At 50.6% G+C, this 57671-nt stretch carries 60 protein-coding genes, 2 tRNA genes and 1 pseudogene (1 of these 63 only partly in view); 25 read left to right on the top strand and 38 right to left on the bottom strand.

The features are described 5' to 3' along the window. Positions 1-5 precede the first annotated feature (5 nt). Entirely contained in the window at positions 6-221 is a 216-nt protein-coding gene (locus tag BM299_RS19055) for a hypothetical protein (RefSeq protein WP_131820604.1), read from the top strand. 20 nt (positions 222-241) lie between these two features. Here BM299_RS19055 and BM299_RS04605 read toward each other — a convergent pair whose 3' ends face one another. Further along, positions 242-883, bottom strand: a complete 642-nt coding sequence (locus tag BM299_RS04605) for a DVU0298 family protein (RefSeq protein WP_092482291.1) — start codon at positions 881-883, stop codon at positions 242-244. Between the two features lie 101 nt (positions 884-984). Between BM299_RS04605 and hflX the strand changes: the two genes are divergently transcribed. After that, on the top strand, positions 985-2778 hold the full coding sequence (gene hflX, locus BM299_RS04600; RefSeq protein ID WP_092482290.1) for a GTPase HflX: 1794 nt from the start codon (positions 985-987) through the stop codon (positions 2776-2778). A 67-nt stretch (positions 2779-2845) separates the two neighbouring features. Here the strand turns inward: hflX and BM299_RS19230 are convergent, their stop codons facing one another. From BM299_RS19230 to BM299_RS20400, 3 genes are all read right to left on the bottom strand, one after another. Further along, on the bottom strand, positions 2846-3019 hold the full coding sequence (locus tag BM299_RS19230; RefSeq protein WP_165608179.1) for a hypothetical protein: 174 nt from the start codon (positions 3017-3019) through the stop codon (positions 2846-2848). 117 nt (positions 3020-3136) lie between these two features. After that, positions 3137-3349, bottom strand: coding sequence for an aspartyl-phosphate phosphatase Spo0E family protein (locus BM299_RS04595; protein WP_165608178.1), 213 nt, complete (start codon positions 3347-3349; stop codon positions 3137-3139). A 107-nt stretch (positions 3350-3456) separates the two neighbouring features. Beyond that, positions 3457-3681, bottom strand: coding sequence for a helix-turn-helix domain-containing protein (locus tag BM299_RS20400; protein WP_092482288.1), 225 nt, complete (start codon positions 3679-3681; stop codon positions 3457-3459). Positions 3682-3915: 234 nt separating this feature from the next. Between BM299_RS20400 and BM299_RS19915 the strand changes: the two genes are divergently transcribed. After that, entirely contained in the window at positions 3916-4332 is a 417-nt protein-coding gene (locus BM299_RS19915; RefSeq protein ID WP_092482287.1) for a helix-turn-helix domain-containing protein, read from the top strand. An 80-nt stretch (positions 4333-4412) separates the two neighbouring features. Here BM299_RS19915 and BM299_RS20175 read toward each other — a convergent pair whose 3' ends face one another. The 11 genes and pseudogenes from BM299_RS20175 to BM299_RS04550 all read right to left on the bottom strand — a co-directional run bounded on the left by BM299_RS20175 (position 4413) and on the right by BM299_RS04550 (position 13895). After that, positions 4413-4538: a hypothetical protein gene (locus tag BM299_RS20175; RefSeq protein ID WP_281246354.1), complete on the bottom strand. Its 126-nt coding sequence runs from the start codon at positions 4536-4538 to the stop codon at positions 4413-4415. Beyond that, positions 4538-4780, bottom strand: coding sequence for a cytochrome c biogenesis ResB family protein (locus BM299_RS20395; protein WP_165608177.1), 243 nt, complete (start codon positions 4778-4780; stop codon positions 4538-4540). Before BM299_RS20395 ends, BM299_RS20175 begins: the two co-directional genes overlap by 1 nt. Beyond that, positions 4723-5112 (bottom strand): cytochrome c biogenesis ResB family protein, encoded by a 390-nt coding sequence (locus tag BM299_RS18815; RefSeq protein ID WP_165608176.1) that lies wholly within the window; start codon positions 5110-5112, stop codon positions 4723-4725. Before BM299_RS18815 ends, BM299_RS20395 begins: the two co-directional genes overlap by 58 nt. A 283-nt stretch (positions 5113-5395) precedes the next feature. Next, positions 5396-6238 (bottom strand): 1,4-dihydroxy-6-naphtoate synthase, encoded by an 843-nt coding sequence (locus BM299_RS04580; protein WP_092482286.1) that lies wholly within the window; start codon positions 6236-6238, stop codon positions 5396-5398. Continuing rightward, positions 6235-6879 carry a futalosine hydrolase gene (locus BM299_RS04575; RefSeq protein ID WP_092482318.1) on the bottom strand — a complete coding sequence of 215 codons (645 nt, stop codon included), beginning with the start codon at positions 6877-6879 and terminating at the stop codon, positions 6235-6237. The genes BM299_RS04580 and BM299_RS04575 overlap by 4 nt, the downstream gene beginning before the upstream one ends. Positions 6880-8110: 1231 nt before the next feature. Next, the gene (locus BM299_RS04570) at positions 8111-10009 is read right to left on the bottom strand and encodes a TRAP transporter permease (RefSeq protein ID WP_092482285.1); all 1899 of its coding nucleotides are present in this window, start codon (positions 10007-10009) and stop codon (positions 8111-8113) included. A gap of 1 nt (position 10010) precedes the next feature. Beyond that, positions 10011-10964 (bottom strand): TAXI family TRAP transporter solute-binding subunit, encoded by a 954-nt coding sequence (locus BM299_RS04565; RefSeq protein WP_165608175.1) that lies wholly within the window; start codon positions 10962-10964, stop codon positions 10011-10013. 27 nt (positions 10965-10991) lie between these two features. Then, positions 10992-12002: a LacI family DNA-binding transcriptional regulator gene (locus BM299_RS04560; RefSeq protein ID WP_092482283.1), complete on the bottom strand. Its 1011-nt coding sequence runs from the start codon at positions 12000-12002 to the stop codon at positions 10992-10994. Between the two features lie 84 nt (positions 12003-12086). After that, positions 12087-13010, bottom strand: coding sequence for a dihydrodipicolinate synthase family protein (locus BM299_RS04555; RefSeq protein WP_092482282.1), 924 nt, complete (start codon positions 13008-13010; stop codon positions 12087-12089). 357 nt (positions 13011-13367) lie between these two features. Further along, a pseudogene (locus tag BM299_RS18810) lies at positions 13368-13541 on the bottom strand (IS66 family transposase); the annotation flags it as partial. A gap of 265 nt (positions 13542-13806) precedes the next feature. Then, positions 13807-13895, bottom strand: a tRNA-Leu gene (locus tag BM299_RS04550). 203 nt (positions 13896-14098) lie between these two features. Here BM299_RS04550 and BM299_RS04545 point away from each other — a divergent pair. Then, positions 14099-14281, top strand: coding sequence for a hypothetical protein (locus BM299_RS04545; RefSeq protein WP_092482281.1), 183 nt, complete (start codon positions 14099-14101; stop codon positions 14279-14281). 115 nt (positions 14282-14396) lie between these two features. Beyond that, a complete protein-coding gene (gene murI / locus BM299_RS04540) occupies positions 14397-15194 on the top strand; it encodes a glutamate racemase (protein WP_092482280.1) in 798 nt (265 codons plus the stop codon). Positions 15195-15221: 27 nt separating this feature from the next. On the opposite strand, the gene BM299_RS04535 is transcribed toward murI, so the two are convergent. Continuing rightward, complete coding sequence (locus BM299_RS04535; protein WP_092482279.1) at positions 15222-15848, bottom strand: EcsC family protein; 627 nt, start codon at positions 15846-15848, stop codon at positions 15222-15224. Positions 15849-16008: 160 nt separating this feature from the next. On the opposite strand from BM299_RS04535, the gene BM299_RS04530 reads away from it, so the two are divergent. The 4 genes from BM299_RS04530 (at position 16009) to fbp (ending at position 19047) form a co-directional block, all read left to right on the top strand. Next, entirely contained in the window at positions 16009-16872 is an 864-nt protein-coding gene (locus BM299_RS04530; RefSeq protein WP_165608174.1) for a serine hydrolase, read from the top strand. Between the two features lie 92 nt (positions 16873-16964). Beyond that, positions 16965-17039, top strand: a tRNA-Ala gene (locus BM299_RS04525). Between the two features lie 274 nt (positions 17040-17313). Continuing rightward, complete coding sequence (locus BM299_RS04520) at positions 17314-17859, top strand: pyruvate kinase alpha/beta domain-containing protein (protein WP_092482277.1); 546 nt, start codon at positions 17314-17316, stop codon at positions 17857-17859. A 90-nt stretch (positions 17860-17949) separates the two neighbouring features. Continuing rightward, the gene (gene fbp / locus BM299_RS04515; RefSeq protein WP_092482276.1) at positions 17950-19047 is read left to right on the top strand and encodes a fructose-1,6-bisphosphate aldolase/phosphatase; all 1098 of its coding nucleotides are present in this window, start codon (positions 17950-17952) and stop codon (positions 19045-19047) included. A gap of 109 nt (positions 19048-19156) precedes the next feature. On the opposite strand, the gene fni is transcribed toward fbp, so the two are convergent. Continuing rightward, on the bottom strand, positions 19157-20260 hold the full coding sequence (gene fni, locus BM299_RS04510; RefSeq protein WP_092482275.1) for a type 2 isopentenyl-diphosphate Delta-isomerase: 1104 nt from the start codon (positions 20258-20260) through the stop codon (positions 19157-19159). Between the two features lie 106 nt (positions 20261-20366). Between fni and BM299_RS04505 the strand changes: the two genes are divergently transcribed. Beyond that, on the top strand, positions 20367-21629 hold the full coding sequence (locus BM299_RS04505) for a nickel pincer cofactor-dependent isomerase, group 22 (RefSeq protein ID WP_092482274.1): 1263 nt from the start codon (positions 20367-20369) through the stop codon (positions 21627-21629). A gap of 130 nt (positions 21630-21759) precedes the next feature. Here BM299_RS04505 and BM299_RS04500 read toward each other — a convergent pair whose 3' ends face one another. The 5 genes from BM299_RS04500 to BM299_RS04480 form a co-directional block, all read right to left on the bottom strand. Further along, a complete protein-coding gene (locus tag BM299_RS04500; protein ID WP_092482273.1) occupies positions 21760-21993 on the bottom strand; it encodes a hypothetical protein in 234 nt (77 codons plus the stop codon). 223 nt (positions 21994-22216) lie between these two features. Next, the gene (locus BM299_RS04495) at positions 22217-22747 is read right to left on the bottom strand and encodes a CBS domain-containing protein (protein ID WP_092482272.1); all 531 of its coding nucleotides are present in this window, start codon (positions 22745-22747) and stop codon (positions 22217-22219) included. 452 nt (positions 22748-23199) lie between these two features. After that, entirely contained in the window at positions 23200-23871 is a 672-nt protein-coding gene (locus BM299_RS04490; protein ID WP_092482271.1) for a hypothetical protein, read from the bottom strand. A gap of 101 nt (positions 23872-23972) precedes the next feature. After that, complete coding sequence (locus tag BM299_RS04485) at positions 23973-24452, bottom strand: DUF1634 domain-containing protein (protein ID WP_092482270.1); 480 nt, start codon at positions 24450-24452, stop codon at positions 23973-23975. Positions 24453-24457: 5 nt separating this feature from the next. Next, positions 24458-25399, bottom strand: coding sequence for a sulfite exporter TauE/SafE family protein (locus tag BM299_RS04480; protein WP_092482269.1), 942 nt, complete (start codon positions 25397-25399; stop codon positions 24458-24460). Between the two features lie 513 nt (positions 25400-25912). Between BM299_RS04480 and BM299_RS04475 the strand changes: the two genes are divergently transcribed. From BM299_RS04475 to BM299_RS04465, 3 genes are all read left to right on the top strand, one after another. Continuing rightward, on the top strand, positions 25913-27469 hold the full coding sequence (locus tag BM299_RS04475) for an ATP-binding protein (RefSeq protein ID WP_092482268.1): 1557 nt from the start codon (positions 25913-25915) through the stop codon (positions 27467-27469). A 38-nt stretch (positions 27470-27507) separates the two neighbouring features. Further along, positions 27508-28866 carry a sigma-54-dependent transcriptional regulator gene (locus BM299_RS04470; RefSeq protein WP_092482267.1) on the top strand — a complete coding sequence of 453 codons (1359 nt, stop codon included), beginning with the start codon at positions 27508-27510 and terminating at the stop codon, positions 28864-28866. A 143-nt stretch (positions 28867-29009) separates the two neighbouring features. Next, positions 29010-29615: a GNAT family N-acetyltransferase gene (locus BM299_RS04465; protein ID WP_092482266.1), complete on the top strand. Its 606-nt coding sequence runs from the start codon at positions 29010-29012 to the stop codon at positions 29613-29615. A 211-nt stretch (positions 29616-29826) separates the two neighbouring features. On the opposite strand, the gene BM299_RS04460 is transcribed toward BM299_RS04465, so the two are convergent. The 9 genes from BM299_RS04460 to BM299_RS04420 form a co-directional block, all read right to left on the bottom strand. Continuing rightward, positions 29827-31815, bottom strand: a complete 1989-nt coding sequence (locus tag BM299_RS04460; protein WP_092482265.1) for an oxidoreductase — start codon at positions 31813-31815, stop codon at positions 29827-29829. 249 nt (positions 31816-32064) lie between these two features. Continuing rightward, the gene (locus BM299_RS04455; RefSeq protein ID WP_245779644.1) at positions 32065-32718 is read right to left on the bottom strand and encodes an AAA family ATPase; all 654 of its coding nucleotides are present in this window, start codon (positions 32716-32718) and stop codon (positions 32065-32067) included. A 137-nt stretch (positions 32719-32855) separates the two neighbouring features. Further along, positions 32856-33551, bottom strand: a complete 696-nt coding sequence (locus BM299_RS04450) for a class I SAM-dependent methyltransferase (protein WP_092482317.1) — start codon at positions 33549-33551, stop codon at positions 32856-32858. A gap of 90 nt (positions 33552-33641) precedes the next feature. Beyond that, complete coding sequence (lipA, locus tag BM299_RS04445; protein WP_092482263.1) at positions 33642-35219, bottom strand: lipoyl synthase; 1578 nt, start codon at positions 35217-35219, stop codon at positions 33642-33644. 16 nt (positions 35220-35235) lie between these two features. Beyond that, positions 35236-36828: a 2-oxo acid dehydrogenase subunit E2 gene (locus BM299_RS04440; protein WP_092482262.1), complete on the bottom strand. Its 1593-nt coding sequence runs from the start codon at positions 36826-36828 to the stop codon at positions 35236-35238. A 113-nt stretch (positions 36829-36941) separates the two neighbouring features. Then, positions 36942-37958 (bottom strand): ATP-NAD kinase family protein, encoded by a 1017-nt coding sequence (locus BM299_RS04435; RefSeq protein WP_207545125.1) that lies wholly within the window; start codon positions 37956-37958, stop codon positions 36942-36944. Between the two features lie 50 nt (positions 37959-38008). Further along, positions 38009-38980: an alpha-ketoacid dehydrogenase subunit beta gene (locus tag BM299_RS04430; RefSeq protein WP_092482260.1), complete on the bottom strand. Its 972-nt coding sequence runs from the start codon at positions 38978-38980 to the stop codon at positions 38009-38011. Between the two features lie 58 nt (positions 38981-39038). Continuing rightward, entirely contained in the window at positions 39039-40001 is a 963-nt protein-coding gene (pdhA, locus tag BM299_RS04425) for a pyruvate dehydrogenase (acetyl-transferring) E1 component subunit alpha (protein WP_092482259.1), read from the bottom strand. A 486-nt stretch (positions 40002-40487) separates the two neighbouring features. Beyond that, positions 40488-42533 (bottom strand): sigma-54-dependent Fis family transcriptional regulator, encoded by a 2046-nt coding sequence (locus BM299_RS04420; RefSeq protein WP_245779643.1) that lies wholly within the window; start codon positions 42531-42533, stop codon positions 40488-40490. A 190-nt stretch (positions 42534-42723) separates the two neighbouring features. Between BM299_RS04420 and BM299_RS04415 the strand changes: the two genes are divergently transcribed. From BM299_RS04415 to BM299_RS04405, 3 genes are all read left to right on the top strand, one after another. Further along, on the top strand, positions 42724-43023 hold the full coding sequence (locus tag BM299_RS04415) for a DUF6506 family protein (RefSeq protein WP_092482257.1): 300 nt from the start codon (positions 42724-42726) through the stop codon (positions 43021-43023). 20 nt (positions 43024-43043) lie between these two features. Further along, positions 43044-43406: a Lin0512 family protein gene (locus BM299_RS04410; protein ID WP_092482256.1), complete on the top strand. Its 363-nt coding sequence runs from the start codon at positions 43044-43046 to the stop codon at positions 43404-43406. Between the two features lie 227 nt (positions 43407-43633). Then, positions 43634-44332 carry an HAD family hydrolase gene (locus BM299_RS04405; protein WP_092482255.1) on the top strand — a complete coding sequence of 233 codons (699 nt, stop codon included), beginning with the start codon at positions 43634-43636 and terminating at the stop codon, positions 44330-44332. Here BM299_RS04405 and BM299_RS04400 read toward each other — a convergent pair. Continuing rightward, the gene (locus BM299_RS04400) at positions 44304-45365 is read right to left on the bottom strand and encodes a hypothetical protein (RefSeq protein ID WP_092482254.1); all 1062 of its coding nucleotides are present in this window, start codon (positions 45363-45365) and stop codon (positions 44304-44306) included. The genes BM299_RS04405 and BM299_RS04400 overlap by 29 nt on opposite strands. Before the next feature lie 206 nt (positions 45366-45571). On the opposite strand from BM299_RS04400, the gene BM299_RS04395 reads away from it, so the two are divergent. The 3 genes from BM299_RS04395 to BM299_RS04385 all read left to right on the top strand — a co-directional run bounded on the left by BM299_RS04395 (position 45572) and on the right by BM299_RS04385 (position 47980). Beyond that, entirely contained in the window at positions 45572-46729 is a 1158-nt protein-coding gene (locus BM299_RS04395; protein ID WP_092482253.1) for a (Fe-S)-binding protein, read from the top strand. Positions 46730-46867: 138 nt separating this feature from the next. Then, positions 46868-47143, top strand: a complete 276-nt coding sequence (locus tag BM299_RS04390) for a transcriptional regulator (protein ID WP_092482252.1) — start codon at positions 46868-46870, stop codon at positions 47141-47143. A 153-nt stretch (positions 47144-47296) separates the two neighbouring features. After that, positions 47297-47980: a Crp/Fnr family transcriptional regulator gene (locus tag BM299_RS04385; RefSeq protein WP_092482251.1), complete on the top strand. Its 684-nt coding sequence runs from the start codon at positions 47297-47299 to the stop codon at positions 47978-47980. A gap of 66 nt (positions 47981-48046) precedes the next feature. Here the strand turns inward: BM299_RS04385 and BM299_RS04380 are convergent, their stop codons facing one another. Continuing rightward, entirely contained in the window at positions 48047-48682 is a 636-nt protein-coding gene (locus tag BM299_RS04380; RefSeq protein WP_092482250.1) for an NUDIX hydrolase, read from the bottom strand. Positions 48683-48924: 242 nt separating this feature from the next. Here BM299_RS04380 and BM299_RS20390 point away from each other — a divergent pair, with 242 nt between their 5' ends. From BM299_RS20390 to BM299_RS04360, 4 genes are read left to right on the top strand one after another with little or no spacing between them, the layout of a single operon-like run. Further along, positions 48925-49155, top strand: a complete 231-nt coding sequence (locus BM299_RS20390) for a 4Fe-4S dicluster domain-containing protein (protein WP_092482249.1) — start codon at positions 48925-48927, stop codon at positions 49153-49155. Further along, complete coding sequence (locus BM299_RS04370; protein WP_092482248.1) at positions 49127-50245, top strand: 2-oxoacid:acceptor oxidoreductase subunit alpha; 1119 nt, start codon at positions 49127-49129, stop codon at positions 50243-50245. Before BM299_RS20390 ends, BM299_RS04370 begins: the two co-directional genes overlap by 29 nt. Further along, positions 50238-51050 (top strand): thiamine pyrophosphate-dependent enzyme, encoded by an 813-nt coding sequence (locus BM299_RS04365; protein WP_092482247.1) that lies wholly within the window; start codon positions 50238-50240, stop codon positions 51048-51050. The genes BM299_RS04370 and BM299_RS04365 overlap by 8 nt, the downstream gene beginning before the upstream one ends. Next, the gene (locus BM299_RS04360) at positions 51047-51604 is read left to right on the top strand and encodes a 2-oxoacid:acceptor oxidoreductase family protein (RefSeq protein WP_092482246.1); all 558 of its coding nucleotides are present in this window, start codon (positions 51047-51049) and stop codon (positions 51602-51604) included. The genes BM299_RS04365 and BM299_RS04360 overlap by 4 nt, the downstream gene beginning before the upstream one ends. Here the strand turns inward: BM299_RS04360 and BM299_RS04355 are convergent. From BM299_RS04355 to BM299_RS04340, 4 genes are all read right to left on the bottom strand, one after another. After that, positions 51570-52181 (bottom strand): class I SAM-dependent methyltransferase, encoded by a 612-nt coding sequence (locus BM299_RS04355; RefSeq protein WP_092482245.1) that lies wholly within the window; start codon positions 52179-52181, stop codon positions 51570-51572. The two genes, BM299_RS04360 and BM299_RS04355, sit on opposite strands and share 35 nt — an antisense overlap. 45 nt (positions 52182-52226) lie before the next feature. Further along, positions 52227-53117, bottom strand: coding sequence for an MBL fold metallo-hydrolase (locus BM299_RS04350; RefSeq protein ID WP_092482244.1), 891 nt, complete (start codon positions 53115-53117; stop codon positions 52227-52229). Positions 53118-53250: 133 nt separating this feature from the next. Continuing rightward, positions 53251-54369, bottom strand: a complete 1119-nt coding sequence (locus tag BM299_RS04345) for a Nif3-like dinuclear metal center hexameric protein (protein WP_092482243.1) — start codon at positions 54367-54369, stop codon at positions 53251-53253. Continuing rightward, the gene (locus BM299_RS04340; protein WP_245779642.1) at positions 54360-55058 is read right to left on the bottom strand and encodes a tRNA (adenine(22)-N(1))-methyltransferase; all 699 of its coding nucleotides are present in this window, start codon (positions 55056-55058) and stop codon (positions 54360-54362) included. The genes BM299_RS04345 and BM299_RS04340 overlap by 10 nt, the downstream gene beginning before the upstream one ends. A 325-nt stretch (positions 55059-55383) precedes the next feature. Between BM299_RS04340 and BM299_RS04335 the strand changes: the two genes are divergently transcribed. Then, positions 55384-55824, top strand: coding sequence for a universal stress protein (locus BM299_RS04335; protein ID WP_165608173.1), 441 nt, complete (start codon positions 55384-55386; stop codon positions 55822-55824). A gap of 186 nt (positions 55825-56010) precedes the next feature. Beyond that, positions 56011-57405 (top strand): FMN-binding glutamate synthase family protein, encoded by a 1395-nt coding sequence (locus tag BM299_RS04330; RefSeq protein ID WP_092482241.1) that lies wholly within the window; start codon positions 56011-56013, stop codon positions 57403-57405. A gap of 78 nt (positions 57406-57483) precedes the next feature. On the opposite strand, the gene BM299_RS04325 is transcribed toward BM299_RS04330, so the two are convergent. Further along, positions 57484-57671, bottom strand: the final stretch of a protein-coding gene (locus BM299_RS04325) for a hypothetical protein (RefSeq protein ID WP_092482240.1). 283 nt of this gene lie beyond the right edge of the window; the window shows 188 of its 471 coding nt (coding positions 284-471); its start codon lies off the right edge, out of view; its stop codon occupies positions 57484-57486.

Raw genomic sequence — 57671 nt, 5'->3', positions numbered from 1 at the left:
TTGTTTTGCCAAACAAACGCACAAATAAACCCCGCTCCTATGGAGTTACAGGCGATTACATGACGGCCGGGATCGAGGATTTAAATATAGAACCGAAAACACCGCATCGACTGCCGGGCCGGGAAAACCCGCCCAAACCATGGGACGACCGCAAAGGGGCCGGAATGAGCCTGGGTGAACTGGTAAAGGAAAAAGTAGCGGACATGATAGACAAAAAATGAGGGGTGGTATTCGCCACCCCTCATTTTTCCGGTAAAAGTCGTACGGCAAGTTCAGCGACAGTGGTTTCCCGCAATACACCGTCTTCATATAAAGGAACGGTGCTCCGGTCATCCAGCAGGTGCCGGTAACGGTTATCCAGCTTTTCCCCGATAATAAATAAAAACCGGAGAACATAACCCCGCAGCACCGGGTCGGGATCGGATAAAAACGCCAGCATCTCGGGTACCGCTGCCCGCACCAGGTCGGGTGAGGCCTGAGCAATCCTACCGGCCGCCCATACCACTCCCCGCCGCAACATTTCTTCATCAGTAAACGAAAGGATAATGGAAGCAAATTCTTTAAACTGTATCGGCCGGCGGTATATAATCTCGCCCATGCATTCCGGGGCGCTCCAACCGATACCACCGGATTCGTCGTTAATGGACCAGAACAAGGAGCGAATAATATTTCTGGCCCCCTCGGGATCCGATTCAGCCAATTTATCCACCACCACCCCCATTGCCTCAATGGCCCGCCAGCGCAAAAGTGTTTCCGTACTGTATAAAAGCCTTTTTAAGTACCTGACAGTCCCCCGCTTTTGGATTACCAGTTCAGCTATTTTAATGAACTTTCGTTCCTCAAGCAATTTAACAAACTCCTGTTTGGATGCCTGATTCATCATTATCTCCCCCCCACAGGTTATTTTAACGCATTCGGCCGCTTCATGGCAGGCAGCAAGTATGCTAAACTGATAATAACAGAAAAAAACGGGAAGGGATCAGTTTGGCTAAAACTGTATATGGCAACACCCGGGGGATCAAAAAAAACGATCTCGCTTTATTGCAAAGCATTTATAGTTATACCGTAGATAAAAACAATATCATATCTATGGAAATAGCCCGTCTACTGGCCGCCATATCCTGGGACTGCCAGCGCGAACTGGTGGTTTTCGTGGATAGGGGCGGTCATGTGGTATCCGTGGGCGCGGGTGATTTTGCCACTGCGCCCCTCCAAGCCCGGGACAGGCGCCGCGGAGAATTCCGACTGTCCGGTTTGCGCTGCATCCATACTCACCCTTCGGGAAGCGGAGCGCTGAGCCCGGTAGATTACGCCGCCCTTCTGGATATGCGCCTGGACCTGATGGTGGCTTTGGGAGTACGGGATGGAAAAATTAAGGAGGCCTATATGGCCTGCCTGGATCCGCAGGACGGTGTTTTAACCCGCGCCTTTCAAACCTTTGGCCCCATGTCCGAACAAGAAATGAGCGGGTTCCCAATCTTGCCGCTGATCCAGGAAATCGAAACCGGAATCACCCCCCCGTCTTCGATACAAACCGGTGAACACCGCCATGCGGAGCGAGCCATACTGGTAACCATAGAAAGCAATGAATCCCTGGACGAACTGGCCCAGTTGGCAGACACCGCCGGCGCTTTGACCGTGGCGCGGGTCGTACAGCAAAGAAACCGGCCTGATACAACTTACTTTATCGGGCGGGGCAAGGTGGAGGAACTGGCGCTGCTCAGACAGCGCCTGGCAGCGGACCTGGTAATATTTGACGATGAACTGACCCCCACGCAGGCCCGTAACCTGCAAAACGCCATCGGCTGCCGCGTCATAGACCGAACAGCTTTAATCCTGGATATTTTCGCCCAGCGGGCGCAAACCAAAGAGGGCAAGCTGCAGGTGGAACTGGCCCAACTACGCTATTTGCTGCCCCGCCTTACCGGCCTGGGCGTGGTCCTGTCCCGGTTGGGCGGCGGCATAGGCACCAGGGGGCCCGGCGAAACCAAGCTGGAAACGGACCGCCGGCACATTCGGCGCCGCATTGATGACCTGACCCGCGCGCTGGAGCAAGTGCGCCGGCACCGCCGGCAGCACCGGCAAAACCGCCGGGAGGCCGCCATCCCGGTTATAGCACTGGTGGGGTATACCAACGCCGGCAAGAGTACCTTGCTCAACGCCCTGACCGGGGCAGGGGTATTAACGGCCAACAGGTTGTTTGCCACCCTGGACCCCACCACCCGCCTCCTGCAACTGCCCGATAACCGGGAAGTGCTTTTAACGGATACGGTGGGATTTATCCGTAAATTACCACACCACTTGGTGGCGGCCTTTCGGGCCACCCTGGAAGAGGTTACGGAAGCGGACCTGCTATTGCACGTGGTTGACGCGGACCATGATCGTCTGCAAGAGCAAATCGCGGCGGTAAATTCGGTTTTAAAAGATCTGGGCGCGCACGACAAAAAGACCATACTGGTTTTTAACAAAACGGACCGCCCGGTTGATTCCGTACTGCTGGAAGAAGTTGAATTCTCCTGTCCCCACAGGGTTGTCAGGGTTTCCGCCAGAACAGGTGCGGGACTGGAATATTTGAGAAAATTAATTGCTGAATATACCCATCAACCCCGGAGAATATTGCGGGGGAAGCTACCCTATGACCGGACCGACCTGGTGGCCCTGCTGCACAGAGAGGGGGCGGTTTATCAAGAACATTACACCGAAGACGGCATCTGGGTGGAAGCAGCCGTGGACGAATCCCTCCGGACCGCCATTGCCCCGTTCATCAAGCCACACTGAACACGGGTACACAAAGACACATTAGGCATGTGTTGACCAAAAAACATAGCCGCCCTTGCCGGGCGGCTTAACTTTTCATGGCGCCACGTACAATTACAGCGCCCCCAAAACCTGTCATGTTGTTATCATACTCGGACTTCCTGTCCAGCGCTTCCCGGTAATCCAAACCACTGTGTATAACCTGCTGGCTGCCGGTAAAGGGCTGAATCCATACCACTTCCCAGGTCCCTTCATTGTTCATCTCCCAACCACCTCAGTCCAAATATATACTAACCTTTAATTATATTTATGTTTAGTAGTATCTCAAGTTCTGTTGTGCTATGTATTTAAAAAAAAGGTTATCCCGCAATCCCTTAAGTCAATACCCTTCACCCGGTAACCCATACGCTTTCTGATAAAACGGCCTTTGACCGTTGGTTACAAAAATATTTTTTTGAAAAGATACGATATGAAAATCCAACTCTCGGCTGATCTCAAGCGCTTCCTGGCTTGTATAAGATTCAAACAGTTTATAGAGTTCCAGGCGCAACTTTTCTATTTTTTCCAATGTTTCAATTTTGTTTATCTCCACAACAAAAATACCTCCTGTAAAATGGGATGGCAAGGTAATATAAAATTAAGGTAACAGATTTAACATTTAACAATACTTCCTTTTATTGTTAAAATATAACTAATTGGTTAAAGTATTTTCTTGTTTGTTCCTACGGTATCCAAATTACTTAATATAAATTCCGGTTTTACTCTCAGTGCATTAGCTATTATTGTCAAAGTTTTGATAGACGGGTTACATCGTCCATGTTCAATATCACACAGGAACCCGTGCGATAGTCCCGTAATTTGGGCCAATCTGCGCAATGAAAAGTTTTGTTGTTCACGCAATTGTTTAATCTTTAAACCAATCATGTTTTCCTGCCCCCTTCATATATTTAAGTGTATGTCATCAACGACCATTTGTAAATGCATTCGGTCGGCCACATCGATCAATTACATTTTAAAATCTAAGGAATTCTTTTTCATCCTAGGCCAATCCAAAAATATTGCGGTCGCTAAATACGACCGCCGTAATGCTTCTACTGTTTGCATAATATTATGTATAATTAGTGTTGTACGGCAATAACGAACAGGAGTTGTAATTTTATGAACGAAATAGGCGCTCGATTGAAATACTTTCGAAAACAGAAAGGATTATCTCTCCGAACCCTGGGTAAACTTGCTCATGTATCTCATTCCTTTATCGCTGATATCGAATCAGGTCGTAGTAAACCATCACTGGACACTATTCAATCTCTGGTTAAGGCCTTAGATATTTCTTTCTCTGAATTGGTAGAAGATACAGCATTTTTAACCAAAACTTATGGAACTTTTAAAATAAGAAATGAAAATGTTGTTTGTGAAGAATTACAGATTTATGAATATCTAAAAGAAATCAATCAAAGAGAAGACCTGCAACTTCTTTTTAAACAAATTCGCCGGTTATCACCCGAATCAATACGCCGGGTAATCCGGTATATAAAAATGGTTGAGGATGAAGAATCCAAATCAAAAAACATATAAATATATAAACATAAAAACCGGACCGGAACGTCTTGTCCCAACCCGGCTAAACGATTTTTTAACGACCCAGTTGCGATAATTTATCCATATATTTTTTCATCTACCGCACCGGCTTCGGGAGCATCCATTTCGTAGTCCCGCTCACGACGAGACTCTTGAGCCTTATGATACTCACGGTACCACTCGTGCGCGGTTATCACGGACATTACCTCGTTGGTACCGGTCCATATGGAAGGCAAATAAATAGATTTTGTCTTATAAATTTAAGGTATATCATCTCGCCCCATAAAACACCGGCCACGATAATAACCAGAGACAAGTGTAGCACCAGGCTACACCAAGGGCCTAAATTACCCTTGCTTATGTAAAAAAAAGTCGTCTCCTGTTCCCCTATTTTCTTAATCCCATAGCCCCGGGAACGGAAAAAGCGGGATACATCATTTTCCATTGAGGAGCTGTCCGCGACCACTGTTCTGCAGTATCCCAAAGGCATAACGCCAGGATCGTTTTTTTAATATAAGGTTCTGGAATTGTCGAGTTAATGAGCATATTGACCCGGTTAATTGTACAAATAATTAGATTCATGCACAATAAACCAACAATTAGAATAAACCACGTTGAGCTGTAAATACCACCGCTCCCGGAGGTGGACGACAGAATTGTAGCCAGTGCCAGCACCCCGGAAAAAACCAAAATCAGGGCAATTCCAAAGCGCATGGAAGAAAAGAGAAGGATATTAAACGGGCTATCATTGAGCAGGAAGAAAAACTGCTTGCCCACGGATTCCATCGAACTGATTGATTAACGCGTTAGCCTTGGGCTGATCAGCTACAGCTATCAAACCAAGCAACCGGCTCTGGCTGCCTATGAGTACAACGGTTTTCCCTTCGCCCTGCATGCACACGATATCCGTTTGACGAGGTTTTAATTGCCAGGATAGTTAAGTTTCTACTGACGAAGCCGCCCCCAGTGGGTGGCTTTCGTCAGTAAGTAAGTATTTGCTTGAAACGGCATCAATATTTTTCTTGAGCGTTGCTAAAGATATTAATCAATAAAAAAATTTTTATATTCTCAGCGCTGCCAAGTCTACCTTAGGTACTAGCCCTTCTTGCGAAGCCCGGCTGAGCAGGGTGGTTACCGCCTCATAGCCTACCTCGCCTAAATTTTCGCTGAATTCGTTTACATAAAGGTTAATGTGCGCTTTTACTATTTCAGGAGACATCTCCTGGGCGTGGCTTAGCACGTAATCCTGTGACGCCTCCGGATGTGTCCAGGCGTATTTTACCGATGCCCGAATCCAATCGGCAATCGCAGGTAGATCCAGTGACCGGCGAGCAATGATCGCTCCCAGCGGAATTGGCAAGCTGGTATCGGCCTCCCACCAGCTGCCCAAGTCAGCCAAAAGAGTTAGCCCATACGCAGGATAAGTAAAGCGTGCCTCGTGAATTACCAGGCCTGCATCAACCTTACCATCGCGCACCGCCGGCATAATCTCATGAAATGGGAGAATCACAATCTCGCCCACGCCACCCGGTACATGTTGAGCTGCCCATAGCCGAAACAGTAAATAGGCGGTTGAACGCTCGCTAGGTACCGCCACCCGTCTACCAGTAAGCACCGCTGGGTCGTTAGTGCCGCCTGCTTTCTTTGACATCAGTACCAGTGGCCCGCATCCTCTACCCAACGCCCCACCGCAAGGAAGTAGCGCATACTGGGATAACACCCAGGGTAGCGCCGCATAGGAAATCTTGACCACCTCCGGCCCGTCAAAGCTAGCTGCCAAGCTGTTCGTAATGTCGATATCTGCATAGGTGACATCAAATTCCGGCGCACCGGGTATTAGCCTGTGCACCAAAGCATGAAAAATAAACGTGTCGTTGGGGCAAGGAGAGAAGGCAATTTTCATGGTAGCACCTCCAATAATACTGAGCTAGCTGACTCCAGAATATCCAGAGCTTCTTTGATGCGCCATGCAGCCCGGTCACGTGGGCCGACCAGGTTTGAAATGGCCCGGAGCTCCAAAATTGGTATACCGAGATCGTTAGTTGCTGCGAAAGCCACGCCATACCCTTCCATAGCCTCGGCGGTAGCGCCCGGCACCCGCGCGGCCAGTTCTGCGGCACTCTCAGCAGTTCCCGTCACCGTTGATACGGTGAGCACAGGGCCAATTTCAACCGGAAACTTGGCCGCAGTCAGTGCCTCCACAACACTGTTCACTAAGCTAGCATCTACCTGGATACGGGTGGGCCCAAATCCCAACTCATCCAAACTACTAAAACCCTCAGAGGTCTCCACTCCCAGGTCGGCAGCGACGATCTCGTTCGCCACCACCAGAGAGCCTACCTCAGCCTTACCAGGAAAGCCTCCGCCAATACCCGCGCTCACAACCAAGCCGTAATCATTAGTTACCAGCGCCTTTGCCGTGTTGACAGCGGCCGATACCGGGCCGACACCCACAATTAATACGTCAAACCTTCTATCGCCGCGCAGCCCACGCAACACCGCTTCCCTCTCCGCCGAGACAGCGGTCAATACAAGGACACGCATTCCCGGCTCCCACTTGCGGGGATTTGTAATATTCGGATTTTTTTCGTTTGTAAGCAGATCCATTTTTTTCTCCTTGATATTGTTAACCATGTGTTGCATTTAGTTTTTATTTTATCATTAAAAGTTATGGTTTAGACCAATATCCTTTTTGTCTCCGAACGGAGTATAGCACACCTTTCAATCTCAGCTAAAAATTCGGCCCGGTACGGTTCCGGTAATAGGTTTCCGCAGCGTTTGAGTTCTCCGAATCGTATATCATGCCCATAATCCTTTTTTTTAAGGAAAATCGGCTTTTTTTGAGTACCACTCGAAATTAAATAATTTTTTTATTTTATCCGCCGTTTGGAACTGGATCCCCAAGAAGGACTTGTTTATGTAATATTTTGGCCTGATCCATTCGGCAGCAAGGAAAGGGAAAGGTTAATACTCAGAAAAAAGAACAACCCCGGTCCCGCTGAAAAGGGTCCGGGGAGTTATGAAATGGGTTGGTGCCGGAGACCGGAATCGTTTTCATATGTCAGTTATTACGGAACAACACATAATAGAGCAAAAACGAAAGAGAAATCGCCCAAAGCAAGGCTTAAAATAAAATAGGCATCCTGGAGATGCTATGCTGAAACGCCCACCAAAAGAAGAAAGCCCCTGGTGTGCCTTGTAACTCCGCAGGATAAACCTAGACGAGATGGGCACAAAACTTTCTTTCCAGCACTATGCACTGGGGCAGGTACCCTGTCCCACTGCATAGTGTAAGATATAATATAAATTAGAATTGTCGTTTTATTTAAAAAAAATCTAACTCAGGCTTTAACATATCGCAAGGTAGAAAATTCAACCGGAAACTCTGGATCGCTGGCAACATACGGAAATACTCATCTTGCTAGATATAGACTATGACCGCATTATCTGACAGGTAGAAAATCCTTATCTGCTTTTTATGTAATAACTTATTGCTTGCTTTCAACGGGTAAGCCGGTGCAAGCATTATTTAATATGATGTTCCAATTTTATAATTAGTTCCAATAAAGCTTGGTGGGACAAGATACTTTTCCCTTTGTCCCGTGTTATACACGTATCCCGTTGCGCTACCGCATGCCTTTCCCCTGAGCTACCGTAACTGGAGAACTAAAAAATTAATGGTTCCCTTCAATACTAACAAGAAAAACAATCACGCCAGTAATTACTGCCCCTTTTTTACTTAAGGACGGAGACTTCACGGCGAGAAATAACCGCATTATAAAAACTTTTTCTGTGTATTTAACATTACTTTTCTGTTCCTTTTTATTCCCATAAAATATTGGATCAGAAATGCAATCATCACTCCAGTTAAAGCAGTAACATCCGTAACCCAACCGCCATCTATAAAGAGAAACGCCGAGATTGCCAGTAGTACTCTGGTTATCCAACCCCATTTAAAAAATAGAAAGCCTTCCATCCCGGCAACCAAGCAACAGACCCCTATGGTAGAAGTTAAGATAGAAAGGGTAATGGTTTCCGGTGTTCCCACCAACAGTAAACTTGGTGAAAAGACAAACATAAACGGGATAATATAAGCTAATATGCCTAACCGGAAAGAAGCAACGCCTGTCCTGTTAGGGTTGGCTTTAGCAATTGCTGCTGCCGCATATGAGGTAATAGCCACAGGTGGTGTTAAGGCAGCAATTGTAGAGAAGAAGAATAGAAACATATGCGCCGCTATTGGCATAACCCCCAACTCTACAAGGGGCGGTACGAGAATGGATACCAAAATAATGTAGACTGCTGTTGGTGGCATGCCAAATCCCAGAATAATCGAGATGATCGCGGTTAGTATTAAAGCAATAATTATACTTCCGTTTGAAAGCTCAATCAAGGTATAGGATATTTTTGCTCCAAGACCGGTTATTGCGATAACCCCTACGATAATACCTGCACTGGCACAAGCTGCAGCTATAGAAATTACTTCTTTTGATCCATTTTCCAGCGCTTGCAAAATCTTCTCCATATTAGGCCGCGTTTTTGGACTAACATAAGCGATTAAGATAGACAATATAGTAGACCAGAACGCAGCCTTCATCGGACTCCAACCAATTAAGATCATTCCAATAAGGGATATTAAAGGAATGGCCAGGTGTCCCCGTTTTTTAATGGTATCGCTTATTTTGGGAAGCTGCTTGGCCTCTATTCCAACGATACCTTCCTTAACAGCTTTGGAATCAATACCAAGCATTAAAGAAAAGTAAAAGAGAAATGCAGGAATAATAGCTGCTGCCGCAACTTCCGTATAAGGAATATTTAAATACTCGGCCATAATAAAGGCACCTGCTCCCATAATAGGAGGAGTAATCATCCCGCCGGTGGAAGCAACCGCCTCGATTGCCCCGGCTAAATGTGATTTAAACCCTACCTTCTTCATTAATGGTATGGTAAATGTCCCGGTAGTGGCAACATTTGCAACCGGAGCTCCGGATAACATTCCCATCAACCCGCTGGAAATCACTGCAGTTTTGGCCGGCCCGGCTCGGAATCTGCCGGTTAATGCATACGAGATATCAATAAACCATTTTCCACCGCCAAATTTCTCCAAAAAAGAGCCAAATAGCACAAACACGATAATAAAAGTCGCTGATATCCCCATGGGAATCCCAAAAATACCCTCTGTTGTAAAATAAAGAAAGTTGACTAACCGTTCTAGCGATTGCCCCCTATGCCCTAAAGGGGCTGGAAAATATGGCCCTAATAGGGAGTAAGCAATAAAAAGCAGCGCTGTAATCATCAAGAATTTCCCAGTCGTTTTTCGAGTGGCTTCCAGTACAACGACGATCATAACTACTGCCATGAATGTATCCCAAATAGGGGTTGCCCCTACTTTCAAGACCCGATCTTGCCAAACCGCAAGAAGATAGATCCCGCTGGAAAAAGCGCCGCAAAGAACCAGGGTATTCCATATGGTGGAAAACCTTTTACCCCATAAGGGTTTTTCCTTACTCGTCGATTGATAAAGAATAAATAAGCTAACAGATAGAAAAAGCCAGTGCAATCCCCTTTGAGCAGTTGCGGATAATAAACCAAATCCCGCAGTATATAGTGCAAATATTGAATTAATTATGAGTAATATTCGCCCTATTTTTTGAGCCTGAATGTAAGATAGCATCTTATTTTAAAACTCCCACTTCTTTAAAATATTTTGCTGCTCCGGGGTGCAACGGAATAGGTGTTCTGGTAACTGCTTCCTCTAAGGAAAATCCTTTTGCTGCGGGATGGGATTCCTTTACTTTTTCTATGTTCTCAAAGATTGCTTTGGTGATCTTATAAACCATATCCTCATCCAAATCTTTCTTTACAATCATCATATTGGTTAAATATACCGTTTTAATATCCTGATTTGTTCCGTACATATCTTTAGGAAGAGTAATTTGGTCCAAATAAGCAAATTTCTCTAATAGTTGGTTAATTTTTTCCGGTTCAATGGAAATTAATTCAAATTTTTTTCCAGAGGCTTCAAGTTCTTTGATGGCGGCGGCAGGTGCTGCAGATTGGACTATGACCGCATCCACGTTGTTATCCGATAACATTGAAACTCCTTCACTATATGAAACATACGTAGGCTGGATATCAGCTAAAGAAAAGTTATACACACTGAGGATATCCGTAATAACGTTAATAGCTCCACCACCGGAAGGTCCTAATACAACCTTTTTCCCTTTGAGATCGGCGACGGAATTAATTCCCGATGATTCTGAAACCACTAACTGAAACACACCTTTGGAAAGCCCATTAAACAATGTGGCGATATTATCATTTTTACTTTCATATGGCGCGGTGCCATTAAATCCTGCATATGCCATGGGACTTTGGGTAATAGCGATTTCAGTCGCACCTTTATTAACGAGAGTAACGTTTTCAACCGCTCCCCCGGTAACTTGGGCTGTTGAGTTTACCCCTAAATCTTTGGTTAAAATCTCCGATATTGCTATCCCGATGGGATAATATGCTCCTCCTGTTCCTGCTGTCCCGACATTTACATATTCATCCTTATTTGCACTACATCCAACTAGAGAGAGGATAAGGAGTGCAAGGAATAAAACCTTGATATTGCGGGAGATCATCATATATTCCTCGCTTTCGGTTATTAATTATTGTTTCAAGGCACAAACAGACTGGCGTTCAACTAATTCCATTGGAAAAACTCTATTTCTTTTTCTAATTTTCTTGCCTTTAATCTCGTTAATCAGCATTTGTGCAGCTTGTGAACCAATTTTTTTAAGATCCGTATGCATGGTGGTTATGGATGGGTGCGATAATTCTGCAAATGGCACATCGCCAAACCCTATCAATGATAGATCATTTGGTATGGCAATCCCGTTGGATATTGCTGCTTTCATTACACCCAGTGCAAGATAATCCGAAGCACATACCACTGCAGTAGATTGAAACTTTCCTTCTTTAAATAACCGATTCATTGTCTTTAGACTTACCAGAACATCATATTCAGGAACTTCAATAATCTGCTCAGAGGTAACTTCCAATTTCTCTTCCTCCATTGCTTTTAAATATCCGTTCCGGCAGCGAATACTTTTGATAGAACTTAAGGGACCATTTACAAAACAAATCCTGGTATGTCCCTTGGCGATCAAATATTTTACCGCCTGATAGATTCCCCCTTCATCATCCGGCCGCACACTCGGATAGGCATTTTCGTCCTGATAACTGCCAATTACAACTGTGGGTAATTTTGATGCGTCTAACCACTCTAAGACGGGATCCCCTATTCTAGCGGCAAATAACAAGATACCATCCACGGAATGTGTTTCCAGTAATCGTTTTTGTTGAGAAAGCGTAAATGAAAGCACCATATTATAATCATGCTGATCCAATACATGGGAAACTCCCTCTAAGATGCTAATAAAAAAGGGATTGCCAAGGACAATATTACTTTGCCTTGGAGATACAATCCCTATATTTCCAGTCCGCCTTTTAGCTAATCCTCTTGCACCCAAATTTGGGCGGTAACCCATTTCTTCGATGATCTGTTTTATCTTTTTCTTTGTTTCTTCGCCTACCCCGGGTTTTCCGGAGATAACTCGGGAAACCGTTGCAGTTGATACTCCTGCGGCTTTTGCTATATCTTTTATATTTACACCCATTCGGTTACCACCCTTAAAATTGATCTTTTTTCTTATTTTTTATTTTATTTTAAAATTTTAAAAAGACAATCCTTTTTATAGGTTTTATAATAATCCAACACTTTTTAATCCTTGACTAATCTCTTCTTTCTCCTTATCCGTTAATGGAAGAACAGGCGGACGAGTTAAGGCACTAGAAATTAAACCTCTCTGAAACATTGCTTCTTTCATGCGGGCATGTGCAGTGGCAGAAGGTTCCCCCATCTTATATACCGCATGCTTGAGTTCATAGATTCGATCATAAATTTTAAGAGCTTCCGGTAGGTTATTATCCCAAACAGCTTTAACCAATGCGGCAATTAAATCCGGTACGAAACTAGCGAAGCCTACCAGTGCCCCATCAACCCCCTGGATTAATGTGGGTAATAAGTATTCATCGTGGCAAGTAAGAATAGATACATCCGGCGCGTGCTGCTTCAATGCCCTTACATCTACTTCATATTGCGCCATTTCTCTGGTTCCTATTTTAACACAATCAATATTGGGGACACTAACCATTTTCAATAATTGATCAGTCGTATAGGAAGCCTTAGTCCACTTTGGATATTGGTGCACAACAATGGAAATATCTACAGCATTCGCAACGTCTTCAAAGAACTTTACGGTGGAATCCGGTTGCATTCCAAAGCGCAGCCATGAATGAGGTGGCATTAGCAATATTCCCGAACCGCCGGCTTCTTGCACTGCTCTTGCATGTTGAATAGCTTCAATTGTCCCTTCAGCGGAAACACCGGAAATTACCGGTTTACTCCCCTTTAACTCATCTGCGGCAATACGAACAACTTGTGCCCGTTCTTCCGGCAATAATGCATTTATCTCTCCAGTATGTCCATTAACAACAATTCCCTCAATACCATCATGACTTGCAACCCATCTTACCAATTTGCGAAAACCTTGCTCATCAATACTGTAATCATCTTTAAATGGTAATAAAACCGCAGGATAAACCCCTCTCCATTTCTTTGCCATAACAAATCCCCCTCTTTGTTATTATTTTCTTAAAATTGATAGCATGCGTAAGCGCTTACTGTAAACGTTTTACGTAAACGTTTACTTTAATGGTTAGTTTACTACACTTTTTTTGTTTCGTCAATATTAAAATAGGTCATATGATATAGTCGGGGCAACTTCTTTGGGAAATAGACCATGAACGAGCCAAAATTATCCGCTTTATAGTGCTAGAACTATGGATGAGCCGAGGGATGTCATGAAGGACAATGCGGGAGTACCTTAAATCTGAAGCGAAAATGTATAATGGAATAAAAAGCCCAACTTATTCAAGAAAAGGTGGCTTTTGGAGTAACTTCATCATAAGGGAAATATGCATTCGTGACGGCAGTACTTAATTGCCTGGCCTCTAGCTAGTGCGCTTTTGGGTAGCACCCGAGCAGACTGGGTCTTAAGCCATGCCGAAAAGGCATCCAGCACTGGTCGGCTACGCACCAAACGAGTTGTATAGCATTCATCATAAGTAGCATTCTTCAAATCCCGCTCAATGGCATTAGAAAAAGACCGTCTAAAAGCTAAGTCATTGGATGAAAAAATTTTATTAAATTATCTTAAACGCGGCTAAGAGATTTGAAATACAGGAACTAATACCGAAAAAGAGAATTTTTTAAGACGATTTATTTATAATCTTGAACTAGCCCCGAATAATGGCATTATGTATATAAACTTTTTTGCCGATCCAATGCGCAGCCATTTGGTGGGCATAAAAAAGTTAATGCACCACCGAAAACGGGGATGCATTAACTGGCATATCAAATGGTGCCGGAGACCGGAATCGAACCGGTACGCCCTTTGCAGGGCCCGGGATTTTAAGTCCCGTGCGTCTGCCAGTTCCGCCACTCCGGCATTATAACGTATGAAACACATATTATTATATGTTAAACGTACTCATATGTCAATTGGAAAAACCGGCTATCCTGCATCTGTCACCGCTTCCTCCAATGGTAAAATTATATATACCAAAACAAAAATGCGCAAGCGTCCGGTGAAATAAAGGAAAGTCGCCACCCGGAGTTAAATATATATTAACCAGAAAGGAGTGTGTGCGCATGCAAAAAATACTGGCCGTTGTTACAGCGCTCATCACCGTTATAACCGCGACCCTTGGACTTGTTTCTTACGTGGGAGTGGAAAGCGCGGAAAAATACCACCTGGCCGCGGGCATAATTTCCGTGGTGCTGGTGCTATTAATCACGCACATGGTATATCACGGCAATTTTCACAGAAAATAAATAATGTTTAATAATTTGCCGATAACCGGTTTAAATAGTTTATTTTGTTGCTTACCCACGCCTTAAATGGTATGCTGTTGATGGTATAATTGCACTGAATCGAGGTGAACAACCCGTGCCCAACCCGAATCCCATAGGGATTTTTGATTCGGGTGTGGGAGGCATATCGGTATTAAAGGAAATTCGCCGCCTGTTACCGGCCGAGGAACTCCTTTATTTTGCCGATTCCGCCCATTGTCCATACGGAGTAAAACCACAGGAAGAAATTCGCCGCCGCATCATAAAGATTGCTGATTTTTTAATTGCCCGCAAAGCCAAAATGCTCGTGTCAGCATGCAACACCGCCTCCATTGCCGGGTTGGATTTCCTGCGGCAATTTTTTCAGGTGCCCATTGTGGGCATGGAACCGGCCGTCAAGCCCGCCGCCTCCATGACCCGAAACGGCAAGGTCGGCGTTCTGGCCACGGGAGTCACCGTTACCGGGGAGCGGTTTAATTCGCTTCTGGAGCGTTTCGCCAACGGCATTGAGGTTTATAAAGTAACGTGCCCGGGACTGGTGGAACAGGTGGAAATGGGGCTGCTCGATGACCCCGCAACGGAGAAAATGCTGCACCGCTATTTGGAACCGCTGATAGCCAACTCAGTGGATACCGTGGTTTTGGGGTGCACCCACTATCCTTTCTTGCGCCCGCTGGTGGAAAAAATCATGGGGCCATCCGTAAAAGTAATTGATACCGGGTGCGCCGTGGCCAAGCGGGTTAAGCAGGTTTTACAGGAAGCGGAACTGCAGGGGGAAGCACATGAAAATGGTACGGAAACTTTCTTTACCAGCGCCGACCCCGTCCAGGTAGGCCGGGTGATTAATTATTTATGGGGACACCCGGTTGCCAAAACACATCACGTAGAATTATGAGCCCGGTTCGCATAACACCGGGCTGTTTTATTCCAGAACTTCGCCTTCCACATCAATGGCTTGCTCCGCCCATTTTGCATAGCTGTTCTTATCATAATAATCCGCTGCGGCGCGCCCGATCCGCCTGCATATATAATAGTTCACCGTTCCGGAAATTACCGCGCCAAAAAGAGGGATTATTCTCAACACAGTACGCTGGGTGGCCCTGATACCCAGGGAGATCAGCACCTCCTGCATCAAGCGCACAAAAACCTGGTTGTTCATTTGTTTCATAACTGTCTTGCCGATTGCCTTATTGGCCATGTCAGCGCCTACGGCAGATCCCATCACCCAAAGGGCCTCCCGGGATACCCCCGGCAAATCAAGATTACGGCCATATACGGCAGACATTTCCAGCACCATTTCCGCCATGAAGTAACTCACTGCCGCTATATCCACCGCCGTCCCGCCAATTAACGTAAAAGCCGTACCGATAACGGGAACGGTGGCCGGCAGAGCCGTCAAAGCACCGCTGGTAGCGCAAAGGCGGCTTTTTCGGGCAATGATCAATTCGCAAAGTTCCCGTTCCGAAAGGCCGGGATTTTTTTCGCGCAATTTGCGCACCCTTTTACTGATCTCATTTTTGCTAACCATATTAAATGGATTAAACATCATGTTGGGAGCCCACCTAATGTTATAGTTACTTGTGCACACTACTTTTTTATAACGAACCGGCTGTCCAAGTCAATTTGAAAATTATCACCTGGTACCGTATGAAATATTTACATTTTATGGTATATTAGACACAATCAGTATTTTGCTTGGGGGGTACCAGTTGAAAACCAAATTATATTATGCAATATCCGTTTTTATTCTGCTTATATTTATCGCAGCAACACAAATCCAGGGCCCGGTGAAAAAATACACCCCGCCGGCGCCTGATTACAAACCTCTACAGGAACAGGTAGTAGCTTATTTAGCCCGCCAACCCGGCACGTACGGGCTGTATTTTATCGACTTAAACTCCGGCCGGGAATTCGGGTATAATGCGCTTACCCCATTTCACGCCGCCAGTACGTTTAAGTTGGCTATGAACCTGTACCTGTACCGGGAGGTTTCCCGGGGCAATTTGGACATTGAGGAGAAACTGACCTTTTTGAACAGACACCGGGAAGGCGGTACAGGCATCCTGCAGAATAATTCACCCGGGGAAGCATATTCCATCGCGCAACTGGCCGGTTATTCCATTATCTACAGCGATAATGTGGCCACCAACATACTGCTGGACAGGCTCGATAAAAATAACGTTAAAGATTTCATGCGTTCGCTGGGCGGACAGGTGGTGGACGATGAAAGGAATATCACCTGCCCCTACGACCTGGCTCTGTACATGCATGAAATCTTAACCTTTTCCCGGCAGCCTGAAGGTAAGCTGTTGCTAAACAACCTGTTCCGCACCGAATTAAAAGACCGCATACCCGCCCCGCTGCCCCGGGAAATCAAGGTGGCCAACAAAATAGGCACCTGGCCGCCCACCAACAGTTACCATGACGTCGCCTATATCGCCCACCCCCGGCGTCCCTATATACTGGTCATTACCAGCAAGGATACACCGGGTTACGGTGCAACATTACCGGTAATCCATCATATCTCCGAAATGGTTTACGAGTATCAGAACAGGGCAGCTCAAAACCAGTAAAAACATGATTTGTATGGTTAATTCTAAAAAATATACTTGATTATTTGCTCGCTTTATGCTAAGATATGCTTTGTTCACACACACAAAAAAATGGGCGTGTAGCTCAGCGGGAGAGCACCGCGTTCGCAACGCGGGGGTCGGGGGTTCGAATCCCCTCTCGTCCACCACATGGCCTTACTGGTTACAGTGAGGCCTTTTGTTTTGTCAAAATAAAGGGGCATTGTCGCATATCTTACCTCATTTTGTCGCATACATGACAGCTAAAACGGTTTCTCAGATTTATAATTTCATCATAAGCAACTCCCAAGTTTCAAAATAATACTCCTCTTCCGAACGCTCCTTTAAAACAGGAGCGTTTATTTTTTTGCCCCGGGGCATGTCCTTGCCAACTCGTCCAATGTTAGCTAAAATAAGTGAAAAATGGTAGGAGGGAATTTAACAATGCACTGGAAAAAAAAGGGCCCGGATAACACGGACAGGACCATCAAAGCGGCCCTGGACAGGGCCGCCGAACTGGGTATTCAGCATATTGTGGTTGCTTCCAGCACCGGCACCACCGCCCGCAAGCTGTCCAACTGCGGTTGCAATGTGGTTTGTGTGAGTTACCACGTGGGATTTGACGGCCCCGGAGCCAGGCGCATGAGTGAGGAAGCCATAAACGAACTTAAAGCAAACAACATCCAGGTTTTAATCACCACCCACCTGATGGCCGGGTTGGACCGGGCCGTGCGCAACAAATTCGGCGGCGTGTACCCGTCGGAAATCATGGCACAAACCTTACGCATGCTGGGCCAGGGGATAAAAGTGTGTGTGGAAATTTCGGGCATGGCCCTGGACGCCGGGCTGGTCCCTTATGGAGAGGAGATAATCGCCATTGCCGGTTCGGGCAAGGGGGCCGATACCGCGGCTGTGATCGTGCCCGCCCACTCCAATCATTTCTTTGATACCAAAGTTAAAGAAATTATTTGCAAGCCCCGGGACTTTTAATATTTTTACGGCATATACGGGCCTAAATATAATATGTATAATAAGAATAGTAATGCTAAAATTATGAATTTAATGCAAAGGAGGATAAACTTGGGAAAAAATATTACATTATCAGTTATTAAAGCTGATATTGGTGGCTTTGTCGGCCATTCCAGCGTACACCCCGGTTTACTGGAGAAAGCCCGGGGCATGTTATCCGGCCATCCACTGCTCATAGACGCCCACGTGACGCATGTTGGCGACGACCTTAACCTGATCATGACCCACGAGGGCGGTCGTAACAACGGTGAAGTTCACCAACTGGCCTGGGACGTTTTCCAGGCCTGCACCGAAGTGGCTAAAAAAATGAAGCTGTACGGGGCCGGTCAGGACCTGCTGTCAGACGCCTTTTCCGGCAATATCAAAGGCATGGGTCCCGGGGTTGCGGAAATGCAGTTCGAAGAAAGGGCCAGCGAACCGGTTGTTATATTCATGGCCGATAAAACCGAACCGGGCGCCTGGAACCTGCCATTATACAAGATTTTTGCCGACCCGTTCAACACGGCGGGCCTGGTAATTGACCCCAAAATGCACAACGGTTTTAATTTTGAGGTGCGAGATTTAATTAAAAACCGCAAGGTAGTGTTCTCCTGCCCGGAAGACCTTTACGATATGCTCGTTTTTATCGGGGCGCCGGGCCGGTACTGCATTAAGCGGGTTTTCCACCGGGATACCGGCGACATCTGTGCCGCCAGCAGCACCCAGCGGTTGAACCTGATGGCCGGACGGTACATAGGCAAAGATGACCCGGTATTGATTGTGCGCTGCCAGAGCGGCTTCCCGGCCGTGGGTGAGGTGCTGGAACCGTTTGCCCACCCGCACCTGGTTTCCGGCTGGATGCGCGGGTCGCATTCCGGGCCGCTGATGCCGGTGGGATTGGAACAATGCAACCCCACCCGCTTCGACGGCCCGCCCCGGGTCGTGGCGCTGGGCTTCCAGTTGGCCGACGGAAAACTGCACGGGCCGCAGGACTTTTTCGCCGATCCGTCTTACGACCGCGCCAGGGAAACCGCCAACGCCGTCGCCGAGTACATGCGCAGCATGGGACCGTTCGAACCGCACCGCCTGCACCTGGACGAGATGGAGTACACCACCCTGCCCGAAGTTTCCAAAAAATTAAAGGAAAGATTTATCGACCTGAGAAAATAACTAACTGACTAAATAGGCCGCCCAAAACAAGGCGGCCTTAAATTAATATTCCTCATTCAATTTATCGTCCCCCACTCAAAAAAATTTTCGGTTACTGCAAAGAAAAAATTTATCTCCTGGCGTAACAATCTATATCAACGCCCCGCCGGCGAAGCCATTCGGCGGTAAACCCGGTGATGACCAGCGGTTTTCCGGCCAGGGCGGCCAGGTTTTCAGCCCCGGTTAACATCATCACCCGCTGCAGGCCGGCGATCAAGTCATTAATATAACCAGCCAACCCTTCCGTTCCCCCCGCCTGCAGCGCCCGCAAAAAAGGCCCGGCCATGGCCGTCATGGACGCCCCGGCGGCCAACGCTACCGCTATATCCACCGCGGAGCGCAGGCCGCCCGAGGCAATCACCACCAGGGGCAAGCCGGTGCTGAGCGCTTCCAGCAAACTCACCGCGGTGGGAATTCCCCACTGTTCCAGGTAAGCCCCCCCGGAACCGCCGCGCCTGCTCTCAATGGCGGCAAAATTGGTCCCGCCCCGCCCGCTTACGTCAATGCAGGACACCCCGGCCTGATACAAAGCCACAACCGTTTCCCGGGCCAACCCACAACCTACTTCCTTGACCACCACCGGCACCGGCAGGTTTTGCACCAGGGACCGGATATTGGCCAGGACCCCGCGAAAATCGGTATCACCCTCTCGCATGGCCAGTTCCTGATTTACATTAAGGTATAACTGTATACCGTCCGCATCAATCATATTTATGGCCTCCAGCGCCTCATCCGGCGTGCAAAGCGCGCTCAAATTGGCCAAGATCAACCCGTCCGGGTTTTCCTCCCTGGTCACGGCGAAGGTATCGCGTACCGCCGGGTCATCCAGCGCCGCCCGCTGCGACCCCACCGCCATGGCAATGCCGCATGCGGCCGCCGCCCGGGCCAGACCCCGGTTTATTTCCAGCACCCCGGCATGTCCCCCGGTAATGGCGTTAATCATCAGCGGCGCCCGCAGCTGTTTACCCATAAAAGAAATGGCACAGTCCACTCCACCCCGGTTCAGTTCAGGGAGCGCATTATGGACAAGATACATATCCCCGAAACCCGACGGCGAAACCGCGTCCGGTAGTTCCAGGGCATACTTTATGTGCTCAAGCTTTCGTGTCTTCCTGGAAATAGCCCGCGCCTCCCAACAACAATATTTTAAATCCACACTTTCTTTGCATGACATAACTACTTTATACCACCTGCACCAACATGAGTCAAATTTTCTGCCACATATTCACGCCACTGGCGGATCCTGTTATAATTTAAGTAAAAAGTCATGGGAGGCAACAATGTCTTTGCCGCTAATGGTTGAAATAAAACAAAACTTCCCCCGCCGGGGTCTGCCCGACGTACCTGCTGCTGTCCGGGAACAATTGCAGCGCAGTTGCCTGACCCAAATCATAGTCCCCGGCCAAAAGGTGGGCATTACCGCCGGCAGCCGGGGCATTACCAACATTGTCCCGATACTGGCGGAAATCGTCTTATTTGTTAAATCGCTGGGCGCAAACCCGGTTATTCTGGCCGCCATGGGCAGCCACGGCGGCGGCACCGCCGCCGGCCAGCGCGCCATTCTGGCGGATTTGGGCATTACCCCGGAAAACGTGGGAGCCCCGGTGCATGCCGGAGCGGACTGCCGGCAGGTGGGCAAACTGGAAAACGGCACTCCCGTGTTTATTACGGAAATTGCCCGGGCTTGTGACGCCATTATAGTGGTTAACCGGGTCAAGCCCCATACATCCTTCCACGGCCCCGCCGAAAGCGGGCTGCAAAAGATCATCACCGTGGGCCTGGGCGGGCCGGAAGGCGCCCGGGCGCTGCACCGCCTGGGCGCAGCGGCGCTGCCCGAAGTCATTCCGGCGGCGGCGCGGTTGCTGATGGGCAAACTGCCCATAGTACTGGGCCTGGCCATACTGGAGGATGCTTATGAAGATACCATGCAGGTGACGGCCATACCGCCGAAACAACTGGCGCAGGTGGAGGAAAAGCTGCTGGACACGGCGCGGTCTGCCATGCCGAGGCTGCCGGTGGAAAGTCTGGACCTGCTTATAGTGGAGCAAATGGGTAAAAATTTTAGCGGCACCGGCATGGATACCAACATTATCGGCCGGATGCATATCCAGGGCGTGCCGGAGCCCGCCAAACCGTTTATTCAACGTATAGCCGTGCTGGACCTGTCACCGGAATCCCACGGTAACGCCAACGGCATTGGCCTGGCTGATTTTACCACCAGGCGACTGGTGGATAAAATTGACTTCCAGGCCACCATGCTGAACGTACTTACGAGCACCTTTGTCAAGCGCGCCATGGTTCCCCTGACCCTGCCCGACGACCGGGCAGCCATAGTTACAGCGCTGCGCAGCCTGGGGAGCATCAAACCCGCCGAGGCCCGGGTATTGCACATTATGAATACTCTTCACCTTACCGCCATGCGGGCTTCAGCCAAGTTGCTGCCTGAATTGCGGGAAAACCCGGCAATCGAAATCATCGGCGCCCCCGCCCCCATGCATTTTGATTATCATGGTAATTTACTCGACACATGCTGTAAAAAATAGGGGGACAGGCAAATTTTTCAAAAAGCAAAATCTCAGCCTGCCCCCCTCCAAGCATACTTTTAATACAAAAAACCGTTCAGGACCAGTCGGCAATTTTCCTAAACGGTTTTGCACTATAATTCACACTCATTCAAATGTCATATTTCACAATCCAGTAGGCGCTTAACCCAATGTATGTTACAGCCCACACCAATAAAATATCAATAATTCCTTCGCTCGTCTCACTGGGATGCTCCGCGCGCCACATCTCGGACCGGGCCATTTCTGCTTTAAAAAAAGGACTTTCCAGCAATCGTTCTACGAGGTTTTCCTCCTTTAAAACCGGCCCCGACCGCAATCCCCCTATTGGCATCACAATAGCCATCGCCGCCCCCCTCCCAACAAAACTTTGTGCCCTTTTTAACATTATAATTTGACATTATAGAAAAATCAACGATAATTTGTGAAATATTTTATTAATTGTTTTGGGCAGCAACACTATATTTGTGAATTATTATCTTAATCCTTTTGCATCAATTATGATTGTGACATATAGTTTAAACAGGCACAAAAAATAGCCCCAAGGGGCTGTGTGGCAAATCAGATTTTTAACCTATAAAGGCGTCTTCCAAACCATGCGCGCCCGCCACCAAACCGTGCACTTCTTCAAACAATTCGTTAACCCGCACCATACCGACCAGGCGATTGTTTTTCTTGACGGGGAGCGTTCCCAATTTGTGTTTAATCATGGCGTGCACGGCCTTGATGAGAGTGTCATTTGCATCAAGGGATATTACATTGATGGGATGCATGATTTCCTTTACATTTTTCTGCGCTTCAACCCGGCATCTTTCGCTAAACAGGCCTTCCCAGAAAACAGGTACGGACAGGTGCTGCGCCTTGGCAAAAAAAGGCTCCAGGGCATTTAAAACAGACCGGAAAGTAATCAATCCCAGGGGATTGCCATAATCGTCGCTCACAATCACCGAGCGATGCCCTTGACCGCCTTTGCTGCGCTGGTAGAAGGCCCGATGCAGTACCGCAACGGCATCGGCCACGGTGCAAGTGTGCGATATGACTTTGTAATTGCGCACAGGGATCATTATATCGCCTACTCTTTTTTCAGGCTGATCGGACACTTCCCATACCTCCTGAATCCAAAAAATTTTTATAATTTATCACGCATTTTTCATGCCAGCGGTTAAAACACGTCAAGCCGGCAGATCAAACCCCAAAATCTTAATTATCTAGTTTGATTTCGGGCATTCTTGCTAAGTATTGCCGTATCGTTAAAGATAACGTAACATTTTATTGTTTATAATCATACAACGCGGTGTCTAAAATCAAACAGCGGCTTGACCGGCAAACAACGGGCCGCGGAAATAGTTCCGGAAAAATCATGGAATCGTTCCGCTCTTCAAAAGTTAAAAAATGGGAACCGCTTAAGACGATTCCCGGGTCAGAATCTTTCATTGGAACAGCCGGATGAACATTTTTGCACAAAGATCCAGACGAATCGACGGCAAGTAAAACCGCTTTCGGCAAACGCCGTATTTTAATATTCAAGCATACCGGACGCCTGTACCGCCCGTCATACTACACCCAGTTCATCAAGGTGCGGTTTGGTTGCTTCAACAAAATCAGCCAGTTTCTTCGCTGCCAAACGTTTATTTCTTTCCCGTACCACATCGTAAGGCAAAAGTAGCTTCAAACGATATTTTCCGGTTGCTTCCACTTTGGGGAGTTCCCTTTCCAGGGAAACCCCCAGTTGATTTTCAATAAGATCCTTTTTCTTTAACAAGGGCACAAATACTTGTTTTTTGTTGCCGTCCATCACCAGGTCAATGACCAGATACTCCCTGCCCTTGTTGGGGCCCTTCCGGGGCCTGGTTTTTCCGATGCGGTAGTAAATATTACTGCGGCCAAACACCCTGATACATTTCCACGATTCGGTAATACCCATTTTTTTACTAAGAGAGGTATAGGCAATATGAATGCCTCTTTCCTTTAATATTTTTTTGGCCCTGGATAAAACTTCATCAAGAAACACATCAAAGGTTTGGGTATCTTCCTGTTCCAGCGTCACCTGTTCTTGCACCGGTGCTGCTTTTCTTTGCAGCCACTGCTCAAACAGTTCCAGGATTATTTTTTTGCTGTCCACGTTGCCGTCAGGTTTAAAATTAACTTCAATATTTCCCCGTTGCAGTTCCTGTAAAAACTCATCCTTTTGCCTGGTAAACTGTTCCAAAAAATCACTGCTCATAATGACGCCCTCCACATAACCTTACAGTTTATCTATTTTTTGCCACATATACATTCTTCTTCTACCCCGGGCACCGGTCCCGGGCAACTTTTTCTCATCTTTTAGTGACCGACTTTAAGAATACCCGAAGCAGCCAGGCACAGCACCGTGATTTCCAGAACAACTATGGTAAAGTAGGGCACATCTTTTTTGCGCAGGTAGGCGGGTAACAGAAGAAACAGGTAGCCAACGATCGTTAGCAAAGCCAGGAAAGCGATACCGACTAAACTAAGATAGTCGCCATGGTTCAACATACTCAGCCAAGCCCAGCCGGTGGGCGCCCCGGTGGCAGCCAGGTAATCATGCACGCTGAGTCCCCAGTATTGCGCTATTTCCGTCTTGGGAACATACCCTGTAATTACACCGCCCATGTAAAGCGCAAAGGTAACGGCCAAGATGCCTATTCCGGTCCAGGAGCAATACAGCAGCAGGTTGGCGTATTTAACCTGTTCCGGCGGCACTTCCACCTTAGGCACAGCCTTTTTTTGTTTGACCGGGGCGCTCTGCTGTTGAATTTTTTCCGCTTTAGCCTGTATACTCATATTTTCTACCCCCATCCCAATCCCTTGAGCAGGGACCTGATTCCGGCAAATAACAACATCGCTATAACCAGATAACGTACCATTTTGGGCTTCGCAACAGCCAGCAACTTTACTCCCACCAATGAGCCCAGCATGATCCCGAGCACTGACGGCACCGCAATGATGGGCAGCACCGCGCCCTGGTTCAAGTACACCCAGGCTGCGGAAGTATCCGTGATGGACAGCAAGAACTTACTGGAACCCACGGCGATTTTCAGCGGGGCACCCATAAGCAGGTTCAACACCGGCACATTGGCCCAGCCGGCGCCCAGCCCGAACATGCCGGCCACAACACCGATGGCGATAAAAATCAAGAATCCCTGCGGGGTTCTCCAAACCGTCCAATCCACCGGCCGACCCGCCGATGGCTCGTAATAGGAGCCGCTGATGTTAAGAGCTTTGGTAACCGCGTCCGCCTTACCCACCTTGGGAAACTCGCTGTTCTTGGAAAAAACGAAGAGCAGCGCAATCATGGTAATGGTAGCCCCCAGGCAAATCTGCAGAATATTGGCCGGAAGCGCCAGGCCGATAAACGCCCCCACGATACTGAAAGTTGAAGCTATGAGAGCCACCGGCAACGCCAGGCGTAAGTTGGCCAAATTGGCTTTCAAAAGGCCCGGCCCCGCCGCCAGGGCTCCCGCCAGGGCCACAATCAATCCGGCGCCCCGGACAAAATCCAAGTGAAACGGAAAGAAACTGCTAATAATGGGTACGAATAGCACTCCACCGCCCACACCGGCCATAACAGCCAAAATACCCATGACAAACGTGGTAATAAACAGCGCCAGGGGCCACACCCACCAGGGAGTTCCCGGCGCTCCCGAGGCCTGAGTCACCGCGTGGGCCACCTGGGAATTGCTAGCCATTTCCATCAATATACTTGCTTTGGCTATTAATCCTTCCAACATATTTTTTCCCCCGTTAACTTATAATCTTTAATTTGCAATTTCAGCATACACTCCGTCATGCCACCAAACATCAAGCGCAGTATTGCACAACCCAGCACTCCCTAAACCCCTAACAAACCGGTGATTTGCAAGCAACACCCCTTCCTTTCTTTATAGTGATTTGTGAATGTGATATAATGAATTTGTGCTTATTTTTGTTGTGTCAACATATGTGAAAAAAATTATTATCGCTGCTTTTTTAATGCACAAACCATGCCAGAATGGAATTCACGCCAGTTGTGGTTTTACGGACACTGATTTTACCATTGCTTTACTCGGATTGTTCAATATCAGACAAATGGTATTGCACGGGGTCGTAATGGGCTTGTGAACCTATATACAAAGCCCCGCCCACTGTTTGAAATCATGCACCAAACTGTTTGCTTTCAAACAGTCATTTGATTATATTTAACTTATCAGCACATAAAGCAACATAGCATGGTTTTTCAAACACGGATAAGAAAAGGTGAGTACATGAAAAATAAAAAAATTTTCAACTTTATTCATTTCACTGACCAGAGCCTGCGTTTTCAATTTTTAGCCGTAATCGCCATCCTTTTAATCATCCCCGTGCTGGTAATCATGTACGACTTATTTTTTGCCAGCCGCAGTGAAGAAGCCATGCTCAAAGAAAGGGAGGAAAAACTGGGCTCCCTTATCGAAACTCTGGTTATTCCACAGATCAAAGAATCGGTCAGCTATTCAATTGGCGATGCTAATATCAACAACCTCAGCACCAAAGACCGGGTGGATTACCTGAAGACAGCTTTTGACCAGACAGCCAAACCGCTGGTGCCCAGCAACCCGGGCGTCCGCTTTGGCCTGTACATTCCCGAAACCGGCCAAATCTACGTGCATGGTTTTTTACACCAGTACCGAAAATTAAGCCCGACCGAGCAACGGATCAGGGAAAAAAGGATCATGGACGAGGCCAAGGACGGCATTATTAACGTCGCTGCCGGCGGTCAACCGTTGGCCCGGCTGACCAATAGTTTAAACGACCAAACCTACGAATACCTGTCTCCGGTTTATATCGATAAAAAACTGGTGGCCGTGGCCTGGGCGGACCAGCGGGTGCATCCCATTTTCGCTCAGAGCCGTTATTTCCTTGACCTGACCCGCTATATTACTCTGTTTGCCCTGATCATCAGCATTTTCGGCGCGCTAATTATTATTCACAACCTGGCCGGCGGTGTACGCAAAATCTTGGACGGCCTGAAAACCATGGAAAAGGACCTGCACCAACGCATACCCGATTTGCCCGGTGAGGCGGGGCAAATCGCCCAGGCCATCAATAAAATGGCCGCTTCCCTGGCTGAAAAGGATCAGTTGGAGGAGGAGCTGCGCCGTTCCGAACGACTGGCGGCGCTGGGCCGCCTGGTAACCGGGGTGGCCCATGAACTGCGCAACCCTATCGGGGTAATTAAGACTACTGTCCAATTAATGAAAGGCGAATTAAATGAGGTTGGCAATATCGATGAATATATCCGGGTGATTAATGAACAAATTAACCGTCAAAACAGGGTTATCCAGGAGTTGCTTGACTTCGGGCGCCCCAGCAAACACATCGTGCAAAGCGCGTCCATTAACTCACTGCTGGAAAAAGTCCTCACCTTCACCTCGCCAATGCTCAGGCAGCACAACATCAAACTGGAGCAGAAGCTGGATGAAGGCCTGCCCTTCGTAGAAGTGGATGCCGAAAGAATCAAGCAGGTCTTTGTCAATTTGATATTAAACGCAATTCAAGCCATGTCCGACGGGGGCACGCTGACCATCAGCACCTACCGGGACCACAGGTGGGCATATACCGAATTCACCGATACGGGTCAGGGTATATCACCCGTAGAAATAAGCAGCATTTTTGACCCGTTCTATACCACCAAGGAAAACGGTACAGGCCTGGGACTGTCCATTAGCAACCAGATTGTCCGCATGCACGGCGGGCACATCAATGTGGAAAGCACCCACAAACAGGGCACTACCTTTTCGGTGAAGCTGCCGCTTCCAGAAAGCTGGGATTTATACAGCTAGCCGGTAAAAGCCTTATGTAGAAATGGGGGACGAACCAAATGATACCGAAAATATTAATTATTGATGATGAGGAGCATATGTGCTGGGCGCTGGACCGGGCCATGCGTCAGGAGGGGTATCATACCCTGGTGGCCTATCGCGGCAAGCAGGGCCTGTCACTGATCAAAGAAGAATCTCCGTCCCTGGTGATCCTGGACCTGCGCATGCCCGACATGAGCGGCATGGAGGTATTAAAGGAAGCCAAAGCAATGAACCCCAAGCTGCCCGTCATCATGCTCACCGCCCATGGTACCATCGAAACGGCCATTGAAGCTATGAAAATCGGGGCCACTGATTACATCACCAAACCATTCGACCTGGATGAGTTAAAACTGGTCATCAAACAGAATTTATTATTGAGCCAGCTGGAAACGGAGGTAACTTTTTTACGTTCCGAACTGGCCAGCAAGTATGACAATATAGTGGGCCAGAGCAAAATCATGCAGGAAATCATCGCCTTGATCGAGCGGGTGGCCAACAGCAACGCCAGCGTGCTGATCACCGGTGAAAGCGGCACCGGCAAAGAAGTGGCCGCCGTGGCCATCCACCAGAACAGCCCGCGCAGCAACAAACCCTTTGTCCCCGTCAATTGCGCGGCCCTGCCCGAGCAGCTGCTGGAAAGTGAATTGTTCGGCCACGAGCGGGGCGCGTTTACCGGAGCGGTGACCCGCAAACTGGGTCGTTTTGAACTGGCCGGCAAGGGTACTATTTTCCTGGATGAAATTGCCGAAATGTCATTAAATATGCAGGCAAAAATTTTACGGGTACTGCAGGAAAAATCGTTTGAACGGGTAGGCGGCACGGAAACCCTGTCGGTGGATGTACGGGTGATTGCCGCCACTAACCGCCAGTTGGACGAAGCGATAAAAAAGGGTGAATTCAGGGAAGACTTGTTCTACAGGCTGAATGTCATTCATATTCACCTGCCCCCGCTCAGGGAGCGCAGAGAGGATATTCCCCTGCTGGCCAAACATTTCCTGCATAAATTTGGGCATACTTACCAAGTAGAAAATATATCCACCGAAGCCATGGAACTGTTGTATAATTATCACTGGCCCGGTAATATCCGGGAGTTACAGAATGTCATTGAGCGGGCGGCCATAATTTGCCGCGATAAAACCATTCATCCCGAGCATTTACCCCGTGAGCTGTATGCAACTCCCAAATCTTCCTCCGATTTAATTGTAAATTTCCCGGACCAGGGCATTTCGCTGGAGGAACTGGAGAAAGAGCTTATTTTAAAAGCTTTGAAAAAAAGCGGCGGCAACCAGACCAAGGCTGCTCAACTGCTGGGTATCACCCGGTCCGCACTGCTGTACCGGTCCCAAAAATATGGTATTAACATGGATTTGGTATAAATTCAGAAAAAAAATATCAACCAGGCAGGATTAATGATTTTAAATCCGAATAATTTTATAATATAACCTTATATAACCTTGATAACAATCAATATAATTAAATAACATACATTGTTAAAATTACGGGAAAAATGGTGGTGGCTATGGCTAAGGAGTTAACAACGGATAAAGGGCCGGTGATTATCGAGGGACCGGTTTCCAGGGAATACCTGGAGTCTTTAGCGATAAATCAAAAATTGAACAACTTCAGAAATGCGACCCGACAAAAGGAAGCCCTGTGCATCGTCGCCGGGGCGCCTGACGGAATGGTTTACATTGCCCGGCATGATCAGGAGATAATCGGCTATGTTTTGTTTCATTCCCCCAACGAATACAGCCGATGGGCCAAACATCCCCGCATCCTGGAACTGGGCGCCATCGAACTCAGCAGGGAATGGCAGAAGAAGGGCATTTCAACGGCTATTTTAAAAGAGGCTTTTAAAAACCCGTTACTGGAAGATTACGTGGTGATCACCACAGAATTTTACTGGCATTGGGACCTGCGCAACAGCGGCTTGGGTGTATGGGAATACCAGAGCATGCTAAAGCATGTCTTCGGTTCGGTAGGGTTTAAGCGCAGGCATACCGATGATCCGGAAATCCTTGAACACCCGGCCAATATGCTGATGGTGCGCATAGGCAAAAACGTAACCAGGAACCATGTAGAGATGTTTGATAATCTTACCTACCAGCATTCCATAATTATGTAAAAAAGCTAAAGGGGGCTCGCTCCGGTAAAAGGGTACAGGCACCTTTTGTAAAAACAGGCTGCTTTCCACGCTCGGGAAAGCAGCCTATTATTTTGCATTATTACTCTGTAAATAGCTCACTTTTATGCTTGCCGCAGCATTACGCTCGCTCTATGCAAAAGGCAATCATGTTATCCCTCTGCCAGTGCCGCACTTGCAGCATGGAGTTTACCTAAAGAACCTCCCCGGCCAGGTGGCCCTGGTAAACAGCGTCCAGCGCCTTGCGCGGCGCTACGGCGTCACCCACCATGTACACTTCGGGCAGTTCTTCCTTCACCTTTTCGCAAAGTTCGTTTTGGGCACCTGCGCCGACCGCCAGTACCACCGTATCGGCCTCCAAAAGTTCCTCCTGACCGGCTACATCCACCACCACGCCCTGCTCGGTTATGCGTCTGGCCGTGGCCCGGGTAACCACCTTCACCCCGTAGCGCTGCATTTCCTGCAGGATGACCCAGCGGGATGAAATGCCGATATCGGCGCCGGCCGCCTTTTGCATTTCCACCACGGTGACTTCTTTAACACCCCGGGTGGCCAGTTCCTTCAGTGTGGGCCAGTCCTCGGCATCGTTCAGGGCCAGGAAATGCAGGGCAACGGCATCGATGGTCCCTTTGCGGGCCAGCAGCGTAGCGGTTTCACAGCCCACCGCCCCGCCGCCGATGATAACCACCCGCTTGCCGGTAAGAGCGGTGCCGGCCAATACATCCCAGGCCTGAACTACATTGGGCCGGTCCACCCCCTCGATGGGCGGGGTCAACGGAGCCGACCCGGTGGCCATGACCAACGCATCGGGATTAAAGGCCTTGATGTTCTCCTCATTTGCTTCCTTATTGAGTTCAACTGTTACACCCAGACGGGACAATTCGCCGCTTAAATATTTCACCAGCGAGGCAAATTCCTCCCGGCCCGGCGGCACTGCCGCCAGGTTCAACTGGCCGCCCAGCCGGCCGCTTTTCTCCCACAGCGTTACCCGGTGCCCGCGCCGGGCCGCCACCCGCGCCGCTTCCATGCCGCCGGGACCGCCTCCCACCACAAGTACGTTCTTGACCTGCTCCGCCGGACGGGGGGGGTGCTCCAGTTCCCGCCCGGCCCGGGCATTGACCAGGCAGCCCACGGGTTTCAAGGTGAAAACCGCATCCAGACAGCCCTGGTTACAGCCAATGCACTTTCTTATTTCCGCTGCCCGGCCCGTCGCAGCTTTGGCCACCAAATCGGGGTCGGCGATCATGGCCCGGGCCATGCCCACCAAATCGGCAATTTCGTTCTGTAAAATTTCCTCCGCCAGGGCAGGGTCATTAACCCGGTTACAAGCGATTACCGGCACACCCACCGCCTCGCGAATTCCCCGGGCCAGATAGATAAAAGCCCCCCGGGGCACGGCCATGGTTATCTGCGGTACAGTGGTTTCATGCCAGCCGCCGGTAATATTGAAAGCGTCCACCCCCGCTTCCTCCAGGTGCCGGCAAAAAGCAGCGATTTCTCGGTTGGTATTGCCCCCGGGCATAAAGTCATTGCCGCCCACCCGGAACAGCACCGGGTAACCCGGCCCCACCGCTTCCCTGACGGCGCGGGCTACTTCCAGGCCAAACCGCATCCGCCGTTCGAAATCACCGCCGTACTCGTCATTCCGCTTATTGGTCACCGGCGAAAGAAACTGGGATATCAGGTAGCCTGCGCTGGCAATAACCTCCACGGCATCGAACCCGGCTTTTTTCGCCCGGACAGCGGCTTTCCCGAAAGCGTCCACCATGGCCTTGACTTCCTCCGTTGACATTTCCCTGGGCACCCGTTTGGTCAATTTGGAGGGCACAGGGGAAGGGGCCACCGGTTGAATCCCGAAAAAGAAGGAATACGAATAACGACCGGGCTGGAACAACTGAGCGGCGATTTTGCCCCCCTCGGCATGCACCCCGGCCGCCAAATCGGCCAGGCCGGGTATGTACCTGTCATCATTTATCTTAATCATATTACCGTAACCATGCTCATCAATGGCGCAACCGCCTACAATAATTAGCCCCACCCCGCCCCGGGCCCGCTCCCGGTAAAATTCCACCAGCTTGTCTGTCACAAAGCCGTCCCGGCAGTAACCCAGGTGCATGGCCGGCATTACTACGCGGTTTTTCAATTCCAATTGACCTATTTTGACCGGCGTCAAGAGTTTCACAGTTCATACCCCCGAAAAATTAATATTTTCTGACATCAAAACTTGCATATGGATCTTTTAACTGAATAATCATTCATTATATAATTCTCTCCTGCGGTGCAATTTTCCTGCTATAAAAAAAATCACCGGAATTTATCCGGCTATAGCTTAATTTAAATTGAGAGTTGGATGAGAATGAATTCACCACCCGGCAAAAAAATACTTTAACCATAGAATTTTTACTTTATACAGTTAACTTGCCAAGAACCTTTATTGCGTTCCCTGATGTTTTTCTTCCGGTTTATTGTTGATGAGTTTACGCGACCTTAACTGCTCAAAGCCGATAATTTCCTTGACCTTTTCCACCCGGGTGCGCAGGTCCCCGGTAATGATATGATAAGGAACATTCATGATATCCAGGAAGTTTTTAATTTTCTGGTCCACCACCACGGCAAAATCATCATCCTGATAGCGGATGCCATCCTTTTCAACGGCAAATTCCCGGGGAATGTAAAAAACCTCGTATCCCGGCAAATCCTTCATGGCCCACTCGAAAAGCTTCATCAAGGAGTACATTTCCTTGGGGTTTTTAAAGTTGCAGCACATTAAACCATAAACATAGTTTAATATGGTGGCATTGTCGCAAAAAATAATGTCACAATATCTTAATTCATATTCCCGCTGTTTCTGGCCCTCATACAACAAAAATTGCTCAAAAATATTTGTGGGAATACCGTAGCGGGCAATATAGGAACGGGCAAATTCCAGGCAAACATCGCTGATATAACCGGCCAGGCTATAATCGACATCCAACTGTTTGCATAATGTGGTTTTGCCGGTGCCGGGTCCTCCCAAGATGGCAATTTTCTTCGTTTTCTTGCTTTGGGGCATCATTATCACCTCTACTCTAATTATTTTCTGCAACTTTAAACCAATTCCCTCTTTTATATTTAAAATTTTAATTTAATATAAAGGATAAACTTATGTAGCGCTTTTACCAAAAAAAAATCGCCTGAAATTCAGGCAATACTTTTTTTAATTAACTCAAGTTATATCTTTTTTTACCTTAATTTTATTGATACCGCACAGACAAATCCGCCATCAGTACGGCCGTTTTCAATTGCTGAGTTTTCCAGGTCCCAAGCCGCCTGTTCATTTTGGTAATCAAATTCCGGCGGGGTAAACAAAACCGCCCGGGCCCGGACCGTCCGTCCAGGCATGGCGTCATGCAATTCATCCAAGGTGTAAAGCCGGGCCCGGTTAAAGACGCTGCCGGGCTCCCGGCGAGATTTTGTTTCATAAAATCGCCCCCAGGCGCTGTCCCTGCCGATCAGCCCCACCACCAGCCTGCCGCCCGGCTTCAGGACCCGGTAGGCCTCCAGCAAGGCCGCGCCCAGGTCGGGCAGGAACTCCAAGGCGGATACGGAAACAACATAATTGAAACTGTTATCCCCAAAGGGCAGCCTTCCGGCATTCCCCCGGATAAATTGCACCGGCAGTCCCTCCGCCTCGGCTTTGGCGCGCGCCCGGGCCAACATGCCCGGCGAAATGTCAATCCCAGTCACTTGCAGTCCCTGCCGGGCCAGCTCCAGCGAGTAATTGCCCGTGCCACACCCGATGTCCAAAACGCTCATGCCGGGCTGCGGTTCGAGGTAGGCCAGCACGGCCGCCTTTTCCACCCGGTCCACAAAACGCCCAACGGGGGTCCGGTACCATTTGTCGTAGCCGTCGGCCTTATCATCAAATAATTGCTTCATATTATCACCCCTTTTCCGCCCGGCCTGACGCCGGTTTTCGCAGGCACCGCGCAGCAACCGGCACGCCCCGACAAAGATCTTTATGCAGGGTCAAGCAAGCGGCCGGGCGTGATAAGAGCTGCGCACCAACGGGCCGCAATCGGCTTGCCGAAAGCCTTTTAGTAAACACTGTTCCCTGTACCAGTCAAACATTGCCGGAGTCACAAAACCCTGCACCGGCAAATGTCCCGGGGTGGGCTGCAGGTACTGCCCGATGGTCACATAATCGCATCCGGCCTTCTTGAGATCGTCCATAACCCCCAGCATCTCCTCCGGTTCTTCCCCCAACCCCACCATGATCCCACTCTTGGTGACCATCCCCGGGGCCAGCCTTTTTGCAGAGGCCAGCAACTGCAGCGAACGGCGGTAGTCCGCCCCGGGGCGCACCTTTTCGTACAGCCGGGGCACGGTTTCCAGGTTGTGTCCCAGAATGTCGGGCCGGGCGGCGACAACCGTGGCCAAAGACTCTTCCGATCCCCCGAAATCGGGCACCAGCACCTCCACCGTGACACCGGGGCAAAGGCGCCGCACGGCGCTGATGACCCGGGCAAAATGACCAGCTCCCCCGTCCGGGAGATCATCCCGGGTGACCGAAGTAACCACCGCATGCCTTAAGCCCAGTTCCCTGACGGTTTCGGCCAGGGATTGCGGTTCTGCAAGGTCGGGCTCTCGGGGAGGGCCGCTGTTCACCGAGCAAAACCGGCAGTTCCTGGTACAGGCGTCCCCCAGCACCATGAAGGTGGCGGTGCCCATCCCAAAACATTCCGCAACGTTGGGACAGCGGGCCTCCCGGCAGACGGTATTTAATCTACCTCGTTCCAACAGCCCGACCATTTTTCCCAGCACCCCGGGTGCCGGAACTTGTACCCCCAGCCAACCCGGCCTGCTGGACGGCGTCTCCACGCCCAGTTCGTCCAGCAGCTTGCACACCGGAGCCGGGGTTCCGGGAAGCACCTCGGCCCAGCGAAAAACCGCGGCCATTTCCTCAATAACCCGGTCTTTCACTTCCCACACCCCGACGGGCCGCCCCAGCAATTCACGCATGGAAGTCATCCGTACCCCTTGCATACCGCAGGGATTGATCAACTTGAAATGGCTCATCTGCGGGTCCACATTTAGGGCGAAGCCATGCATGGTGACCCACTTGCTCACTGCCACGCCAATACTGGCGATCTTGGCCTCGTCCACCCACACCCCGGGGTAGCCCTCTTTGCGACGCCCCTTGATGCCAAAAGCGCCCAGCGCGCGAATAATGACCTCTTCCAGGTTTTGTACCAGCAGGTGCACATCCCTTTGGTAGTTGTTCAAGTCCACAATGGGGTAGCCCACCAACTGACCGGGCCCGTGGTAGGTGACGCCGCCGCCCCGTTCTACCCGGTAAACCTCTACCCCTTCCCGGGCCAACCGTTCACCGGATACCAGGATATCCGTGTCACCCCCCGCCCGGCCGAGAGTCAGCGTGGGCGGATGCTCCAAACATAACATACAGTCCGGCATCTCCCCCGCGATTCTCAGCCTCTGCAATCTCCGTTGCAATTCCAGGGCGCGAGGATACGCCAGCGTATCCAGGCCTATAACCAACGCCCGCTGATATTTTGTTATTACTGTATCACAAAGGGTTTGGACCATAATTCAATTCATTTCCTTAGTTTTTACCGAAAGCCTCGATGCAATCCTGCACCAACGTGGAAGTGTAGGCCAGGGCCGCTCCGCCGCCGAAAAACACAGCCACGTTGGCTGCTTCGAGTACCTGCTCCGGGGTAGCGCCCAGTTCCATCGCTTTATAGACATGCGCGGCTATGCAGTATTCACATTTAATACACACGGAAAGCGCCACCGCAATCAGTTCCTTGTCCAACCTGGACACTGCGCCGTCGTCAAAGAAAATCCCCTCGGTAAGGGTGGAAAAACCCATCACGACGTCGGGCGCGGTTTCCATTAACTTATCAATCCCGTTCTGGTAAGCTTTGCGGATTTGTTGTGGGGACTTATTGCCGCCAGCGGAAATGAGCAATTCTTCGCTGTATTGCGACTGCAGTCCGAACCATGGATGAGGATCTTCCAGCATTTCCTTCAACCTGCTCAAAAATTCGGCTGCCAGCGAGCCGTCGATAATTCGGTGGTCGAAGGAGAGGCTCAGAGTCATAAAGTAACGCTTTACCAACTTTCCACCCGCCAGATCGGGCTTGGCGCGCATGGTGCCCACGCCCAGGATGGCGGTTTCCGGGCGATTGATTATGGGTGTAAATCCTTCCGCTCCGAACATCCCCAGGTTGCTGATAGTGAATGTCCCGCCTTCTATATCTTCCGGGTCCAATTCGTTGTTTCGGGCGCGGGCCGCCAGGTCCTTCACCTTGGCGGAAATTTGCTCCAGATTCAGTCGCTGGGCATTTTTGATGTTGGGTACCACCAGACCGTTTTCCAACGCCACGGCCACCCCGATGTTAACGCTGGAGGGCAAAATAATTTCACTTTCCGAACTACAGGAATTAACCATCTGGTACTCGGTCAGCGCCTCTGCGACAAATTTCACCAGCAAGTCGGTATAGGAAAACTTTATCTTGCCGGAGTCGTCCAGGGCGTTCAGCTGGCTGCGGACATCTCGCAGCGCAGTGACGTCCACTTCCTCCATGACGGTTACGTGGGCGGCTTGTTTCCTGCTGCCGGACATCCGCTCCGCAATTACTGCGCGCATACCGTCGATGGGCATGGTTTGGCAACTTTCATTCCCCTGCAACTGTTCCAGGTAGGCGCGGACATCTTCCTCCACCACCCGGCCGCCCGGACCGGACCCGCTGATCAATCCGATGTCAACCCCTTCTTTGCGAGCCAGCTTGGCCGCCCGGGGAGAAACCTTGCGGTCGCCGGTAAACACTACAAAAGGCTTAACCGCTTTGACTTCCTTTTTCCGCCCTTCTTCCTTCCCGGCGCCGGCCAGGGCTTCCTCCAGAGCAGCCCGGGCTTTACTGACCGCAGCTTCCAGGGCGGCTTCGTCGTCTCCGGCTTCCGCCATTACCGCAATGGGTGTGGAAATGGGCAAAGTAGTTCCCTTGGCGCAAAGAATTTTGTACAATACCCCGGCAAAGGGAGATTCCACCTTTATGTTGACCTTCTCGGTCATCACTTCCAGCAGGGGCTCGCCCAATTCCACACGGTCACCCTCGTTTTTCAACCAACCGTAAATCCTGCCTTTTTTCATAGTCAAGCCTAGTTTGGGCATCAGCACAATATTAGCCATTTCTATTACCTCCGTTAATTCACCTCTGTCCACTGCACATTCAGCCGTAGAACCGGTTGCTTTTTCCTTGATTTGGCCCGATAGACCCGTAAGTTCAAAATAGCGCCGTTCCTTTAAGCCGGGGGTCGGGTTTCCCGGAAAACACCCCTGGCGGCGGCGGCAGCCAGCGTTCGTTCGACATCTACCACCAGCGGGCCTTTCAGGGAGAGCTCGATTTCCGCCCGCTCCCCGGCATTGACCTGGATTTCCCGTTCGCCGTCCACCGCTATGACACAGGGAGTTTCCCGCACCGCAACCCGCTGCTCCGGCCCCAGCATGCCGTACCCGGTTACCGGTACTCGCTTCACTAACCCGGGACCAATGGCGGCTCGGACATAAAAGGGGGCGTCTTCCCCGGGCTCGTCCACGGCAACCTGCATTCCTTTGGGATCGGCAATGCTGATGTACCTGAGGCCGCCCACCACCGAAGCTATCCCTATATTGCTGGCGGCACCCCTGGTTGCTACGATCTGCTTGATTTTCCCCACGTCCCAAACCGCCCGGGAACCAGTAAACTGGTCCGCCAGCACCACCGCGTCAATAAGGGCGATGTCCACCGGTTGATCATTCAAGTAAATAATCAACTTTTTGGTGCGTAAGAGAGATTCTTCGGGCGCCACCTTGCCGGTGGCCACCAGTCCCGCGGCCAATCCCGCCACGGTTCCTTCCACCATGACGGGAAACACATTGTTAGTGCCGGTGGAAACGGGCAGCAGCGGCACGACACCGGCACCCTTGGCCACTACCCGGTTGGTGCCGTCGCCCCCCAGGGTAATAATACACTTAACCCCGGCATCGGCCATTAATTTTGCCGCCCTCCGTGAGTCTTCCTGGTTGGCATTGATTGGCATATCCAGCAGGCGGGTTTCCATGTTCAGACCACCCTGCCCGGCAAGGCCGTCCAGCGCCCGCTGGTAAAAACCGAAATAATCGGGCATGAACCAGACCCGTTCCACTCCAAGAGAATCCAGGCCCAGTAGTATGCGTCTGAGCAAATTGACTTTTTCATTATTATCAAATACCGTGGCATGCGCCACCAGCCTGCGAATGTCTTTGCCGGATGCCGGGTTGGCTATAATGCCGACAGACAATGTCCTCTTCCTTTCTGCCATGATTTTTTCAAGACAGTCCCGCGCCCCGGCTATAAAATTTCCTTGACAGCCTCGATAATCTTTTCTTCACCGGGCACGTAGGCCGCTTCCAGCGGCGGGCTGAAAGGCACCGGAGCAAAGGGGGCGGCCACCCGCTTGATAGGCGCGTCCAGGGAATCAAATCCTTCTTCTGCCACTATGGCGGCTATTTCCCCACCGAACCCGCCGGTTTTCACCGCTTCATGCACGATTACCAGGCGCCCGGTTTTTTCTACGGATTTTAGTACCGTTTCCTTGTCAAAGGGCATCAGGGTCCGGGGGTCCACCACTTCCAATTCAACGCCCTCCGCTGCAAGGGTCTCGGCTGCAGCCAAAGCCCGGTGCACCATCAAGGAGGTGGCCACTACCGTGACATCCTTGCCCTCCCGTTTGATATCGGCCTGGCCCAGGGGAATGGCGTATTCGCCTTCGGGCACCTCGCCGGAAACCCCGTATAACATTTTGTGTTCAATAAAAATAACCGGGTTGTCGTCCCGAATTGAGGACACCAGTAATCCTTTGGCGTCAGCGGGGGTGGAGGGCATCACCACTTTTACCCCGGGCATGTGGGTAAACCAGGCTTCCAGGCTTTGCGAATGCTGGGCCGCCGCGCCCAGCCCGGCGCCGCACACCGTACGCAGTGTAATGGGCACCTTGGCCTTGCCGCCAAACATATACCTCATTTTAGCGGCCTGGTTAAAAAACTCGTCCAAACAGACCGTCATGAAATCCATAAACATAATTTCCGGCACGGGCCGCAGTCCCGCAGCGGCCGCGCCCACCGCGCTGCCTACAATGGCGGTTTCGGATATGGGGGTATCCAACACACGCTCCGGACCGAATTCTTGGATCAGTCCCGTGGTAACACCGAAACAGCCGCCGAATACTCCCACGTCTTCGCCCAGAAGATAGACGGTATTGTCCCGTTTCATCTCTTCCCGCAGAGCGGCATTGATAGCCTGGGAATAGGTCATTTCCTGCATGAAATTCACCCCTTATATTTTTGTTTAACAGTTTTATCCTTCGGACAAATACTGGTGGTTAGTCACAGTAAACGTCGGTGGTCAGTTCCGTTTCATCCGGGAGCGGGCTTCTATTTGCATATTCAACCGCGGTCTTGATTTGCTCCTTAACTCCCGCGGCTATGCTTTCCAATTCTTCCCGGGTGGTCATGTTCATCTCCAGCAACCTCGTGCTAAACCGCTGGATGGGGCATTTCTTTTTCCATTCGTTTAGCTCATCTTCACTGCGATAGACACAGGCATCCCCTTCAAAATGCCCGCGGTGGCGGTAGGTCTTGCACTCAATCAGGGTGGGTCCCTCCCCCGCCCTGGCCCGTTTGACGGCCTCGCCGGCGGCCTCATAAACCGCCATTAAATCGTTGCCGTCCACGCTCACGCCCGGAATGCCGTAAGCCACGGCCCGGTCGGCCACGTCGGTGATGTTCTGGTGCCGCTCCTGGCTCATGGAAATGCCGTACATATTGTTTTCGCAGACGAAAACCACAGGCAGCTTCCAGATGCTGGCCAGGTTCAGAGCCTCGTGGAAGGTGGCCCGGTTGGAAGCCCCGTCGCCGAAAAAGCATACGGCCACACCGTTATTCTTCAGGTACTTGTTGGCAAAGGCGGCCCCGGCGGCCAAAGGAAGACCGGCTCCCACGATACCGTTGGCACCCAAAAAGCCCAGTTCCACGTCGGCGATATGCATGGACCCGCCCTTGCCCCGGCAGTAGCCGTTAATTTTACCAAAAATCTCGGCCATCATTTTATCCACGGACGCTCCCCTGGCAATGCCATGACCGTGCCCCCGGTGAGTACTGGCGATATAATCTTTATCACCCAGATTGCTGCAGACGCCTACGGCCACGGCCTCTTCCCCCACATACAGGTGCACAAACCCAGGTATCTGCCCCTGGGAGAACAGGTTGGCCACGGTTTCCTCAAACTCGCGGATCAACAGCATTTTGCGATACATACCCAGCATTTCCTCTTTACTAAATGCCATGACAAACCCTCCCTGCAAAGAATTTTTAACTCAACTGACAAATCATTTATGCAACGTGAATGCCAAATAGCGGCTAGGCAATTATGCAGCATTTATTGCCCTTCCTGGAAGCTCATTCACTCCCCGCTTCTTTTGGTCCATGTTCAATTTCACCAGTAAACCTTGATTTTAACCTGCCCCTCACCCGGGCTTGGCGGTTCCGGCACATCCATAACCCTGACGTCCTTATTCCCGTACCACACGGCAGCTTTCATAACAAAACCTCCTTTCTTTGTTGCTTGAAGCAACAGCAATATAAATGCCAGAATATTATAACTTTTAAAAAAAATAAAATTTTGCCGGGATATTGAGATACAGGTTGAAAATTCGGTTGACGATGGTGCTGTGACCGCTAATTAATGCCGTTCGAACTCCGGGCAGTGTTCGATTTTCGGGCAAACAAAAACGCCGCCAGGCAAGGCGGCTAACCATAATAAGGCGCACACGTTATCGAATATTATACTTCTTTAACTTGTCATACAGGGTATTGCGGCCGATACCCAGCGCCCGGGCAGTGCGGCTGATGTTACCATTAAATCGGTCCAGCGCCGCTTTGATGGCCTGCTGCTCCAATTGCTCCAGAGTGGTTACCTGTTGCATTTTAGCTACGAGCACCGGTCGTTTTCCGGTGAGGTAGCAAGGCAGGTGACAGGTCATGATCAAGTCATTGTCGGTAATGATTACCGCCTGCTCCAGCACGTTGACCAGTTCCCTGACGTTGCCGGGCCAGTGGTGACGGGCCAAAACTTCCATGGCGGCGGGATCGATCCGTGGCACGTTCTTACCCAACCGGGCCGCTACACCGGCGAGGCAGTGTTCGATCAAATACTCGAGATCCGTCTCCCGCTCGCGCAGGGGCGGTATTTTAATGGACAAAACATTTATGCGGTAAAATAAATCTTCCCGGAATTTCCCGTTCTGCATCTCCTGGTGCAGGTCCTTGTTAGTGGCGGCAATTACCCGTACGTCCACCGGAATGACTTTTTTACCGCCCACCCGCGTGACCGTTTTTTCCTGCAGCACCCGCAACAGGTTGGACTGCATCTCCAGCGGCATATCACCTATCTCATCCAAAAAGAGGGTACCCCCTCCGGCCAGTTCGAACTTACCCGGTTGTCCACCGCGCCTGGCGCCGGTAAAAGCCCCTTCGCTATAGCCGAACAGTTCGCTCTGGATCAACCCGGCAGGCATGGCGGCGCAATTAACGGGGATAAACGGCCCGTGGCGGCGGTCGCTGGCGTTGTGTATGGCCTGGGCGAAGATTTCCTTGCCGCTGCCGCTTTCCCCCAACAACAACACGGTGGACGAGCACGCAGCGGCCCGCCGGGCCAGTTCCTTGGCCGCCTGCATTTGGCTGCTTGCCCCGATGATGTCCGTAAAAGTGAAGCGGGCCCGGTTAAAGTCCCCGCCGGTGACGCTTTTGGCTGCCGGCTTCTCACTCAAGGTGACCGTTGACCGGCCTGCAGCGTTTTTCGGTTTGCACTCCCCCGAGTCAACCGACTCTTTGCCGAGTGACGCCGGGCTTATCACCATGACAGCCTCGCCCTGTTTTTTGCTTCCACCGGTTATACTGCGGGTTGAGCAATAAAACCTGCCGCGAGGGGTATCCAGCAGTTGTCTTCGGTCATTCTCTCCCTCGCCGGCAGCCAGCAAACGTTTTAATTCCCGCATGTTTCCCAGGGTATCACCGGCCTTCTGCCCCTTTAATTTGTCCGGGGCAAGTCCAAGCATTTTACAGGCGGAAATATTGGCATCGGTAATCACGCCGTCGGCATTGATATGCAGAATTCCCTCGGAAACAGTGTTTACCGCCGTTACCAAACGGCTGAGGGTGGAGGTTAATTCATTGTTGGTTATTTCCCTGCGCAACTGGCTTTCGATGGCTTTGGCCGCGGCCACGATCATGCCCAGGGTGTGGGGATGCATTTTATCATAAGGACCCGACATATCCAGGCAGCCCAGTAGATCTCCACCGGGACCGCGAATCGGCGCAGCCGAGCAGGTCCAATCATGGTGCTCGGTGCAAAAGTGTTCGGCCGCAGTTACCTGAATGGGGATGCCGGTAGCCAGGCAAGTCCCTATGGCGTTGGTGCCCACCGATTCTTCGGTCCAGTCGGCTCCCCGGAAAAAGTGCAGCGACTCGGCGTCGAGCAATGTTTTGCAATCACCCATGGTTTGTAAAACGATGCCTTCATGATTGACCAGCACCACCATGAAACCTGATCCCTGGACGGTGTAATAAATTGATTCAATTACGGGTCTGGCTATATCCAACAACATTTTATTTGCTTCCAAGAGTTGTTCCAGGTGGCCGTCGCTATGTATCCGGAAACATGTGCCGCCCACGGGGTTAACCGCTGCCGTCTTGCATCTCTGCCAGGAAGCGGCGATGGTGCTATCCACGGCCTGTGCATCAAATTCGCCTGAAACGATAAATCGCTCCCAGGACTTCTCTAATCTTTTAATGGCAGCCAATTTAGCAGAACCGTACACAATATCCAGACCCCCCTGAAAAGGTTGGTTTTACCACTTTTTCTTTCATACAGTTTATTACGATTAAAGGCATTATTCAAGATTAGATAACCATCAACTTTCGTCGATTAGGCTGCGCTCTTTTGCCGGTGAGTTTTTGGGTATATTTTTTGCATTATAACAAAGGCAACATTTTAAGGAGGTGGGAATAATGCTTAAGGCAGCATTCATTTTTTTGGCCCCGGAAGCGAATCCCGAACAACACAGGTCGGTGGTTAAGACCCCGGGGGTGGAGCTGATAGTGGTAGGAGTTAAGGATTACCAGGCGGCTGAAAAAATTGTGCCCGGTTTGGTTGAAGAAGGTGTTAAGGCTATTGAGCTCTGCGGGGGCTTCGGTCACGGGGGAACGGCCCGGGTAGCCCGCGCGGCCGGCCAGGGCGTGGCCGTGGGGGTGGTACGTTTTGATGTGCATCCGGGATTGAACGGCGCCAGCGGCGACCAGATTTTTTGAAGGCGGCAAGGAGGGCGAATATGAAACGCTACATTATTGAATTCGGCACCGGTATTGATTTTCACGGTCAGGACCCCACCGGCGCCGCCAGGAAGGCTGTCCGGGACGCGGTTTCCCACAGCTGCTTGTGCGGTTTATCGGAAATATTGGGGATAAAGGATTTAAATGCAATGATGGTGGATGTTACAATAGCGGTGCCCAACCCGGAAAAAGTGGACGGCGCCCGGGTACTGGATGAAATCCCCTTTGGCCGCAAGTCCATCAAGGCGGTGGCCGGCGGTATGAGAGCGCCGGGCCTTTTTCTGCCCGAGCTGGGTGACGGCGACGATTCAATCATCGTGGCCAACGCCTGCGTTGAGGTTAAAGTGAACCCGAGCCTTTAATCCTGCGTGCATATGGTAAGTACTTCCATCCCCTGTTGGATCACATGGCTATCAGCATGATGTTCCGGTAAAATAAATCGCATGTTAAACTTCTTAAAGTTTGAGGGACCGCACAAAAAACCGTTATGCGGTCCCTTTTTTGACTGGCAACATCACTATGGCGCAATAACACTTCTGTGATATAATAGCCCGGTGAAAGCTTCCAATTTTCAAACAGGAGACTCACCATGACCAAACCGGAATTGAAACTAATCGCCTTCGACATGGACGGTACCTTAACCAACGTGCGCAGTTCATGGGAATACTTGCACCGACGCATGGGTATCTGGACCGGGCAGGCTGAGATATACCAGGAGCTGTTTCTGGCCGGGAAAATCAGCTACGAGGAATTTTGCAGACTGGATGCCGCCATGTGGCGCGGCATAAACTTGGATGAGATTGTGACCATCTTAAACGAAATTCCCCTTCACCCCGCGGCGGAAAAAGTAATGCACCTGTGCCGGGACCTGGGTGCCAAGCCCGTACTGCTTTCCACCGGGGTAAAAATACTGGCCGACCGGCTGGCCGGCCAGTTGGGGTTTCACTATCACACCGCCAACGAACTGGCGCACCGGGATGGCGTAATGACCGGGGGATGCGTTATACACGTAACCACCCACGGGACTGAGAAAACCAAGGAGGCCTTCTTGAGAAAGCTGATGGCCGAACTGGGTGCCACGCCCCGGGAAACCGCGGCGGTGGGCGACAGTATCGGCGACCTGGGCATGCTCGGGGAAGCGGGCCTGGGGGTGGCTGTAAACCCGCACCCCGGCGACCTGGCCGTAATGCAGGCCGCCATTCCCCGTCTGATTACCGTACACGATCTTGAGGAACTTATACCCGTACTGCTAAAGCATTTTAAAACACCTGCAACAGACCCAGAATAATTTCCAGAGTAATAAGCAGCACGATGGCCACCTCCAGCCAGGTGGCCCGGGCAGTGACAATTTCGTCGCTGAGCATGGAGTAATTTTGCTGGATCACCGCCATCTTGCGCTGAATGCTTTCCATCCATACCCCGGTCCGGAACAGACCCAGGGCGGCGGAATAAATCCGGGCGTAATAAATATCTTCGGTTACCTTGATAGAATTATGAATACGCTCGGTGATATCCGTCACTTCGGTTACCACTTCCATCAACCGGGCCATGATACTCCGGTAATGCCGCAAGCGTTGAAAGCTGCTGCCCCGCTCCACCAGCGCCAGATCATCATACATTTTTTCCATTTCCCCGGTCAGCAGCCCATCGTAGTAACGCAGCTCCAGCAGCTGGGAATTGGCAAATTCCAGCAAGTCCGGCAGGTCCGTGCTGCCCGAGGCGTCATAAACCAGGGCCGAGTCCCAGGTAATAATGACCAAATCATCGGGTGAATAGGAAAATGAGTTGCGTAGAGTTTCCCGCCTCACCCAGTCGCTGAACGGGCCTTCCTCCCCCAGCAGCAGGGGCAGCGGGTCCCAGTCCTCCTGCCAGTCGGTAAAGAAAAATACTGTAAAGTCTTCCTCGACATCTCCCAAACCTTTTTTTACCAGGGCCGGCGACATGACCTGCTGCAGTTTTTCCAACTGGGTACGAAAAAGTTTTTCATAATCATCCTGCTGTTCCAGAGCCAGGGACAGGCGTTTCATTTCCCCGTATCCGGTCCCGGGCGCCAGCCCGACCCGCATGATGATACTCACCACGCCCAAATCATACACCCGGGCCGAGTAAAAAACATCGTAATCTGTTCCGCCCAGGCTAACTTTGCCGCCGCCCAGTTCCACACCCACCGGCGGGTTTTGTATGTGAATCGACTTGGGCGGAATGCGGGACAATCGCAGCCTTGACGTGGTGCTTTGCGCAGATAATATAGTTTCCACGGTTTCCAGATTGATTTCATCGGCCACATCATACAGGCGATATAGCAACACTGTTGTCTGCACGTTATCACTCTTTCCCTATTCCAGCTATCCATTATTGTAACCCGATGTCCCCGGCGGGATATAGCTTTTATTAACATTTAGAAATTAATTCATATTATTTTTTTGCAAAGCAGGATTTTGTTCAAAAATTGACGAAGTTATTCTAAAATTCAGGCTGGGATATAAGCCTCAATTTCAAGCTTGGCAATGGGAAGAGGAGGAGAATTATGTCAGAAGCCATTACTTATTTTGATGAGGTAAGAGAGATTGTCCAGGAAATGGGTGGCCAAGATATTACCCTGTGCAAACAGTGCGGACTGTGCAGCGGCTCTTGCCCATGGGGACGGATGGAAAAAGAAAGCCCGTTCAGCATCCGCCAAATGATTTACATGGGCAGGCTGGGACTGGAAGGTTTTGAAAGCGATGATGTACTTTACGCCTGCACAACCTGTGGCCAGTGTGTGGTACGCTGTCCCCGCGGAGTTAAAATTATCGATGTCGTGCGTGCTATGCGTTCCGTTGTTTGTGAAACCGGTGGCATTCCTAAAAATTTGAAAGCCGTACTCGGCAGCATCAACAGCAACAGCAACCCCTGGTCCCAGGATAGCGAAAAACGCATTGACTGGACCAAGGGTCTGGATATCCCCACTTACACCGACCAGGAGTACCTGCTTTACGTATGCTGCACCTCCGCCTTTGACGGCCGCAGCCAGAAGATTGCCCGCGCCATAGCCACCACCCTGCAAAAAGCCGGGATCAGCTTCGGCATCATCGGCACCGAGGAAAAATGCTGCGGCGAGGCCGTGCGCAAGATCGGCGCTGAGGAAGAATTCAGCAATCTGGCCGAAGCCAACATTGAACTGTTTAACAGCAAGGGCGTCAAGAAAATCATCACCACCTCGCCCCACTGCTATTATACCTTTAAAAACGAATACCCCGAATTTGGCGGCGAATTTGAAGTCATTCATTACACCCAGTTGTTCGCCGAGTTGTTGAAGGAAGGCAAACTCAAGCCGGCCAAAGGGTTGGGCAAAAAAGTCATCTACCACGAACCCTGCTATCTGGGCAGACACAGCAAGGTATTTGAAGCGCCTCGGGAGCTGCTTACCTCCATACCGGAAGTGGAATGCATGGAGTTTGATAAAACCAAGGACGACAGTATGTGCTGCAGCGGCGGCGGCGCCCGTATCTGGATGGAAACCGAAGCCGGGCTGCGTTTCTCCGATGTAAAAGCCAAGGAAGCCATGGCCAAAGGCGCCGACCTGGTGGTTACCGCCTGCCCCTACTGCATTGTTATGCTGGAAGACAGTCTTAAGAACATCGACAAAGATGAAACCATGGCCGTCAAAGATATCAGCGAACTGATCAGCGACAGCTTGGAATAACATTTTTTCGGATAATAATAAAATTGTTCCCAAGCCCGTTCAAAAAAATTTTTTGAACGGGCTTTTTTGACTTATTAATCAAGCAAAAGGTGCGCATACTATAAATAAAATCAATTAAATAGGAGGTTAAGGAATTATATGGTATCCACAACAAGTCTTATTGATTACCTGCGTAAAGCCAGTGAAAGGCTACCCGAAGAAGCCGAAAGGGTATTGCATGCGTTATTGGAACAGGGCAGCATGAACAAAGAGGAACTTTCCCTGACGGCCCGCGTAAAAAGGGCTGTCCTGGACCATATCATCATGCAGCTTTACGCCCTGGGACTGGTGGAAATATCCACCGAGGGCAAAAGTAAAATTTGCACCGTTACCAAACTGGGCGATGAATTTTACAGCCTGGTAAAAGCCGGATAAAAAAGGGGACAGGCTACTTTTCATGGTAATAATTACCATGAAAAGTAGCCTGTCCCCTTTTTCAGGTGCTGTGGTATAATTTAGATTAATTATCCCGGTGTTCCGATACCCGGTCATCTGCCTTTATTTAAAACATGTAACAAGGAGCAAGTTATGTCGGATAATTTACAGTACCTGAAGAAAATACCCCTGTTCGCCTTCCTGACGGACGAGCAGCTGGCGGAAGTAGATAAAGTTATCCTGGAGCGCGCCTATCAAAAAGGGCGGATTATTTTCATGGAGGGGGAACCCGGAGAAGCAGTATTTTTTGTTAAATCTGGCCGCATCAAAGTGACCAAGCAAACCAGCGACGGCCGGGAACACATTTTGCACTTTATCAACCCCGGCGAGATATTTGCCGAGGTCATTATGTTCGACGACGACGGAACTTACCCGGCCACCGCCGAAGTGGTGGAAGACTGCACCGTCGGCCTCATCAGAAATGCGGACATGGAAAGAATTATTAACCAAAAACCCGGTATCGCCCTGGGTATGCTGAGAATCATGGCCCGCCGGCTGCGCATATCCCAGCAACAATTGATCGAACTGGCCCTGCTGGACACCACCCGGCGGGCCGCCAGCATGCTGCTGTTCCTGGCCGGTGAACAGGGCACCAAAACAAAAGAAGGTATTGTCATTGACATTTCCCTCACCAACCAGGACCTGGCCCAGCTGATCGGCACCTCCCGGGAAACCGCCAACCGCATTTTAAATGACTTCAAGCGACAAAAAGCCATTGCCGTCCATAAAGGTCAGGTTACCATCCTGGACAAATATAAACTTAAATCGTGGATTTAGCGTCCAGTACCTTTCCCCACACCGGCGGAGGGATGAAAAAATTCCGAACACTGCGCCTTTAAGGACTCATCCCCTAATAAATATATCCCTAATATCATTAGATAATATCAGACGTAAAAAGTTTTGCAAAATAATCGCGGTCATCCCCCAGATAAAATACTCTTTATATTCATAAATGTAAGTGGGAAAGGACCAACGTTTTACCCATCCCCCGCGATATATTTCGGGCACCCTGTGGAGGGGAAAATCTTCACCGTACCGGGTGGCTACCTCCACGTTACTGGCTTTGGGCGGGTTGGCCAGCAAATAAGGCAGGGGCACCGTAAAAACACTGTGCACTTCTTCCCGGTTGGGTTCAATGTGCCCGGGCTGCAGTATGTACCCCGCATAAGGATAAACCACCACCCCCATGGGAGTAACCAGAAAATCCAGCGGTCCCAGTACGTCAATGTCTCCCGGCCACAAGCTCAATTCTTCCATAGTCTCCCGCACCGCGGCTGTTTCCGGGTTGCCCATCTCACAAGGTTCCACCCTGCCGCCCGGAAAACATATTTCCCCCGGTTGCCTGTCCAGGTGCATGGAGCGCACCTCGAACAATATCTCCGTGCCCTCGTTTCCCTCGATTAAAGGTATCAGCACCGCCGAGATCAAAAAGTTTTCCTTGCCCATCAGTTCAGCATTACGCCGAAGCAGCTTTTGCATTAACTCTTTCACCTGATCAATACCCCGTAACAATTTATAAATTTTATAATTGGCATTTTATTTATACGGAAATTTCTCTAAAAGTATTTACAAACCTGCTACTATATTGATAAATTAATTTTCTAAGAAACACCGCATAAAACTTGTGAAATAAAGATTATTTTCGGAGTGTACTGAAGAATATATCATTATAATATACGAGGTCCACGTAAAAATAAATAAATCAATATTGGAGGGAACAGATGGTTTTTAAACGCGATGATTTTCCCGTCAGCTTTAACGTCGCCCGATGCAAAAAATGCGGTGTATGCAGCCACTTTTGTCCCGGCCAGGCAATTGCCTTTGACAATAACGGCTACCCTTGCGCAAAAGCACCGGAAAAATGCACCCGCTGTTACACGTGTTTTCACCGGTGTCCGGACTTTGCCGTGGAGGTGAAAGACAATGACCAACATGCAGTTTCTGCAGGGTAACGAAGCCTGCACCCTGGCCGGCATTGCCGCGGGAGCGCGTTTTTTTGCCGGCTACCCCATCAGCCCGGCCACCGAAATAGCCGAACTTTCTGCAAAACTCCTGCCCCGGCACGATGGCATATATATACAGATGGAAGATGAAATTGCCAGCATCGCCGCCGTCATCGGAGCCAGCCTGGGAGGTATGAAAGCCTTTACCGCCACCAGCGGGCCGGGATTTTCCCTGATGCAGGAAAATATCGGCTTTGCCGTAATGGCTGAAGTCCCCTGCGTAATTATCAATGTGCAGCGGTTCGGCCCCAGCACCGGCATTGCCACCCAACCCGGTCAGGGTGACATCATGACCGCCCGGTGGGGGACCCACAGTGACCACAGTATCGTGGCGCTGGCCCCGGCCTCGGTTCAGGAATGTTTTGACCTGACGGTGGAAGCGTTCAACCTGGCCGAGCGATTCCGCACCCCGGTGATTGTCCTCACCGATGCCACCATCGCCCACCTGCGGGAAACGGTAAGCATACCCGACACGGTAAAAACGGTGCAGCGGGCCAGACCCTCCGGGCCGGTGGAAAACTACCGCCCTTATGCCCCCGCGGCGAACCAGGTCCCTGTCATGCCCAATTACGGTGATGATTATATTTTACGGGTAACGGGCCTGGTACACGATGAAGCAGGGTACTCTTCCGCCGACCCCGAAGTAGCCGGCACCCTGGTCAACCGATTAATTAATAAAATAGAAAAATACACCGATGAACTGCCGGAACCGGAATACGCGGGCCCGGACCGGCCGGAAACAGTAATCATTTCCTACGGCATTTCCGCCCGCGCGGCCCTGTCCGCCGCCCGCCGCGCCAAGCAGCAGGGCCGGTCCATGGGGGTAATCCGGCTGAGAACTATCTGGCCTTTCCCGGAAAAGTTTATCACCGATATCTGCCGGAGCGCCGCCCGGGTACTGGTGGTGGAAATGAACAAGGGACAGCTCCTGCGAGAAGTCAGAGCCGCGGGAATAACAGAGGCATACGGCTTGAACCGCACCGATACCAGGGTCATCATGCCGGAGGAAATCCTCGAGGGAGGTGTTCTGCTTGAATAACCTGAAAGAGATCGACCAATACCTGGCCCATAAAAAATTACCCCATATGTGGTGCCCGGGATGTGGAAACGGAGTTATCCTGAAACATTTGCTGCTGGGGTTGGCCGTTTTGGGCATTCCCCGGGAAAAAGCTGTGCTGGCGTCGGGTATCGGCTGTTCCGGCCGGGCCGGCGATTACGTGAATTTTCACCGCTTCCAGGGCACCCACGGGCGCACCCTGGCCTTTGCCACCGGCATCCACCTGTCCAACCCCGAGCTAACCGTCGTTTGCCTGATGGGCGACGGCGATTGCGGCGCCATCGGACTGAACCATTTACTGCATGCCGCCCGCCGGAACATCAACATCACCGCCATAGTAGCCAACAATTTGAACTATGGCATGACCGGCGGCCAGTATTCTCCTTCCACCCCGGAAGACAGTTTGACCAGCACTTCCCGGCAAGGCAAAACCGGCGCCGCGCTGGACCTGTGCCGGTTGGCAGCGGAAGCCGGAGCCAATTACGTGGCCCGAAGCACGGTCTATCACGTACGGGAAATGCACAAATATATTCTTGAAGCATTAAATACCAGGGGCTTTTCCATGGTGGAACTGCTGACCCCCTGCCCCACCTACTACGGCCGGTATAATAAAATCGGCGATGCGGTGCAGATGCTGGAAATGTTCAAAGAAAAAGCCATACCTTTAAACAAGTTTCAAAACATGGAGGAAAGCGAGCAGCAAAATCATTTCTGGCGCGGGGTGCTGGTGAGAAAAAATAACCCGGACTTTTACACCCGTTACCGGCAAAAGGAGGCTGTACAATGAAGGAATGGCAGATACTGCTCAGCGGCTCGGGCGGGCAGGGGCTGGGCCTGGCGGGTAAGATACTGGCCGAAGCCGCGCTCTACCGGGGCCTGCACGCTGCACACAGCCAGAGTTACGGCGCCCGGGCCCGCGGCGGTTACAGCGACTCGGGCGTGGTTATCAGCAGCGCCGAAATTGCCTTTCCCCTGATTGAAAAGCCCAACCTGCTTTTGGCGCTTTCTCCGGAAGCCTACCACAAGAATGCCCGTTCTCTGGATAAAGACGGTTATTTAATATATGATACGGACATTGATAGTGCGGTACAAGAAAAGAATGCCCGGGGTTTTCCAATCACCAAAGCCGCCCGGGAAACAGGCAATGAACGGGGTGCCGCCATCCTGGCCCTGGGGATAATCACCGGATTGTTCGACATCATTGCGCCTAAGGACGGGGAAAGAGCCATCGCCGACAACCTGCCGGCGCAATTCATAGAACCCAACCTGCAGTGTTACCGCCGGGGCCTGGAAATGGCCGGACAAGTTACGCCCGGGGATCACACAGGTACAGCCCCATGAAATGGGTCAGCCTGATCAGCTTATAGTCAGAAAACTCACCTACCAGTTGTTGACCCACATTTTTTAAAAAATCCCGGTAATAACTTTTCTCCACGCGCTCCACCAATGAAATTACCGGATTTAAATTGGGTATGTAATCAACCGCCATAACCACGGAGCCAGCCAGCCTTTTCATTTCTCGCAGTATTTTCACCCTGTAAGCGGGCGGCATTTCATGTAAAACAAATGCCGCCGCCACCACTTCAAAGCTGTTGTCGGCAAATCCATCCAGGGCATGGGCGGGGGTCTTGATAAAAGTTACGCGGGAGCCGTATTTACGGCGCGCTTTTTCAAGCATTCCCGCGGAAATATCCACCCCCGTCACTTCAGCCCCCTTTGCCGCAAAAGCCCCGGCCAGGGTTCCGGTCCCCGTGCCGATATCCAGCACCCGCGGGGTCGCCCGGTGGTCAGGCAGCTGTCGCAGCACGTAATCCACAGCCCGCCGGTAAGGACCGATAAACAACGGGTAAACTATATCAAAGTATTTAGCCACCCGATCAAAGGACGCCGCCAATTTATTCAGATCGTACCCCTGCACAAACTACCGTCCCTTCTATTGGTTACCATTCTCCCAAGCCCATTGTTATCCGTTTTCTTCCGTTTCCAGCACTCTCCGTACCAGCAAACTACAGCAAAAACGGATATTATTTACGGAGTATATACGGAGGTTGTCGCAATAATACATATCAAACAGCAAATCAGCAATTTCTTGCTCACCCAACCCCTTTTTACGGCCGCTGCTAACAAATTCCTTCATTCTTTCTGTCTCGGACCGGGCCTGATCAAGAAATTCCGCCACATATTTTCGCCCAAAGATTAGTTGTTCATGCGCGCCGGCCAAAATCTCCGCCCGAAAATCCCGCATCCTGTCTATTGTTGTTAAATACTTTGCGTACCCCTCGAAAAAAATGGGGAAAATACACTTGTCATTTACGGGGAAGCCGGCGCAATCAGAACTGAACAACACTTCACTTTCGGGGAGATAGGCCAGCAGACTGCAGGGGCTGTGTCCCGGAGCGCGGTAAAAGTGCAATGTTGACCCGGGACCCAACGTCCATTTTTCACCGTCCTCGATAACCCGCTCAACATTAATATGGTCTACAACAGAATCGAAAGCCTTTTCCTCCAACCCCGTTTCCTGCCGCAGCGCTTCAGTGGTGGCGGCATCCTCTTTAAAAAAATGCGTTACTATTTTGGCTCGCTGCAGAATTTTGCGCGCCTCCGCCGATCCGGCCACCAAAGCTCCGGGAAAAATCTCTCGCAAACCCGGAATTCCACATACATGATCGTAATGCGCATGCATAACCACCAAATGACTGACACCCGGTGGGACAAGACCTGCGGCAGCCTGTTTCAGAACTGCGGGCACCACGGCGCTCACGCCGCCCTCCAAAAGCACCGCCGGTCCTTTACCAACCGCATAAATCCGAAAGTGCCGGTCTCCCAGAACTGTAACATTTTCTATTAGCTGCATTACAAACCTCCAAAATTTAGAATCAAGGTTTTACCAGGCAATAAATTGATTAGCTAAAAAATTTTCGGTACAATTACGTGTTTAATTTAGATTAAAGGATGTGATCAAAATACACCAATCCGGTGAAACAAGATTAAACAAAAGCCCAGGGTTCTTCTTCCGACCGGGCCATGACAACATCCACAACCAGCCCGGCTTTTTGCAGGTTTGCCGCCAGGTAATCTTGCACAGCGGGCAGCACCACCCGCTCAGTGGCGAAGTGGCCGGCGTCGATAAAATTCATGCCCGCCGCCAGCATGTCCCTGGCCGCGTGGTAGCGTACGTCACCTGTGACCAGCACATCGGCCCCTTTTTGCCGGGCCACCGGCCACAAATCCCCGCCCGACCCGCCGCAAACCGCCACCCGCTTGACAGCCGCCCGGTGATCACCGCCATAGCGCAGGCCGACTGCCTGCAGCTTTTCCTTTACCATCCCGGCGAATTCAGCCAGGGAAACCTCCCCGGGCAGCCGGCCCACCCGGCCCAATCCCCGGGGAACACCCTTGTTTTCCAGGGGATACAGGTCATAGGCCACCTCTTCATAAGGATGCGCCTGTTGCATAGCTTGCAGAACCCGGCCTATTTCCTCTTTTTTGACAATGGTTTCCACCCGCACTTCATCCACCTTTTCCAGTTCGCCACGGGTGCCGATAAAGGGGTTGGTGCCCTCCCGGGGGCGAAAGGTGCCCGTACCCCGCAGGTTAAAAGTGCAATCGCTGTAATTGCCGATCCAGCCCGCCCCCGCCCCGCCCAGGGCCTCACGCACCGCGTCGGCATGACCGGCGGGCACGAAAACAACCAGTTTGAGCAGTTGACCGTAACGCATAGGATGTAACACTTCCACTTCTTCCAGCCCCAGCGCCCGGGCCAGGGCATCGTTCACGCCGCCCTCAGCGCTGTCCAGGCTGGTATGCGCCGCGTAAACTCCTATACCGGAACGAATGAGCCTGAAGAGCAGGTTACCGGGCGGAACATCGCCGCGCAGTGATTTGATTCCTTTAAGCAGCACGGGGTGGTGACTGATGATCAACTGTGCACCGCTGTGTTCAGCTTCATCAACCACCTCCGGGGTCACGTCCAGGGCCACCAGCACCTTTTGCACCGGCGCCCCGGGGTCGCCCACCTGCCAACCGCTGTTGTCCCAATCCTCCGCCAGTCCCGACGGGGCCAATTTTTCCATGATTGCCACTATATCCTTAGCTTTTACTGCCATTCGCTGAGCACCTCCCGGATTTTTCCCGATTCCTGCTTAAGCAGAGCAGCCTTTTCTTGAGCTTTTGCGTTCTGAGCCCGCTTTATTTCCGCCAGCACGGTGTCAATTTCCCCCAACCGTTTTAAGAGGTAATCATGCAGCAATTCATGGCGCTTCTCCAACAAACGCGGGCCCAGTTCCAGCCAGAACGCGTCCTTTACCTTTTCCTGTCCCGGTTCCGCCGCCATTATAAAATAGTAATGCCCGCCCTCGCGGGCCATATCTTCATCAACCAGCCGCCACCCGTTTGCCAAAAGCCACCGGCGCACCAGGGAAATGTCGCGCATGGGCTGGATGATCAGCCGCTGCACCTTCGCCAGCACCGAACGTCCGGCAGCCAGAATGCTGCACACCGTTTTACCGCCCATTCCCGCCAGCACCACCGCGTCCGCCTCGCCGGGCGCCAAAACCTGCAGGCCGTCCCCCAGGCGCACGTCGATCCGATCTTCCAGCTCACAGGCCCGCACCGTGGCCAGCGCCGCCTCGTATGGTTTACGGTGTACATCGCCGGCTACCGCCCTGGGCGCAATCCCCCGCCGGACCAGGTAAACGGGCAAATAAGCGTGATCGGTGCCGATATCCGCCACCACCGCGCCCGCCGGCACCTGCCGGGCCACCGCGGCCAGCCGTTCCGACAATTCCACAGCCATATCCCGCCCTCCAATATAACAATAGCTTTACTGATTATATTTTCCCCCTGCGGCAAAAATTTTCCTTTAAGTTAAGCACCGGTTATTCCGACGTTTTATTTGCCATTATTAGTGCAAATGAAATAAACGGTCGTTAACACTGCTTGAACAGCAATTCCCCGGCCAAGAAAGCGCAAGTGAAACTTTCGACATATTACCGCGGCCGAAAACGACGCAAATAAGTTAAGACAGCGCTATGGTGTTGAACAATGAAGCCGCCGGACGTATCATATTAAAAAAAAGAAAAACGAAAGATTACCAGGGAAAAAATAAGGAGGTATTACATATGACCAGGATGTTGCTGGTAGTTAACGGCGCTGAATATTCCATGCCGGCGGTAAAAAAGGCCATATGGCTGGCCAGAGTGGAAGATGCCCAACTCGATGTACTGTATGTCACCCCCCCGTGCCACCAGATGTATCCCGATATTCCCGGGCTGTGTTTCTGGATGCCGGATACGGAATACAAGATGGTAACGGATAAATTGAGAAACAAGGTGCTCGATGGAGAAATCATCCCCGCATTTCAAGAAACCGGCCTGGAACCGCGCATTATAATCACCAGCCGGGACCAGGATGAGAAAATCAAAGAAATGAGCATTGAAAACCAGTATGGTAAAATTTTCATCGCCAGTCCTTCCAGGTTCTGCCGGCAGGAAAGCAAAGGCTGGCTTTGGTTCAAAAATAAGATACAGGAAATCCCCTCAGGTACGGTATGCTTGATTTAAGAACCCCCTTCTTATAAAAAAGAAGGGGGTTCTTAAATATGCCCGCACCGGCACATTAATTATCCGGCACTGCGCAGACCGACCGGCATGATGTCCACGATACAATTATAATGAGTGCCATGTATTTAACCCGCTGCCCAAGAAATAATATATACAGCAGCTTTTTTATTTAAAGGAGAATTTTACATGCCTCGTAAAACCAATAAAGGCAAACTCCCCACGGCATTATTGGGGTCTGGGGTAATAGCGGGTGGAGCAGTGCTGCTGGGACGTTTGCTGTTCAAGCGTATCGTCAACAACGCAACTACCCGGATCATGACCGAACCTTATGAAGAAAACATGTGGGAGGTTATCTCTGCCGGTTCCCGCACCACGCCCCAGGTGATAGTGGAAACCAACCTGCGGGCCGAACTGGGCAGAAAAATTTTACGCCCTTTCGGCGGCCCCAAAAAATTCCCGAATTTCAGCAATATAATGTTCAACGTCGCCCAGTTGGAAACGCTCCCCACTCCTGAAGGCACAGAAATTGACACTGCCGTGGTGCTGGGCAAAAACGCCGAGCGCCCCCTGCGCCTGGACATACCCCTTATTATTTCCGGCATGGCTTACGGTTTCGCCCTGAGCGACCGGGCCAAAGTGGCTCTGGCCCGGGGCGCGACCCTGGCCGGGACAGCCACCAATACAGGCTACGGGCCCCTACTGCCTGAAGAACGGGCGGCAGCCAGACACCTGATCCTGCAGTACAACCGGGGCCACTGGTCCAAAGACCCTGAAACCCTGAAGCAGGCGGACATGATTGAAATTCAGCTGGGCCAGGGAGCCCTGGCGGGCACCGGGGAAATTTTCAAACAAGATAAAATGAGCAAAAAATTGATCCGGTTGCTGGGATTAAAACCAGGAGAAAATGCTATTGTCCACGCCCGGCTGCCGGAAATTACCTCTCCCCGCCAGCTTAACGGCCTGGTTGAAGAATTGCGGGCGACAACCGGCGGTGTGCCCGTGGGTATTAAAATAGCGGCCGGCAACGACCTGGAAAAAGATATGGCCCACGCCCTGGAAGCGGGGGTGGACTTTATTACAGTGGACGGCGCCCAGGGCGGCACCTCGGGCGCCGCGCCCATACTGGAGGACGACTTCGGACTTCCCACACTGTACGCCCTTTGCCGGGCAACCGCTTTCCTTGAGCAACATCAGGCCCGGGACCAGGTCAGCCTGATTATCGGCGGCGGCCTCAAAACCCCAGGGGATTACCTGAAAGCCCTGGCCCTGGGCGCGGATGCCGTGGCCATCGGCACCATCGCCCTGTGGGCCATGACCCACACCCAGGTCTTCCACTCCCTGCCCTATGAACCACCTGTGCAAGTAGTGCTGGAACAGGGAAAGGACAAGGATAAACTGGACATCGAAAAGGGCGGTCGCAACCTGGCCAGTTATCTTTTATCATCCGTGGACGAAATGAAGCTGGCCGTCCGGGCCCTGGGCAAAAAATCTATCAGGGAAGTAAACAAAAACGACCTGTTTGCCCTGGACAGGCAAACCGCAGAGATAGCGGACATCCCGCAGGGGGGTACTGACTTTTAGGTTAACTTAAAATATAAAGGTTTACATATTCACACAAAACACCCCCTAAAACAAAAACCGCGGTATCTGGGGTTTAAATTAATCTGGAGCATTTATAGTTTTTAATTTACCGTTTGCAACTTTCCATTGGATCTTAACTTTTACTTTATCTAGAATTTCTGTAGCTTCAGATCTACTCATTATCCTACTAGGCTTTTGAGATAAAATTGAATTAGACATACAGGAAGTATCCTGTATATCTGGTATTGCACCCTCCGGTTTTTCAG

Origin of the sequence: Desulfoscipio geothermicus DSM 3669 (genome assembly GCF_900115975.1) — a bacterium.
Classification (GTDB): domain Bacteria; phylum Bacillota; class Desulfotomaculia; order Desulfotomaculales; family Desulfallaceae; genus Desulfoscipio; species Desulfoscipio geothermicus.
Note: the sequence above shows the minus strand (reverse complement) of the source record. Positions and strands in the feature narration are given on the sequence as shown.

Coding starts and splice junctions, on each gene's coding strand:
- BM299_RS04605 (WP_092482291.1), bottom strand. CDS start 883: ATGATGAATCAGGCATCCAAACAGGAGTTTGTTAAATTGCTTGAGGAA.
- BM299_RS19230 (WP_165608179.1), bottom strand. CDS start 3,019: ATGAACAATGAAGGGACCTGGGAAGTGGTATGGATTCAGCCCTTTACC.
- BM299_RS20400 (WP_092482288.1), bottom strand. CDS start 3,681: ATGATTGGTTTAAAGATTAAACAATTGCGTGAACAACAAAACTTTTCA.
- BM299_RS19915 (WP_092482287.1), top strand. CDS start 3,916: ATGAACGAAATAGGCGCTCGATTGAAATACTTTCGAAAACAGAAAGGA.
- BM299_RS20175 (WP_281246354.1), bottom strand. CDS start 4,538: ATGTCCGTGATAACCGCGCACGAGTGGTACCGTGAGTATCATAAGGCT.
- BM299_RS20395 (WP_165608177.1), bottom strand. CDS start 4,780: ATGGAAAATGATGTATCCCGCTTTTTCCGTTCCCGGGGCTATGGGATT.
- BM299_RS04580 (WP_092482286.1), bottom strand. CDS start 6,238: ATGAAAATTGCCTTCTCTCCTTGCCCCAACGACACGTTTATTTTTCAT.
- BM299_RS04575 (WP_092482318.1), bottom strand. CDS start 6,879: ATGCGTGTCCTTGTATTGACCGCTGTCTCGGCGGAGAGGGAAGCGGTG.
- BM299_RS04570 (WP_092482285.1), bottom strand. CDS start 10,009: ATGCTATCTTACATTCAGGCTCAAAAAATAGGGCGAATATTACTCATA.
- BM299_RS04565 (WP_165608175.1), bottom strand. CDS start 10,964: ATGATCTCCCGCAATATCAAGGTTTTATTCCTTGCACTCCTTATCCTC.
- BM299_RS04560 (WP_092482283.1), bottom strand. CDS start 12,002: ATGGGTGTAAATATAAAAGATATAGCAAAAGCCGCAGGAGTATCAACT.
- BM299_RS04555 (WP_092482282.1), bottom strand. CDS start 13,010: ATGGCAAAGAAATGGAGAGGGGTTTATCCTGCGGTTTTATTACCATTT.
- BM299_RS04545 (WP_092482281.1), top strand. CDS start 14,099: ATGCAAAAAATACTGGCCGTTGTTACAGCGCTCATCACCGTTATAACC.
- BM299_RS04535 (WP_092482279.1), bottom strand. CDS start 15,848: ATGATGTTTAATCCATTTAATATGGTTAGCAAAAATGAGATCAGTAAA.
- BM299_RS04520 (WP_092482277.1), top strand. CDS start 17,314: ATGCACTGGAAAAAAAAGGGCCCGGATAACACGGACAGGACCATCAAA.
- fni (WP_092482275.1), bottom strand. CDS start 20,260: ATGTCATGCAAAGAAAGTGTGGATTTAAAATATTGTTGTTGGGAGGCG.
- BM299_RS04505 (WP_092482274.1), top strand. CDS start 20,367: ATGTCTTTGCCGCTAATGGTTGAAATAAAACAAAACTTCCCCCGCCGG.
- BM299_RS04500 (WP_092482273.1), bottom strand. CDS start 21,993: ATGGCTATTGTGATGCCAATAGGGGGATTGCGGTCGGGGCCGGTTTTA.
- BM299_RS04490 (WP_092482271.1), bottom strand. CDS start 23,871: ATGAGCAGTGATTTTTTGGAACAGTTTACCAGGCAAAAGGATGAGTTT.
- BM299_RS04485 (WP_092482270.1), bottom strand. CDS start 24,452: ATGAGTATACAGGCTAAAGCGGAAAAAATTCAACAGCAGAGCGCCCCG.
- BM299_RS04480 (WP_092482269.1), bottom strand. CDS start 25,399: ATGTTGGAAGGATTAATAGCCAAAGCAAGTATATTGATGGAAATGGCT.
- BM299_RS04475 (WP_092482268.1), top strand. CDS start 25,913: ATGAAAAATAAAAAAATTTTCAACTTTATTCATTTCACTGACCAGAGC.
- BM299_RS04470 (WP_092482267.1), top strand. CDS start 27,508: ATGATACCGAAAATATTAATTATTGATGATGAGGAGCATATGTGCTGG.
- BM299_RS04465 (WP_092482266.1), top strand. CDS start 29,010: ATGGCTAAGGAGTTAACAACGGATAAAGGGCCGGTGATTATCGAGGGA.
- BM299_RS04450 (WP_092482317.1), bottom strand. CDS start 33,551: ATGAAGCAATTATTTGATGATAAGGCCGACGGCTACGACAAATGGTAC.
- lipA (WP_092482263.1), bottom strand. CDS start 35,219: ATGGTCCAAACCCTTTGTGATACAGTAATAACAAAATATCAGCGGGCG.
- BM299_RS04440 (WP_092482262.1), bottom strand. CDS start 36,828: ATGGCTAATATTGTGCTGATGCCCAAACTAGGCTTGACTATGAAAAAA.
- BM299_RS04430 (WP_092482260.1), bottom strand. CDS start 38,980: ATGCAGGAAATGACCTATTCCCAGGCTATCAATGCCGCTCTGCGGGAA.
- pdhA (WP_092482259.1), bottom strand. CDS start 40,001: ATGGCATTTAGTAAAGAGGAAATGCTGGGTATGTATCGCAAAATGCTG.
- BM299_RS04415 (WP_092482257.1), top strand. CDS start 42,724: ATGCTTAAGGCAGCATTCATTTTTTTGGCCCCGGAAGCGAATCCCGAA.
- BM299_RS04410 (WP_092482256.1), top strand. CDS start 43,044: ATGAAACGCTACATTATTGAATTCGGCACCGGTATTGATTTTCACGGT.
- BM299_RS04405 (WP_092482255.1), top strand. CDS start 43,634: ATGACCAAACCGGAATTGAAACTAATCGCCTTCGACATGGACGGTACC.
- BM299_RS04395 (WP_092482253.1), top strand. CDS start 45,572: ATGTCAGAAGCCATTACTTATTTTGATGAGGTAAGAGAGATTGTCCAG.
- BM299_RS04390 (WP_092482252.1), top strand. CDS start 46,868: ATGGTATCCACAACAAGTCTTATTGATTACCTGCGTAAAGCCAGTGAA.
- BM299_RS04385 (WP_092482251.1), top strand. CDS start 47,297: ATGTCGGATAATTTACAGTACCTGAAGAAAATACCCCTGTTCGCCTTC.
- BM299_RS04380 (WP_092482250.1), bottom strand. CDS start 48,682: ATGCAAAAGCTGCTTCGGCGTAATGCTGAACTGATGGGCAAGGAAAAC.
- BM299_RS20390 (WP_092482249.1), top strand. CDS start 48,925: ATGGTTTTTAAACGCGATGATTTTCCCGTCAGCTTTAACGTCGCCCGA.
- BM299_RS04370 (WP_092482248.1), top strand. CDS start 49,127: ATGACCAACATGCAGTTTCTGCAGGGTAACGAAGCCTGCACCCTGGCC.
- BM299_RS04360 (WP_092482246.1), top strand. CDS start 51,047: ATGAAGGAATGGCAGATACTGCTCAGCGGCTCGGGCGGGCAGGGGCTG.
- BM299_RS04350 (WP_092482244.1), bottom strand. CDS start 53,117: ATGCAGCTAATAGAAAATGTTACAGTTCTGGGAGACCGGCACTTTCGG.
- BM299_RS04345 (WP_092482243.1), bottom strand. CDS start 54,369: ATGGCAGTAAAAGCTAAGGATATAGTGGCAATCATGGAAAAATTGGCC.
- BM299_RS04340 (WP_245779642.1), bottom strand. CDS start 55,058: ATGGCTGTGGAATTGTCGGAACGGCTGGCCGCGGTGGCCCGGCAGGTG.
- BM299_RS04335 (WP_165608173.1), top strand. CDS start 55,384: ATGACCAGGATGTTGCTGGTAGTTAACGGCGCTGAATATTCCATGCCG.
- BM299_RS04330 (WP_092482241.1), top strand. CDS start 56,011: ATGCCTCGTAAAACCAATAAAGGCAAACTCCCCACGGCATTATTGGGG.